Genomic DNA, 57,671 nt, shown 5'->3' with positions numbered 1-57,671 from the left:
TGTTTCATGCTGATAACGTATTCCGCATCGCCGTTGACCACAATAGGCGCCGAGTGGGACACAATAATGAGCTGTCGCCGCTTTTTGTTAGCCGCGATGGCGGGAATCACGCTCTGGCTCAACATCAGGCAATCCAGATCATCCTCAGGCTGGTCGAGCAGTAGCGGATCTGTACCGTAAGAAAGCAGAAACTGCAGCATGCTCGCTCCTTTCTGGCCGGGGGAGGCCGACGTGATGTCTTCCATGCTGCCACCGGGCGCGCGGTATTTTATGTAGATCCCGTCATCCGGATACCAGCACATCAGCGCGTCCAGTGCCTCATCCTGCAGACTCTTGAGCCGGTTTTTGAAAGCCCCGTGTAGCCCCTGTCCTGCGTCGGGCTCGTCTCTTTTTATTGCCTGATGCAGTATCTTCAGGTCGTTGAGTCGGGCATATTTGGCTTCCGTCACCGCCGGTAACGGGTTAAATGTAAGGCTGCTGATGAACGAATGAAGCAGCCCGCTTTGCGCTTCCCCATCATAAATCCGTTCGGCGAAGTTTGTGATACCGGTTACTCTCTGGTAATCCGTCAGAACGATTTCGGGAGGCGCAGAGAGGGGCAGGATTTTAATTTCCAGGTCCTGAAGATGAAGCGAGGCCAGAAACTCCCGACGCTTTTCCGTGAGCGCCATACGATGCTTGCGCATATCGGTGAGCAAGCGCTCGATGCGCTCTTCCGATGCAGCAACGGCCTCATCCAGCCCGTCAAATTCCTTCAGTTCATTTCTGTAGCGCTCGCACCGCTCCATCAACTCGTCTAACGTGTCCGGGTTAAGGCCTTGCGACCTGAGGGCAGTTGCCTCGCTTTCGGCATTACCCCGTTCGACCTCTACGGCCGCGCTGAGCGCCGAGAAAAGGGGACCTGTTCTGAACTCTTCAAGCGCCGCGGCACTTATAGTCAGCAGATTATCTGCCTCATAATCAAAGCGCTGCTGCAGGGATGAAAGATTGTGTAAAAATTCTGCCAGACCAGCAGAGGGGTCAATAGGGTTTTCCGCAAGATGTGAACCTGTCACAAGCGCTTTCAGTGCAGCGATCCTTTCCGCGTACAGCTCCAGCGCCGAGCCCGCTGAAGACAGTTCCTGCTCAGCGACCGCCAGCTTCTGGCGAACGGGATAATAGGCACTTTTACTCAGTTGACTTACGGCATGTTCAGCATCTGCGGGCAAGCCAGACAGGGAAGAGGCGCTCAGGCGTCGCGCAAGATGTCCCCTAAGCGTGATTTGCTCATTTTTAAAATCTCTTTCAAGCTGAGCCCAGTGGTCGGTCCATGCGCGCTTGTTGACAATAACACTGTCGTCACAAACGCGCAGGAAGGCGCCGTTATCAGAGGCCAGTTCATAGAGCATCTTCTGGCTGAATACTGAAAGTGGAAAACGATCGGCGGCCCAGTCTGAATCTTCAACCCATTCGTTATCTTTAAGCGTATGTAGGGTATGTACATCGCCCGGCCGCCAGCTCAGGCGGAAATCCGCGCCATCTTTACGGAACACGCACTCAATGACCGAGTCCGCGTGCATTCCCTGACCAATCTGCCTGAACTGTGCCAGCGTTCTATCTCGTTCTGGTGACAGCCCCGTAGTCTTTCGCATTGCCAGCCGAATGCTCTCAATGAGAGTAGACTTACCATTCCCGCGTGAGCCAATGACGGCATTGTAAAAAGGACTGAACTCCACGTCAGCCGTTTCATTACCGGGAGGTGAACAGAGGCGGGTTCTGAACCTGAGGCTGCGCAGCTGAAATGCGGGTTCATCAGGCGGAGGAGCATCAAACAGAACACAGTTTTCATGATCAAGCAATGCGTGCCGCAACCCGTCAAAGTCCGGAGATGCCATCTTTAACCAGCAGGTACGGGCGCCTGCCTGGTCAGGATGATGGGCGTCCGATCCACGAAGGTAAGGCAGATTTTGAATAAGGCGCTTGTGGGTGCCGTTCGTGATAGCGCCCGGTTGGTGTCTGATTTCCACAGCATGCGGTTCAGCGCGGAACGCATCTTCAAGCTCCGTCTGATTGGTAAGGCCTAATATGCCCTTAACTGCATCTATATGGGCAAGAATGCACAAAGCCTCGGAATGACGCCGGATAGTGCTGACGATCCCTGCGGGACCGCTTTGTAGAACCAGCTGATGATTTTGCTCGCCACGGGGAAAGGAAGAAGGGCCGTTACACTGCCCGATAAGTTTTTCTACATCAGCGCTGGTGCAGTCCGTATGCAGGACCGCGAGTATGTGAACATTACCGGTAGCGGTAAGCTCTACTCCCGGGAACAGCGTCAGCGGGTGATAGTCAGGCAAATCACCGGTCTGCGCGTCTCGGGCCATTTGCTCCAGTTCGCTTTTGAGGCGATCAATCCAGGCTCCCGTGTTATGGTCGCTGATGATAACGCCGTCAACATGCCGGCGCATATAAGCCTGCAACCATTCCCTTTCTGTTATGCCAGGTTCTCTATAATCGTCAGAAGCAGGGGTATGATTATGAAAATCGAATTTGTACCAACGTGATCCAACCGACATTGTCCATTATTCCGTGTCTACTTAGGATTATTCCTACTATAAAGCCAGAAAACCTCCGTGTGATGAAATATTTTGTCATATATGACTCATTTTTTGACTTGTCATTTCTCACTCATAGCAAATATTTCTGAACAGCAGACTGCGATCGGCACCAAAATACCTTCTTTTACTTGAGGTTCCTTCTGCGCGATTCATCAGCAGCAAGGCTATATGTTTGCCACAGATTGGAGTTCCGTTCAGCGTTGCCTTTCCGCTTTCAACGTTATCTCACCACCAGTATTTCTTTAAGCCGGGTTGTATATCGGGGAGACAACATCTCGCGCTTCATTTGCCACGCTTTATTCGTTCCCTGACCAGCGAACCAGACTTTGCCTAGCCCTGAACTGTTGATCTGGTCCAGGGCCGACATGAGAGCATCAGTATTCGCGCGCGGCAGCTGCTGACTGAACATGTCCAGCTGTGCAACACTTGACTGGTAAAAATCCCCTAGGGTGACGCCCGCTTTTGCGTACCGGTAACCGTCGCGCCATATTGCGTCAAGAGTCCGCAATGCCAGTCCGATAATGTCCCGGGTGTCACTGGTTGGATATTCGCACGTCATAGCCGCTGAGTTGGCATACTGTGGTTCGTTCCCGTATCGTCCTGTATTGACTGACACACTGACGTGCTGACACTTCGAGCCCTCTTCTCTGAGCTTTTCACTGGCACGCGTGGCGTACGTTACGACAGCCTGCTGCAGGTCTTCGATACTGGTTACACGTTGTCCGAAACTGCGGCTCACAACAATCTGCTGTTTTGGCGGTGGGGCATCTTCCAGAGCCAGACAGGATTCACCGTTGAGTTCGCGAACCGTACGCTCAACTATCACATCAAATCTTTTCCGAATCATGCTGATGTTACTGTCAGCCAGCTGGAGCGCTGTATTAATCCCCATCGTATGCAGTCGCTTACTCAGCCTGCCACCGATCCCCCAGATGTCCTCAACGCTAACCAGTGCGAGTAATTTTCTCTGGCGATCCGGGCTGGTTAAATCGACGATACCACCTGTACGTGTCCATTTTTTAGCAGCAAAATTAGCGAGTTTAGCCAGTGTCTTTGAAGGGCCAAAACCAACGCCGATCGTTAGTCCAATCTCTTTCTTCACTCGATTCCGCATCTGCAGGCCAAAGTCTTCCAGTGGCATATACGAAGAAATGCCACTGACATCCAGAAAGCTTTCATCTATCGAGTAAATTTCCTGGCCTGGTGCCATTTCACCTAGGATGGCCATCATTCTGGCGGACATGTCGCCATTTATGTGGAATGGAAAATCTACAGGATTAGTTCGGATTTGAATGACTGCTATGAGCGAAAAGCAGACGCGGAGCTTACCTGTTTTATTGCGATTAAAATGCTGCCACTTCCCTTTTTATCCCCTGGTATAAAGTTAATGAATAAAAATCCGATAATGATGCTTAACCTTCATTTCAGATGAAGGTTTTAAATTTTATACTAATGAGTTCTTTCAACCAGGATTAAATATGAGTAATTTCCTTAACAATATAAATCTTTCCACTAAGTTTATTATCCTGGGCTTGTTCTGTCTGGTTCTTTTTTGCGTTCCAACCGTGCTTTTTGTTTCTGAAGGCAATAAATATATTCAGGATAAGCAGCGGGAAGTGACAGGGGTACCTGTTGAGAACCGGATTCTGGCGCTGCTGAATCTGATGCAGCGCCATCGTGCAGAGACAGCCCTTGCTGTTGCACAAAAAAAACCTGCCGCTTCATCGCGTATTCAGGTCCGGGATGACATTGTTAGTATCTTTGATGCCATCACGAAAGAGATGGCGCAGACAAAAGGGAGTGCCAGTGTAATTGAAAAAATCAACGGTGTACGCGCGCAGTGGGATGGCCTGCAGCAGGACATTGATGCATCTAAACTGGATCAGACAGCCAGCCTTAACGCACATGCGCTGCTCATCCGCAGACTTCTGAATGCAAACCGGGATGTGCTGGATTTTTACGGACTGTCACTTGATTCAGATATCGGTACCTATCGACTGATTACCAGTAATTTTTCATCATTGCCTGAACTGACCGAAAGCCTCGGTAAAATTCGTGCATTCGGTACCTCACTGCTTGCCAGAAATGACACCATCAGCGAGGCGGACTCCGTCCGTATGGAGTCCTTACTCAACACGGGTGCATATAACCTGAATCTGTTTACTCAGGACTCTGAAAAACTTTTTTCCTCTGATGCCGGGATGAAGCAGAAATTCAGTGAGGGTGCAGGCGCGGCCGTACAGGAAGCAAATAATGCACTGAAAACCGCCGGGGCCTTATTTATTGTCCGCAATATGACGAATCAGAGTCCGCAGGACTACGTGGCTCTTTTTACCAGCGCGATTAACAGGTTCAGCACCTACGCAATTGCAGGCGGTAACGAACTGAATGACATGCTGAACCAGCAGATTCTGGACCACCGACACGCACAGTATGGTTTGCTGGGCGTTCTTCTGTTTATGGTCCTGCTGTCAGTGGTATTTGCTCTGATCATTATCCGTTCTGTTACCCGACCTATCGGGGCTGCGTCAAAGCTTGCGCTTGAAGTGGCAGGAGGCGATCTGACGGCCTCTTTTTCCGTGACGGGACGCAATGAAACAGCCGGACTGCTCAGGGCATTACTGCAGATGAGTCAGCGCCTGACGTTGACAGTAGAGAACATAAAAAGTAATGCTGTCACCATTGCCACCTCATCTGAGGAAATTGCCCGCGGTAACGGCGACCTCTCTGCGCGAACGGAAGAGCAGGCTGCATCGCTGGCTGAAACGGCCGCCAGTATGGAACAGCTCTCTTCAATCATCGGCAATAATGCTGAAAATACACGTTATGCAGCCGAAATGGCCAGTTCGGCTACCAGCGCGGCATTGCGTGGCGGCCAGGCCATGGAATCAGTGCTGGGTTCTATGGAGAAAATAAGCAACAGTGCAGGGCAGATTAAGGAAATTATCTCTGTTATTGACGGGATTGCGTTTCAGACGAATATTCTCGCGCTAAACGCGGCTGTCGAAGCTGCGCGGGCCGGTGAGCACGGTAAAGGCTTTGCCGTTGTTGCGGCTGAAGTCAGGTCGCTGGCACAGCGCTCGGCGGGGGCAGCGAAGGAAATCAAAGGGCTGATCGAACAGTCTGTGGAGAATGCTGAGCAGGGCATTTCGATGGCCCGTGATGCTGGTGAAAAAGTTAAGGAAAGCATGGATGCGATTGAACAGACAGCACAGCTGGTCAGGGAAATTTCGTCTTCTTCTGAAGAGCAGAGTGCGGGCGTATCGCAGATAAATATTGCAGTGACGCAGATGGATCAGGTGACGCAGCAGAATGCCCTGCTGGTTGAAGAGTCTGCATCGTCCGCTGACGAACTGGCAAGCCGGGCGGCTAATCTCAGGGATGCTGTCAGCGTGTTCCGCACCAGCGCTGTCGGATGACTAGGTAAAGCACTTTCATTCTTAGCCGGCAAGCGTCGTGCTGCCGTAAGCGCACCTATCCGGACCTTCAGAATTATATCAGCACTTTTTAAGCCATCCTCAGCGATGGCTTATGCCGTTCCCGGCCGTCATTATCGCCCTCCCCCTTTTACAACACCGGTAAAAAACATACCTAATCCAGATTTTTACGATTACTCCGGAAAATTTATTCAAAAGCGGTATTTAAAATCAATTGCAACCCTGCAGGCCTGCCGCAGAAAGGAGAATAATGTAAGGTATTTGACAGGGGCCGGGAAGGGTAAAAACAGTGTTTGCTTATAAAGTGATTAGTCCGCTTTTGGCACAAAGCGGTCCGCTTTACCCTTCGGGTTTTAGGGGCAATCTTTCAAGAGCCTGTTCGATTTTCTCTGCGTCCTGTTCCACGATGGCTCTTTCATCGGGTGTGAGCGGAACTTCTTCAAGGTAACGTCTGACGGAGGCCTTGCTTTCCAGTACCAGCCCGCGCGCGCTCTCCTTCAGCAGGTTAAAATCGCAGCCGATACAGGCCATACGGTGCTGACAGCTGCTCCAGAAGGGGTTCGTACAGTATGAGTCACCCAGATCATAGTACGTCGCGGGGCCGGTCAGACTCACGGCTTCCGGATCGTGGTCAATCAGCACGCTTATCATGTGGGTGACCCTGTCTGCTTTTACGAACGATGCTGCCAGCTGAGTCGGGCGGATGCGGATATAATGCATTGTCGACTGTGCAGATGAGTGACCTGACCACTGCATCAGCTCATGTAAAGACATCCCCCCGGCAACACTGGCCAGTGCTGTAACGGCAGAAGCACGGCCCCGATGGCTTGTAATGGGACCACGTGAATCTTCTGCAGCCATACCCGCTCTGGCGCAGAGAAGCGGAATGACAGTGAGATTTACTATATTTCTTCCCACCGGTTTACCCCGGTTCTGAAACAGATAACGAACTTTTTCACCGGTGCGTTCATCCGTAAGTGCTGCCTGCTCCTGAGGACGCTCACTGAGCCAGATATCGACATATTTTTTCACAACAGACGAGACCGGCTTAACAAAAGCTTTAGACGTTTTGCCGGCCGGCACGCTGAGATAGCACAGGGTGCCGGCCGGGATAGCGCTGCCGTTTTCCTGCGGAATGTCATCCGCCTGCGGAGTAACGCAGCTGATTGTCAGACGCATAAGTTCGTTCTGCCCGAACGAGCGGGAGTTGACTATCTGCTGCTTCGGCGGCGGTGCGTCCTCAAGCGCCAGGCACGACTCGCCGTTCAGCTCCCGCACGGTGCGCTCGGTGATGACGTCAAAGTTCTTTCGTATCATGCTGACGTTGCTGTCGGCCAGCTGCAGCGCAGTGGTAATGCCCAGCTGGTTCATACGCACGCTGATTCGCCGCCCGATGCCCCAGACGTCGCTGACGTCGGTGAGCTGCAGCAGCTTCCGCTGCCGGCTCCGGTCAGACAGATCTACTACGCCCCGGGTCTGGATCCACTTTTTGGCCGCATGGTTAGCAAGTTTGGCCAGCGTTTTGGTCGGCCCGAACCCCACACCGATAATCAGTCCTGTCTCCCGCCTTATGCGCTCGCGCATCTGCTGTCCGAACTTTTCAAGCGGTATGAGGCTGCCAATTCCGGTGACATCCAGGAAAGATTCATCAATGGAATAGACTTCTTGTCCCGCAGCCATCTCGCCCAGGATGGCCATCATGCGTGCAGACAGGTCGCCATTTATGTGGAATGGAAAATTAAAGTAAGGTGAGGCGAAGTGCATATCACCATTTTTTTGGAACACGCGAGAAACCGGGCCTTCTCGGCAGTCTGTTAATTGTTCACAGGAATATTCAGATGCAGCCAGAGCTTAACAATTTAGGGGATTCAGATGCAGAAGAATATAGCTCTTTTTTCTTAGATTGTTCTGCAGGTTAGCATAATTCCCGGTTATCAATGACCGGTTGGTAGCACTCTTAATCCTGGTTGGATTACTCCTTCTGATTACCTGTTACATCTTTTACTGAAATGTACTGATGATTAACTGAATTTCCGTCATCACACGCCGATATAGCGCCTGATGCATATTTTGTGCCTCGATACGCTGACCAGGAGAAGTGATGTTCCGGAAATTATTAAAAAAAGCGCCTGCCGCTGAACGGGCTGAGGCAGTCACATCTGCAGTACCGGCTGTTGAGACGGTCTGCGCAGATAACAGCGACACTCTGCTGCTGAAGTGTCTGATGAATATCAGTCAGGCGTGCGTGTGGTACGCTGATGCATCTGACCTGCGGACTGATTCGCCCGCGTTTTACTCACCTCCTGCCCGTCGTCTTTTAGGACTGTCATCTCAGGAGGAATCCGGGCTCGCCTCACTGGCGCAGAGGGTTCATCCGGATCACAGGGACGCTTTCAGAAATTTCATTCATTATGCAGTCAGCCACAGCGCCGTCGGTGATCCCCTGCGCTGCCGTATCAAAACGGATGCAGATAATTTTCAGTGGTTCCTTCTCCGGGCTCAGTACAGCGCAGACTTTACGCCGCCCCGGCTGGTTGGCACTATTGAAAATATCAGGGAAGAAACCGAGCAGGCCCGCCTTTTCGATATCGTTTCGACACGATTTGACCTGTCCCGGGAAATGCTTAACGACGGACTCTGGGACCTCGACATTATCGGTGGAAATCCGCTCAACCCGGACAACGTATTCTGGTGGTCACCGCAGTTCAGAAAGCTGCTTGGCTTTGAAACGGCTGAAGAATTTCCGGACGTAATGGACAGCTGGGCGTCACGCCTTCACCCCGAAGATAAACAGGCTGCGCTTGACGCGTTTGTCAGCCATCTCATGGACTTCAGCGGTAAAACCGGTTTCGATATCGAATATCGTCTCAAACTGCGCAGCGGGGAGTACCGGTGGTTTCAGGCCCGGGGCCAGACAAAACGCGCGGCAGACGGGACGCCACTGCGTGCTGTCGGTGCGCTTATTGACATTCAGGGACGTAAAGACCGGCTGCAGCACGAAGAAAGTGAAATCAGGCGGAATATCCAGACCGCTGAAACCGCTAAAGAAATCGCGGAACTGGTCTCTGAAAACGGAAGCATTGCCGCGCAGATTAAACTCATTTCGCTCAACGCCAGTATTGAGGCCGCAAGGGCCGGAATACACGGCAGAGGATTTTCTGTTATCGCCAGCGCTATCAGGGGGCTGGCCGAAAGAACAGCGGATATCACCGGGCAGATTTCCCGCCTGCAGATGCGCATAAAAAGTTTTGCTGCGGACACTGACAAATCAGATATGCGCTGAGCCTCCGGCATTATGTGTATTCATATCAGCCAGCCGCCTGCTCTGCCCTGAGAGTAAGGTGCGGGATACGCTTAACAGCCCGGGTGGCTGCTTTTTCAGATGCAGTGAGGTAAGTCCTGCCGGTGACCTGTGCACGGGAACGAAGCTCAGGCGACGTGCTGCCGGCAGGCAGCTCAGCCCCAGTTGACGACAGAAAATATAATTGTCAGGGACCTGTTATTTTAATGCGCACGGCCGATACTGGCTGTATGCGCACCTGACCGGTTGTGTGATTTTTACGCTGGCTGCGCGCGCCCTGATTGCTTTTTCCGGCGCAGGGCCGCTGCGGACAGGGCAGATCCGGTCTTTCCGGCATTCATACTCACTTCAGGACAGATTACGGGTTTTTTCTGGCAGCAGGCAGGTATTGTGCGGGAAGCACGTCCCGTCCCGGACTGATTAAAAACAGCACAATGCTTACTGATTACACCGACGGGCGCTCCCGGATGCGCCGGAAACTTTTCCGGCTGGCCATGATTAATATAGTCACTATCGTTTTACTGTCATCCGTCTGGGAATTCTGGCTGGAAGAGCGGGCTTCGCGCGCGCTTGGCCTCAGCTATGATGCCGGTTTTGAAACGGGTGAGAGGCTGAGGTTTATCCTGACCTCCACGGCCTTTGCGGGTCTGGCAACGATAATCCCGGGCCTGCTCATCGCCGGCCTCATCCGCAGAAGCCTGGTCGCTGAGAAAAGCGCTCTCCGGCTGGCCGGAACGGATGACCTTACCGGCACCGGTAACCGCAGGGCGTTTACCGCCCGGCTTGCTGAGCTTGATGCCGGCGGGATCCCCTACACACTTACCCTGATTGACGTTAACGATTTTAAAAGCATTAACGACCTTCACGGGCATTCGCAGGGCGATGCTGTACTGGTTGCTCTGGCCGGACTGCTGTCCGGATTTTCCGGCCCCGAAACGCACATATTCCGCATCGGTGGCGATGAGTTTGCCGTCATCGCCGGAGAGGCTGATGAGTATGAAGCGACAGGGACAGCACAAAGCCTTCTCCGTCACGCGGCGGACGTACGGACCGGACCTGGAACCTTCCTGAGCCTGTCGGCGGGCATCGCCAGTCCGGCCTGCAGTGCCGGATATGACATCGTGCGGGCGGCCGACCTTGCCATGTACGAGGCGAAGCGGGATACAGCGCATCCGGTAGTCCGGTTTACGCCAGGCCTGGAGCAGCGGTTCCGGCGCAGGGAAAAATTGCAGAATGACGTTGCCATGGCCGTCAGAAATCACGATATTGTGCCTTTCCTGCAGCCGCTGGTCTGCCTTAAGACGGGCCGCATCAGGGGGTTTGAGATACTGGCGCGGTGGATAAATGCTTCCGGACGGGCCGTTGCCCCGGACGTATTTCTTCCCGTAGTGGAGAAACTGGGACTCATGGACACGCTGACCGCCCGCCTTCTGGAAGCCGTCGTCCCGCTGACGCCGGAGTGGCCGGCAGGCCTTCATCTGGCGCTGAATATCACGCCGGAACAGCTGCTCAAGCCGGCGCTCACGGCGTGCCTGTCCCGCCTCATGCAGCATGCCGGACCGGTCCGTCTGGAGCTGGAAATTACTGAGCAGCAGGTAATGACGATATCAGAAGATGCCCGGCGGGCTATCCGGACCCTGAAAGCATCCGGCATCGGCGTGGTGCTGGATGACTTTGGCACCGGCTACTCCAACCTGTCGGTCCTGCTGGGGCTGGGTATCACCCATATCAAGATAGACCGCTCGTTCATCTCTGACCTGATAAACAACGCTCAGAAGGAAAAGGTGGCTGAAACCATGCTGCTGCTGTGCAAAGCGCTGGGTGTTACGGTGACGGCGGAGGGGATTGAAGACGCCGCAACGCTTGAATGGCTCCGGCGGCAGGGCTGTGATTACGGCCAGGGCTACCTCTTCAGCCAGCCCGTTCCGGCAGAGCGTGCCACCGATCTGACTGCATCCCATCCGATCCCGGGTTTCGGTGCAGGCAGTACCTTACCGGCGAAGTAAGGCTGTATCGCCTGTAGCCGGGCGGGCTGAGCAAGACCTGCCTGCACGTCACGCCCGGCTAAGCAGGATTTACGGAACATTCATCCTGAGACGGCCTGACGGGCTCAGGCATGCCGGGGACCATGCACTGACGGATGTTATTACCGTGCGCAGCAGAATATTCAGGTGATGTGGATGCCTGGCACGACCATGAAAAACTATATTGTGCACAACTATGTTGTGCTCAACCCTCCTGAATGCGCGCTTTCTGCCGATACCCTTTCATCAAACACATGTTTCCCGGAGAACTGATGAAGATTTCAACGCGCCTCAGCGCAGGCTTTGGCCTGCTTATCCTGCTTTTTGTCCTGTGCACGGGCATTGCCGTTCACGCCCTGAGGCAGGCCACGGAGGGTATGAACGACACCGTCGACGTGAAGATGAAGCGCTTTGCCCTGGTCGTGGATATGCGTAACAGCATGCGCGACATGGCTATCGCGGCCCGTAACCTTGCGCTGCTGTCCGACCCGGCCCAGATGCAGCCCGAGTGGCAGCGCATGACGGCCCAGCGTGAGGTTTATATTCAGAAGCGTGAACAGCTGGAAAAAAGCATGTCCGTTAACGTATCCGCGCAGGGAAAAACCCTGCTGGAGAAATCCCTTTCGGCAGAAGACGCCGCGCTTTCCACGCTGATGGCGGCCGGAAAGCTGGGCCTGGAGAACCGCCAGCAGGAGGCCACCGCGTTTCTGATGACCACCGCCCGGCCGGCGCAGAGGGTTCTGCTGAACGCCCTTGATAACCTGACGGACACTGAGATGCAGCTGAGCCGGGATACGGGGGCAGAAAACAGCGCCCGCACCGCCCGGACCGCCGTTATCCTGTCGGGCCTGGCCGCGCTGTCCGTCCTGCTGTCAGTGGGCACCTGTTATCTTCTGGTCCGCATGCTGATGCGCCAGCTGGGTGGTGAGCCCGCTCAGGCTCAGGCGCTGGCCGCCGCCATCGCCGCCGGTGACCTGACCTCGCCGGTCACGCTGCGCCGCGGCGACACCGTCAGCCTGCTCGCCTCGCTGGACGGCATGCAGGCCAACCTGCGCGGCCTGGTGTCGCAGATTAAGGACGCATCCGCTTCGGTGGCGCTGGCCGCAGACGAGATTTCGCAGGGGAATACCGAGCTCTCCTCGCGCACCGAGCAGCAGGCCGCTGCCCTGCAGGAGACGGCCGCCAGCATGGAGCAGCTGACCGCCACGGTGAAAAGCAACGCGGCCGGCGCACACCAGACCGCGGGCACGGCGCGCGAGACGGCCACGCTGGCCCGCGCCGGTGAGGCAGACGTGCAGCGCATGTCGGAGACCATGAATGAGATTTCGATGAGTGCGGTGCGGGTACGGGATATCACCTCAGTCATTGAGGGTATCGCGTTTCAGACCAACATTCTGGCGCTCAATGCGGCCGTGGAGGCCGCACGCGCCGGCGAAGAGGGCCGGGGGTTTGCCGTTGTGGCGGGGGAGGTCAGGTCACTTGCCCAGCGCAGCGCCAGCGCCGCGCGGGACATCAAGCTGCTGATTGAACAGGCCGTGTCCCAGGTAGAGGGCGGCGTCGCCGCGGCCGCCGGTACGGGGGAGAGTATCCTGAGGATTGTCGGCATGGTAGGCGAACTGGCTGACGCCATGGACAGCCTTTCCCTCTCCTCCGGCGAGCAGATGCAGGGTATCTCTCAGGTCAGCATCGCCGTCAGCCAGATGGACGGCGTGACGCAGAACAACGCCGCCCTGGTGGAGGAGTCCTCTTCGGCATCGCAGTCGCTGTCAGAGCAGGCCCGCGCCCTGCGCGGCATGGTGGAGACCTTCCGCGTATGATGAAAGACAGACACGCCGCATTCGCCGGCACGGACCGTATTACTTCACTTAAAGCCGACGTGGACGCGCTGCTGCGGCAGCTCAGCGAGGGGGAATACGTGAGCGTGGACACGTTTGCCAACAACTGGGTTCACCTGACGGCCCTGTACGCGAAAATTCAGGAGCAGATGAACGACCGGGTCCTGATGGACCGGCTGGTCCGCACTGACCTGCTGCTGACCGCCGACCTGATGGCGGTGGGCCGGATGATTATGGTGATGAACAATTTTCTGCGCTGCACAGCCGCCGCACGCTGAACCGGCCGGTTCACATTGACATCAATTTAATCTGACTCAATACTGTGCGCCCTCAACGGGGCGCGGACCCGCTGCTGTACGTCCGCCCCGCCGGAAAAGTGCGGCCCCGCCCGGAAGATATGCAAGATGAACCCCACGGGAACCGCGTTGCGGCTCACGCTGCAGCGGCGCCTGAAACCACTGACCGGTTTCTGTGCTTTGCGTTTTACCCGGCGTCGCCTGCCATGACGAACCTCTGTCAGCCCCGGCTGAAGCCACCGGGGCTGACCTGGCCGCAGTACCTGGTGCTGCTGGTGCCGTGGGAACAGGATGGCCTCACGGTCTCCGGGCCCGGCGCGCGCGTCCGGCCGGACTCCGGCACGCTCAGCCAGCTCCTGAAACGGCCGGAGCAGACCGGCGTTATCTGCCGGCAGCGCGACACGCAGCAGGATGAACGGCGCGTGCTGGTTTTCCTGACGGAGCAGGGCCGTCAGCTGAAGATAGCGGCCGCCGGCGTGCCGGCGGATATGGTGTCGGTGATGGATACGGCCTGTGATGAGCTGACTGAGCGGGTCGCCGCGCTGCGGGAAAGGCTGGTGCGCGCCCGGGCATAATACCGCTTCCCGCCTGGTACGGGAGGCATCCTAATCACGCCGGGGGAACTGAATGACGCGTTTCCGGTGATATACGGCAGGATACATATGCGTCAGGAGTCTGAATTGGGTAGCGACAGTCAGGATAATATCGAAAGCATTCAGTCAGTGATAGGGCATGCCGTCTCAAGCCTGTTAAAGTCAGGGAAAGAGGTGGGCGTGCAGGAGATACTGGCCTTTCTGAAGCAGGAAGAGGCCCGGTCTGTGGACGGCCGTAAAAAGCTTTACGGCCGGGCAATCAGCGTCGTTGCCGGTGACACAGACCGATGATGCCGGGTGCTTCAGTGCTTTAACACCGCGCCGGACCGCGCTGAGACATCCGCCCGATCCGTGACGCGGCCGGCTGCGTTCTCCTGTTTCCGCAGGCTCAGTGCCGCTTCAGCTTCCCGGATGGCGGAAAAGGTTGCCTTCCTGCCGGCGGCATCCTTTTCCGTCATCAGCATCTGCTGCAGCCTGAGGAGCAGAGTTGCCTCATTAACCGGTGCGCCCTTTCTGAGTAAAAAAAGCACCGCTTCACCGAGCTTCGTGTCTGCCCGTTTTTCATCTTCTGTTCTGCACATAATGTTGCACCGCATTCCTGGTTTCAGTTATGGCCAGTGCCGGCGACGCCGGTATCTGCCGGAGGACTCCGGCATCAATGGTAGCCTCTGCGACGGTATGTTCAACCGGAAATTTATGCACCGCACGGCATGCAGTCGCACGGCATCCGGCTTTCCGGAGAAACAATAATGCATTCTGAGGCGGATACCTGGTGGCCAGAGCTGGAACAGCGCGGGTGCCGGCGCGTTACTCCCGCGCCCGGGACCCTTTCAGCTGGTTGCCACCCTGAACTATCAGCTTGCGTCACTAACCTTTTGATGAACTTAATTATTTTTCTGAAGTCAGAATGATATCGGGATATTCCCCGTAACGAATTTCCCCGCCGCCGGCGGGTTTTTTTTACCTGCAATAGCGCTGTCTGATGAGGTCCGCAGCCGGTTCATTAATGGTGCCTCATGCCGCGCCCTGCCGGTTCGCTTGCGTATCCGCTTTTTTGTATCAGAATGACAGTGTGCCTGTTTCTGATGATCCCGGGCACGACGAGTTTTGAACTTTTTTACTGGTTCACCCGTCAAGATGGCGGGTTTTCTTATGTTTAACCGCGGCGCAGTGACGTTCATGTGAACAGCCTGAGTCTTCCCGGCCAGCACAGCCCGTCACGCAGAGGTGTGCCGGAGCCGGTAAAAGAAAGGCGGATATGCCCGCGCTCTTCAGAAAAAAGACAGGACGCCTCTGTACCGGCTCAGCAGGCAGGCTTAACGTCCGGAGACGGCCGCACTGAACGTTATTGCTCCTCCAGAGACGTCACGCCGGTCAGTTTATCAAGCGCGTCATGGTTGATTTCTTCATCCGCACCATCGACCGCCGCGGAAATGCTCAGCAGGGCCTGCAGTTCGCTTAACAGAATGGCGGCATCGGATTTAAGCAGATCGTCAGACTCGGCGGAGTCAATCACGGTGTTGATGGCCTTGTTAGCGCTTTCGATCATCTCCGTCACGCCGCCTTCCCGGCTCACAGCCAGAACCAGCGCGCTGATCAGCAGCGACTGTGCCTCAACGCGCGCCGTAAGCTGTTTCATGCCGGCATCAATATGTGAAATTTTAGCCAGCATGCTCAGTACCACGTTTTTCATAGCGTCCGCTCCGGTTAAAAAGGGTGATTTTACTCCTCAGTGCCGGCCCTGCCTACAGCGGCGCTCTGAAAATACATCCGGTAATCCTGAAATGCGGTCGTCCTCCGGGGAATAAGCGGTCTGACCCGCCCTCATTCCGTTCCCTTCAGAAAAAGAGTGCCGCCCTCACGTGCATTTTCTGAAAAAGGACACTGATGAAAAACTCACGATTTACCTGAAAGCAGAATGTCTCTTCCCTGAGGCGGGCAGGACACGCGGGGCTGCGCCCGGTTCCGTATGCTGAAGGGTCCACAGGGATTGAGGTCCGGATAACCGTCCTGACACGCCCTGCGTGCCTGTATGTTGAGAAGGGGATTTATTGTTCGCGGTGACTCCCGGCTTGCGGATCTCACTCTCCGTCCGGTAAACGCGCGACGCCAGCAGTGATGCCGCCCACAGAGAGTTGTACATAAATTATCCACCATTTCTGTGGATAACCTCGGCAGCACCACAGTATTCACCGGCAGGCTGCGCGGAAATACTCCCGGCCTTTCAGCTTTGCCGCCATTGCAGTCTGTGCCCCGTCAGGGACAATGAAGGGTTGTTAAGGAAAAATCGGAAGCCCCTGCGCTTGATCAGCGACGGGGCCGGGGAGGAGGCGGAGTACTGATGTCAGTCCTCATGGCGCAGATTGTGCACGCAACCACTCCGTCAGACCGGATATCGGGCAAGCTGAAAGGGGACATAACGTCATGTAAAGGCCGTCAGGATAGCGCGGCCCTGAATCATTAATTCCCGGCGTTATCTCCCGGGTATTTAGACGGGACGTAACGCTGTTTCACCTGATGCTCATTTCTGAAGTAGTCTTCTCCGCACCCGGCAGAGCAGAAGGCCGTACCGGCCACGACCGGTTCATCTCTGCACCAGAGACACCTGCCGTCCGGACTCGTCAGTCCGGGCTTGCGGGCTGACAGGGCCGAAGCAATCAGCGCCTCCTGAACTTCATGTGCTAAATCTGCGTCATCCATCGTATTTCCCCGGGCATGAGAGCTGCTGTCAGTTGACAAACCAGTAAAAAATACCCGTTCTCAACCGGGCATTATTGATAATTATAGTTCATCCATACTGTTACTGAGTGAACAACATACTGTGACAGCATATGAGCAAGACTCACGGCTGCATAACGCCGACGTTTCCGCAGGTCCGCTGCCGGCACACCCGTGCAGGATTACAACTGTGTACGCAGCCGGTACGGGGTTTATAAGAAGCCTGCGAAGCACGAGTTCACCTTCAATCTCAGCGACAATGATATGTCGATGTTGAGGGGTGATGGCGCGATTGATGGCCAGAACTGAGCCCTGCATTATTCCTGCTTCAGGATAACTGCTGTCGCTACGTACAAGGAACGTGGAATGAGGAGACAGTGTGACCAGATCGCCTAGATTGAGCCGCTGTTCTGCAAAGTTTTGTGCCGGGTTCTGAAAAGCCATCTCAGCTCCAATATCCTTAAAATTAAGAGAGTTAGAAAATTTTTATCCACATATTCAGTAGATAGATCAATTCTTTTAGATCATATAGAGATCAAGTAAAGATCAATAAAGATCACCGCCTCCGTAACCTGATGATAGGTAAACAGAAAAGAGCACTTTAGGCGGTCACTTTCATAAGTATAGCGGTTACTTTCATAACAAAAGCGTTTACTTTCATAAAATAGGCGGTTACTTTCATAACCCTAAGGCGGTTACTTTCATAAATCTGGATAATATTTGCTCGTTTGGTGTGGATAAATGGAAAAAGAACAGGAAAACAGCGAGATAGACAGTCCTTTTTGCATCATTAAAAAAGAGACAAACACAAGTTATGAACTGACGCCAAACAGCAACAAATCGGTTCAGCCTGTCGCGTTACTTCGCCTAAGCGTCTTCACTCCTGTCGCCCCCAAAGAAAAGGGTAAACGCGATTTCCTGATCGATGCTTCTGAAGAACTATCAAGTCTGGAAGTGGCAAGACAGGAAGGTTACACCGACATTAAAATTCAGGGGGCAAAGCTAAGCATGTCCACTGATTTTAAAACATGGATCGGAGTGATTTCTGCCTTTTCAAAGTACGGCTACAGCAGCGAAAAAATCACACTGCCGTTCTCTGAGTTTGCACGGATGTGTGGCCTGAAGCCTACTGATATTAATGGAAGGGCGCGCGCACGATTGCACGATTCGCTTTTTAATCTTTCAAGTGTAACTCTATCTTTTCGTGGGAAAAATAGCAAAAAATCGTTGGTGACTCACTTGGTCCAGCGAGCAGTGCTTAATCATGAAACAGACCAGGTTGAAATCGTTGGCGATAGCAGTTTGTGGGAGCTTTACCGCTACGATCATAAAGTTTTGCTCGGTCTGAAAGCTCTTTCAGAGCTGTCCCGTAAAGAAGCTGCACAGTCCCTGTATGTGTATCTGGAAAGTATGCCGGCCGGTCCCTTATATATCTCGATGAAGCGTTTTCGTGAACGTCTCGCGCTTGAATCGCAGATCAAAGACCAGAACGCCATTATTCGACGTGCACTGGCCGACCTGGTAAGAATCGGCTATCTCGACTTTACCGAGTACAAAAAAGGCAGGGAAATCATGTTTGTCATTAACAGTCGTTCGCCAAAGCTTCAGGCAATTGGACGAGCAGCCAAAAAATAGCGGTTACTTTTATAATAATGTTTAGGGCGGTCACTTTCATAACGACTGCTGCATAGGGTAGGGTGCTTTCATAAGGCTTGTTCGCAGAGTAGGGTACTTTCATAAATCAGTGCCGGTAAGGTAGGGTGCTTTCATAAGACAGGCTCTACGGGACACGGTGTGTTCCATGAAAAACGCCCAAATAGTGTTTTGGAGAGCGAAAAATTATGAAAGTGACCGCCCTTAAGATCTGGCTTATGAAAGTAACCGCCGTACAGGATGAAAGTGGCATCCCTTATGAAAGTGACCGCCTTTATGAAACTGACCGCTTAGTGACGATGTTTATGATCCTCGCCAGCTCAGGGTATGAATCAACATAACTTGTATGGAGTGTTTAATCGGAATGGAAATAGCTCATATCTACGTAACAGGCAGCGGTGACCCGCATACACGAATTGGTTTCGCGCGCATCCTGATCGAACAGGGTTCCCGGAAAACGCCGTTTATCTTTAACTACGAGAACACAACTTATAAGCGCAGCCAGATTCAGGGCATGATTGATGCTGTGCTGCAGCTTGATTGCCCGCATCATGTCGTATTCATCAGCGCCTCACCGCTGGCGCTGGAGAAGGCAGAGGCTGGTGAAGGGCCTAACCGGGAACTTATCTATGAGCTCTATCGCGTTCTGTCTGCAAAGCGCTGTACGCACGCATTTGATTTCCGTGTAGGGTAGGGAAAAGAGATAAACAAACTGCCGTCAGATCATAACGTTTGATATGACGTTCTCTGCCTCTTCCGGCTTTTCGTTCTCAGATGTCCTCTTACCATATTAAGCTGGCGGTTTCATCAGCTGTTCGATAGCAAAAATGAGCGCCGGTTCAGCTTCCTCTGTTCGATTAACCTGTTTTTAAGCAAAAGCATGAGCTCATATTTGATCATCTTGCGGCTGATTTCCTGGCCATTCATGTTCAGCCCCTGCCAATGTACCTCTGGCTTTTCAGGAGCGCTATATCTCTGCTCTGGTGATAGTCACAGCCAGCAGATGTTAAATGATTATGTATATACATTTGAATATACAAATGCATAACGCTAGTGCAGGGTAGGGCCTGTGAGTGACTAAACGATACACAGATTCTGACTTCGCAAAAAAGGTTTCCATGGAGTCATGCAGACTGGAGGGCAGGAAACAGAAAAATTGGGCTGTGACAGGTAAAGACAGAAAGTGTCTGAGAAGCAGAGACCTGCCGAAAGGGAGCGTTCAAAATGCAAAGTGGAGAGAAAACCTCTGCAGAATTCACCAGAATGCGTCACCGCGATCGCCTTCGCCTCGGGTGTGGATTTTGCGACCGCGGTGGCTCTGCGGCGCATGGCTATTGCGAACGGGGCTATACAATTCAGCTTACTGGCTCCCGGGGTTAACACGCATGCCCTGCCGGCGTCATCAGTTTTCTGTTCAGCATTTTCTGCAACACTGAGGGCACGCGTCAGGGAACAGAACGTTATACTCGAATTAGCTATCTGTATTTGGCTGTCCAGCTCATAATTGGTCTCTCTTCGCCGTCAGATATCCACTGTAGTGAGTCAATGCAGGCTTTCGCGTCTGGTTCAGACAGACTGCAGTGTGACCGCTCAGGCGACCTGACCAGCTCGGGCTTTATTTTGAGAGTGTGAACGGATCACGGCGTCCGTGACTTTGTTGTTCGGGAGACTTCTCTCTGCAGTGGTTAACGCGCGCGCGGTTTTATCCAGGAGAAGGTTAACTGCCACTGCGTTCTGCATAACATAGCAGGGCAGCCGTAAGGTTATCTGCTTTACCGCTTTCCTCCGTTACCTGCATCTTCTTAATCAGGGCCAGGAACGCGCTACCGGAAGAGATGGCATAAATATCGTCATCGCAGACCCGGCTCCAGAAACCATCGGTGCAGACAAGCAGGCGCTCTGCCTGCTGATGTGGTCTGGTATGCCAGGTGACTGATACGGGCATTTTCTTTATGCCGCCTGCATACGCTGTAAGCGTATTGCGCAAAGGATGGTGTCGCAGACTGTCAGGCGGACATAATCCTTGCATGACGCAGCGTTCTGCCAGAGAATCATCGCGCGTTCTTTCCCTGCCACTGGGCCAGTAAATACGCGTGTCACCGAGTGTGGCGTAGCGGTATTCCCAATCGTCTGAAACCACAAACGCGACGCTGGCCTTGCCCGGAAAATCACTCTTCGCGCGCAGGAGCGCGCCGATTTCAAGGCAGACCGCGCCGGCACCCTGGCCGGATACATTTAGCTTCTCCAGCTCCCCAACCAGCCAGTCAACGTAGTGTGGGCTGGCATCACAGTCTGAAAAGCCATCCGCCATCATCAGCAGCGTGCATTTGCCGGTTTCCACTACCTGAAAACGGTCAAGCTGCTCTGCGCGGTCGCCCTGCCAGCTAACGTGATGTTCAGGGATCAGCATGCTGCCACTCCGTTACCGTATCCCAGGGCAGGGCGCGATAAAAGGCGACTATTGCATCGTACGCCTCACTGAACTCTGGCAGGTCGCCGGCCACTTCGCTTTTCAGCAGGTCATATTCCTGAAAGGAGCGCGCCCGGATGTCTTCGCGCTCAAGCGTCCCGGGATGCACAAACCCTGGCTCCAGCCGGCCTGCGGACTTTCTCAGCAGGCTGGTCAGGATGAGAAAGCGATCCCGATCGTCCAGCTCGGTCCCTGCCAGGAGCAGATTAAGATCGTAAATATCCTGCCGCCGTGAGCGATCCCGGACAACCTGCTGCATTACCGAGCGGATTTTCTCAGCGACAAGATCGGTGAAGCTGTAAGCCTGGATGTCGTTATCATCGGCGAGCGTGACGTGATCCACTGCCAGGCTTTGCTCGTTCAGGCTGTAGTCTATCTTCACGGTATGAGGAGACTGACCGGCGCGCAGGCGGCGCATTTCGCCGGCGTTACCGTTTCTGGCATAGCCGATTTTGAGATTAAAGGAAGGAAAGGTGGCATTCTCATCGTCACGGGGCTGGATGCTGAGGCCCTGCACCGCACAGGTGACCTGATAGGGAAGCTCTGCCGACGTTACCTGCAGCGCCTCGTTCAGCTCTTGCCTGAATGTTTCTTTGTCTATATCGGCCAGACGCATGCTGGTGGAAAAATCAATGTCTTCGGTGAAGCGTGTACTGCGATAGCGCAAACCCAGCAGGATCCCGCCCTTCATAATCATCCGCGGCTTCAGGTACTCGCTTTCTGCAATGGCCTGCAGAACAATATGAACGGCCTGACGAAAGACTACCCGGTCAGCTGGCGCCTCAGCGATCCATTCTTCAATAGCGTATTCCACAGATTCATGGCTCCCTGCTCAGTTATTAATGGATATACACCATACTTCGGAGAACACATTTTTGTAAGGGTTAGCAGAAATCAGCTTCCGGCTGCCGCCCCGCTGTACGGTTTCCTTCCATTTTTCAATCGTGCGGTGTGAGAGCCCGCAGACTTCTTCTAGCATGTAGCCGGCGCGCGCCTTATCGATACCCGTTCCGTCCCTGTCGACGGCTTTCACGATAACCGGCAGATACTCAGCGGCTCTTTCCCGGAACACGTCTTCAACGTGAGAATAGCCGCCGCAGAGGGCCGGCTCACGGAGCATATCAAGAAAGGTTTCGCCGAGGCTGGTTACCCTGACGCCGCCAGAACCGTGAAGCTCAGGCCGCGGACGGTATTTCGAGGTGGTATGCAGGATAAGCTCCTTGCCGTCAATTTTACCGGCGAGCTCAATTTTCCGCGGGAGCATGGGCGCTGCGTTTTTCAGGTCGGGAAACCGTGACCGGAGATACTCCTGATGCAATTTCCTTGAGGCAGCAAGCGGTGGCTGCGTCACATGAAGCACATGAGGGATCCGGTCAGTCAGCCCGTGCCATTCCATTGCCGACAGGCAGGAAAGGTGGCACCAGGGCGTAATATCACAGACCTGCTGCTGCGCGGTAGACGCGTCCCGGTTGCTTATCTGCCAGACGTAGCCGTCGATCGCGGGTGACAGGATGCCCTGATGAAGCATGTCACTGAACGTTTCTGTCAGGATACGGCCTTCAGGTTCCGCATTCTGTATTTTTCCCACCGGCGCCCCGTCAAAGCGTTTATCGCGGTATAACCCAAATATATATTCGTTAAATTCGTGAAGTGCGATAACCGGTTTGGGGTGCTGATTAAGGATCGTAAGCCGTACGGCTTCACGAAGAGAAATTGTTTTATTCATGTCACACCGCACAGCGTATAAGTCCTTAGGACTTATACGCTGTGTGACGTCATATGTCAAGTTTAACTGCCCTGTGTGAAGAACGTGAGATGCTGAATTATATGCAATTTTATTTTATACTTGACAACATGTAGCTATAGCAGACAAAATGTCCTAAGGACATTTTGTCTGCTATAGTTAATGGGAGAATTTTTTTCTTCTGATCAGCAGCTTGTATGTACGATCGCACACATCCTTTTGCATGCTGTTACCGTACTAACGCGCCCGGGCAACAGCATCGCTGATACCGGACGATTAATCTTTAGCGAATGTTCAGCAGAAAGCCATCTTCCATCGTACTGCTCCCGCGGGTACAGGAAATAATGCCAGCCTGCCGCATCTCCTGCAGCGCGAGCCAGACGTCCTCACAGGGCCACTCTTCCGGAAACCAGCAGATGGAACAGACTTTGTTCCGCTCGCGCGTGGCCAGCACCTCGCGGCAGCGCGACAAAATAGCCTGTTTAAGTTCAGATCGGGACATTATGTATTTCCTTAAAGGTTTGAGGCCAGAGCTGCCCTTTGCAGCCCCATGCCGAATACATATTTTGCAGAAAGTATCTTTTCCACAGGTAAAGTTTTTTTTTACTTTTTCTTAGGGCACGGCTGCGAAGCACAATTTTCCTGAGCCGCTGATTTCACAACTCTACCTTTCTGCTGAGGCGCCGGGCAGGAGCAGCCGGCTGGCTTCCTGCGGATCCATGGAGAACCGCACCCCGAGCTGGCGGGTGACGTCCAGCGCAAACACCCGGGTATACCACTCGGTGGACTTCGCGTCCTTGTGGCCCATCAGGGTCTGAATAACCTTCTGCGGCACCTGGTGCTGCACCAGGTGCATCGCAAACGAGTCCCGGAACGTCTTGGGCGTCACCGGCCGGATGGAAAACGTCACACCGTCACGCGCCGCCGCCGCAACCGCCTGGCTTATCCAGCTGCGCGCCGTGTCCTCGCTCTTTATGTCCCACAGCCGGCTGCCCGCGGCTGGCTGCGCGGTCGCAAACCACTCCCTCAGCCTCTGGACGAACCCCGGATCGGTGAGCGGTACCGCCCGCGGGGGGTTGTCGCGAATTTCCGCCTCCGTTTCCCGCTCCGCCTGCTGCTCTTCCTTTGTCGGGCGCCCGCGCCGGCGGCTGCGGCTGCGCGCCGCCTCTTCCAGCCGGCGCTGCTTGAGGGTGCGAAGCACCACGAACGGGGAAGCGAGCGGAGCGCCGGAAAGCGGATCGTCCAGCGCAAAGTCTTCTTTCGTCAGCGGCAGAATTTCATTCAGCCGGCCGCCGGTGTTCCACAGGGTATCGATGAACAGGCGCTTCTTCAGGTCGGCCACCTTGGACAGCAGCACGGCCACCTCGGGGGCGAGCAGGTAGCGGGGCATGTCGGTGCCATAGGCGGCGGCCAGGTTACGCAGGGCCACGGCGCTTCCGTAGTCAAAGTAGCGCGCCGCGGCCGGATCGGCTGAAATGTGACCGGTGGCGTCGCTACGTGAAATCTGCACGACTTCCCGGGGTAAAGTACTCAAATTTTCATTCTCCGCTGTCTGCAAACGTGGAACGCATTTTCCCTTATCTGTAAAGCGTTTTCGACCGGAATAAATCGATCCGGAAAGGATCCGGTCTGGATCTGTTTTTCGGCTTTTCTCCCGTATGGGGAGAATAACCTGGGCGGCCGGAAATAAAAAGGCGCGGTTCCAGGCGCCTCTCGGAAGCGTAAAACAGGTAAGTGTCTGGCAGATAATGGAAATGCGAAAAAAAGGCGCCGGCGGGATCGTACCAGGCACTCTACGCTGGATACCTGGTATTGGTGAAATATAAGAAAAGCAGGTGCGGCAGCGGTGCCAGGCGGTAAACTGTAGCTGTGACAACTCCGCCAACTCACAGACGATAAAAATTATGGACGACGAAAAGTGCATCTGTTCCGACTGCGTTGAAGACTCTTATATCAGCAATATGATTAAAACGACCGGTAATGATAACCATAGCTGCAGCTACTGTAACGGGGACGGCATTACAGTCAGCCTTGAGGAAATCGCCGACAGGATGCATGAGGTGTTTGAAAATTATTATTCATCGCATATTGACGATTATTTCCGGGGTGGAAGTCCGGCAGAGGATATTATTGCAACAGAACTTGGCGTAGAAGAAGAGGTTTATAACGACATTATGGAAATCCTTTGTGAGGAGCATAATGATTATGACTACACGATATATGGAGATGACTATCTGTATGAGAGAACGGTCTTCGAGGTCGGCGAATATGACTATACATGGAATAAGCTCAAGAAATCCTTAAGAACAAAGACACGTTTCTTTAATAATGAGCTTCGTGAGTTTCTGGATAAAATGTTTGCTGGTATCGAAAAGATGCGGCTAGAAACAGGCGCGACTATCCGTCAAATTGATGGAGGCTGCATTATGTACCGCGCCCGGGTTTTTGAGGATTATGGCGATATTGAAGCTGCATTATCACACCCTGAACGCAATTTTGGTCCCCCTCCATCAGAGCTGGCGACTTCGGGCAGAATGAATGCCTACGGCGTACCGGTTTTCTACGGGGCAGCAAGCGCGGAAACGGCCATAGCAGAAGTGCGGCCCGCTGTGGGCAGTCTGGTAGTGGTTGCGCCTTTCAGGCCGCTGCGCACTCTGAACCTGCTCGATCTGTCTGGACTGGAGCACCTGATAAGCAGCAATGGCAGCTTATTTGACCCCGATTTCAGGGAGCAAACTGAGATCATCTCGTTTCTGAAAACCCTGTCGCGAAAACTGACCATTCCCGTTTTCGGTAAAAGTAAAGAGAGTGAATACCTGATCACTCAGGCGGTGTCAGAATACCTTAGTCTGTCAGAGAACCTGAACCTGGACGGTATTATGTTTCACTCTACACAGAGCGAGAACCCGGAGGTGAAAGAGGAAAAAGACTACAATATAGTGCTTTTCAGTAAGTCCTCCCGGGTTAGGAATTCCCAAAATAATGCCATGAAGTACGGTGTTAGCCTGTATGAAAACATTGAAGATGATTTATGGGGCATCAGCCCGTCAATCTATCTGCAAGGGGTAGGCAGCGATGAAACTACGACGCCAGCCCGCCACAGTTCACGGACAGTTAAATCAACGCTGGAACTTGACGTAGCCTCACTGGAAATACACACAATCCGGGCCGTCCGGTTCAAAACCGATGCTGAAGGCGTTGAACTGAGGAATGAAAAACCGCCCTTCACGCGAAACTGAACATCTTTCAGCTAACCAGGCACTCTGGGATGAATACCCGGTGCTTGCAGAGTTGCTGCTGCAGACCAAAGAGAATATTGAAACACGCAACCAGAGGTGAAAAAATCACCTGACCTGATGACATGCGCGATGCGAAAAAAATGTATAACAACCTTCCTGCTCTGACCGATACGCTGTTCTGGGTGGACAGCCTGCTTAACGACGCTTACGCCACCGTTAATGAGGATGAATTTTTCGGTGAACTGACGCGGTATCAGCAGAAAATTGATGCGCTGTGTGCCTGCGCGCACGAGGCGGTTTTTCCTTCAAGGCTCAACGTTTATATGGCCGGTAATAACAACATGGAAAACTATAAAAGCGGACTTTTTTCCATGGACCGGGTTATTCTCGACGACAGAATTTATTCTTTCTATCAGGAGCTGAGTCAGAGTCCCCTTAATGATAGCAGGACAAAATTAACCATTGTGAAAAAAGACAGGCTGGCTGAAATAAAACAACAACTGGCCATATTCGTCAGGTTTATCAAGAAAAACTTCGAGCTTATTCGCGGCGAGTTCATTTGTTTTATCAGAAAAAGTGCGGAATATAAAAACGCAGAGAGTCGAAAATTTCTGTCCCAGGATAATAGCGCTGAAAAATATACAGATCAGTTTCTGCCTGAAGGCGTCGCCGCGCTTTATCGCTCCGGACTTACCGTCAGAAATATATCAGGAATGGCTGCGGGAAATAAAATAAGGGTACTTGACGACGGTGAACTGGCCACTGAGATCATGATGGAAATCCGCAACTGTACCAGCAGCTACGTCAACGGCTATCGTTATCTGGACATCATAAAAACTATCGTCCGCGAAGATGGACTGGTCAGATTACGCCTGACCTCTGTCCCCCACCAGAACCGCCAGAGTTATCTGAGCTGGGTGCAGGGGGCCAGAAACAGCACCATCATGAAACACTATCTTGATCTGTTAACCACGCTGGATCAGGCCACGGAGATGCGCGCTTCGCTGGGGGCAGATTGTCCTTTTCAGGGGGAGGTCCTGCGGCATATCGATCTTCAGAACGAGGTTCAGCGTACCGCTCTCAGCATAGATGTTCCCTTTCTTGAAGGGCTGTCTCCGGCAGAGCTGTTCCGCATCCGGACCGAATATGCCGACAGCTTTGGTTCCTTCAGAACGGTTCTTCGCGACGCCGCCTATGCAATGGAGGCGGAGGATAATGACTATGCAAGACAGCTCATCAACCGGCGTTTTATTGAGCGTATACGTGATGAAGGACTTACTGATATCGAAGGTAAAATACATGAATATAAGCGAAAAAGTAAAAAAGAGGTGTTTATAAATATAGCGCCGTCTCTGATAGGTTTTCTGGCCGCACCCAGTGCGGCCTCACTGTCCACTGGCGCCTTTGAGCTGCTGAAGGCGCTGTTTAACCAGAAAGGCGAGTCTTCCGAAATTAAAAAACACCCCTCCTATTTTTTACTCAAAACGGAGATGCAACGCTGTGTGAAATAGAGGGTGCTGGAAAATTTCCGCATTTCTCAGTTAGTGGATAAAAGCATTAAATATCTGGTCACGCTTACGCCTGTCAAAGCCGGTTTCAGATGGAGGACGGGATCTTTCGCTGCACTGATGACGGTGTGCGCCCAGTGTCCCCGGAACGCCCGGAGGCAGCTGAAATCGGGTGAGCGCATCTACCGCGCGACATAAACGGCGGAGCTGTAGTCAGACCTGCCATTTTATCATACACCTTTCAGACTTCTAAACTTTCGCCGTCATCCGGAATGAGAAGTCGTTCTGAAAAACCAATGATGTCCGCATACTGCCGGAGTTCTTTACGCGTAACGGTAGCATGATTGACCGCTTCCAGATGGCTGGCGATAAGTGTGGCGCCGGGAGCGGCATGAGCAACTTCGCTTACGTCCTCGCAGCCCATGATGATCCCGCCGATCCCCGGGACAATTGCAAAGCCTGCATTCATCACGATAACGTCAGGCCTGTAAGTTTTTAGCGAGTGAATAACATAGCTGTTCCAGCGTGTATCCCCGGTAAGATAAAGCGTTTTTTCTCCCTGCTTTCTGAAGACAATGCCGCAGACGTCTCCGAGCGCGTGGGCGCCCAGTTTTTCTGCTTCCTCAGTGCCATGCCGGCCCGGCGTCCAGCTGAGAGCGACTCCCCTGAACTGAGTGTCACGCGTAAGCACCTGAACGTTTCTGAATCCCTGTTCGCGAATGCGTGCTGCATCGGCCTCATTCTGGGCATAAAGCGGCAGATTTTTCGGCACCAGTTTTGCGGCCGCGGTATCCCAGTGATCGCCGTGGGGATTGCCGTTATGCGTGTGGGTGACGATAACGGCATCCACATCTAGAATGGTTTTAAGCGGTGTGTTAAGGGAAACCCTCGGGTTACGCAGCTGACTGTTGAACGTTCCTTCAAAACCCGGATAGGCTTCTTTTTCTGCCAGGTAAGGGTCAATCAGAAATCTGACACCGGCGTATTCAACAATCAGGGTGGCATTGCGGACCTGGGTGATTTTTATTTTACCAGCACTGCCGGCATTGCGCCCGGATCCTTCTGTCGGTCGAGCAGAAACTGGCTTTGCCTGGGCATAGGGAAGATTGAGCGAAGCCGCGGCGGCTCCCAGAGTGGCGCCGAGCATTAAAAACTGTCTTCTGCTTGTCATGTTCTTTACCTCTGGTCTGGATAATCAGGAATCCTGAACTGAATAAACATAGCCGGAATATACGTTGAGGCTTTTCAGAATATAGATGATCTTTACGTCTTTTATTCTTTCACCATGGGCGTCCTCCAGGCAGAGCGTCTGGGGAGGAGGACAGGCGGATCACCTTTTGAGGACTATCTTTAAGTGATGCTCAGCGGTTACGTTTTCCGGCCTATATACTGAACTATGCCAGCCTCTTCCGTATGTGCAGCACCTGCAATAACACCTGCTTCATGTTCACAGGACAGGATGGTTTCACAGCCGGAAAACTCTTCCTCAATATCAGTACGATCATAGAGCATGTCTTCAGCATCCGGCCCGCATGTACCGTGTCCCGCCTCATTTTTCCCGTACCCGACCAGCATAACAATGGCTCCTGGCTCCAGAGCTCGCATGACTCTCCCGTGTAGATTTTTTCGTATCCGCTTCGGAAGGTGAGCAAACGCAGACAGCACCGTACGAAATTTTCCGGGTTCCGGCACGAAAAATTCAGGATCAATCTGCCGCGTTTCAATGCTGACGTTTCTTTCTCTGGCAAGCCTGTGTGCCTTGTGCAGGCCAGCTGAATGCGCATTAACGGCCAGCACCTCAAACCCACGGGTGGCAAGATAAACAGTATTCCGGCCATCACTTTCAGCCAGAATCAATACTGGCCCTTTTATATAGTTGAGGTACTGCTTGATAAAGTCATCAGGCTGTACACCATAAAAATAATCATTCCGTCGGTATAAATCATTCCACATAGTCTTTTCCGTAGATGACAGTGAATCAACCTGCTGAATCAAGCATGCGTGAGATGGCGCTGTAACGAAGCTCTTTATATTTAACTGCCTGATGCGAATTGGGATTTATATATTCAAATGCATGAAAAAGGCCGGGGAGCACATGAAGTTCAGTATTTACCCCGGCGTGAATCAACCGTTGTGCATACGTGATATCTTCATCTGCGAACAGATCGAGAGCGCCTGTGACAATAAAGGCAGGCGGAAGCCCTTTCAAATCCTGCGCCAGTGCGGGAGAAAAATAACCACGCTGGCTTTCAGGAATATTTTGCGAGCCGAGCAGCATCCTCCAGCCGAACTGGTTTGACTTAGCAGTCCAGACAAACTCACCAGCAAAAGGATTATTATAAGGAGATGCAGGCGTGCCGGTTCGGCTGTCCAGCATAGGATAAATGAGGATCTGCCCTGAAACGGGGACCTCTTTTGTGTCTCTCAGCATCAAGAGCATGCGTGCAGCAAGGCCTCCCCCGGCACTTTCCCCCATTACAATAATTTTCTCAGAGTTAATATGAAGGTCTTTTGCGTGATGATAAAGGTAGACCAGTCCGTCATACGCATCATTCACATCAGCGGGAAAGGGGGCCTCAGTAGCAAGGCGATAATCAACGCCGACGACTTTTGCTCTGTGTTTATCAGCAAGTTCTGTTAGCGTTTCGGCAAAGTCCTGTGTGCTTCCGGTAATATAACCGCCACCGTGAATGAAATAAATCAGAGGCAGGCTTTCAGTTTTTATATTGATATTTTCAGAGGCGAACTCAAAAAGATTTATCGCATTCCCTGCTCTTCCGCTAATGGTAATCTGTATGCCTTTATTCTGGGTGACTGGTTTATTTCCCGCGCTGAGCTTTTTGATGTCTTCAGTAGAGTTAATATCTATTTTCAGCGAGGGCGCGGCAGAGCGATACTCGGGATCCACAAGGTGAAGTGAGTCTGCCGCAACCGGAAGGGACATCATGAGGGTACACATTACGATAGATTTCCTGTTCATATTCAGTCCTTAGTGAGTACAGCTTTCATGACCCCAACAGATACAAACATGCAGTTTATGCTCCTGCCCGCCGCGTAAGGCCGGGTGTGTTACAATTTCTTAATGAAGGTGAGGCTGTTTCTTTTTCACATTCAGTATACAGATTTCTTATGCATTCGCGCTGAAAATGGTGTAAATCAGAGTATTTATTACAGTTGATATAAATAAAAGATTGCGCGTTCTTAATATTGAATTGAAATTAATATTTATTTAACACAGTAATGACAGCATGATTTCAAACACTGGCAGATCTCTAAATGCATAATGATAAATATTCAGTAAGCCTGAAGGCCGCCTCGCTGGGGGTTAAAGACATTGTCTTTTTTGTAGTGGCTGCAGCTGCTCCGCTGGGAGCGACCGTGGGCGCAACACCGGTTGTCTTCGCTACAGGCGGTAATGGCGCGCCGGCCCTGTACCTCGCGGCTGCCCTCGTGCTGCTGCTGTTTGCTGTCGGGCTGGCGACGATGAACCGGTTTGTTGTGACGGCCGGTGGGTTTACTGACATTGTGAGCACTGGCCTGGGTAAAACCGCGGGATTTGCGGCTGCGGGGATCGCTTTACTTGCTTATATCAGTATGCTGACCGGGCTGTACGGGCAGTTTGCAGTATTATTCTCTGACATGCTTCGCGAATTTTCGATTTCTGCGGTTTCATGGCAAATATGTCTTTTCGGTGCGCTGATTTTTATCGGCGTTCTGGGATACCGGGATATTGAGTTTTCAGCAAAAGTGCTGGGCGTTCTGATGATCCTGGAGGTTGTGATCCTGCTCATTTTTGATGGGGCCGTAATGATGAGGCATGGTCTCGGCATCTTCTTCCCGGGAGAATTCATCAGTCCCGGTCTGCTCACCCCGGGATCGGGTGTGGCACTAATGTTTGCTCTGGCCTGTTTTGTAGGGTTTGAATCCACCACTATATACGGGGAAGAGGCAAAAGACCCTCATAACACGATCCCCAAAGCAACCTATGTCGCCGTGTTCATGATTGGCCTCTTCTTCGTCCTTACGTCACTCTGCCTCAGGGCCGCCTATGCGGGGACGGATGTTCGTCATATCGCTGAAATTAATCTGGTAACCTTCGTCTTTGACGCAAATACTCAATATGTTGGTGAATTTTCAACACGCGTGATGAAAGTGCTCGTCGTGACAAGCGTGTTCGCGGTATTGCTTTCGTTTCACAATGCACTGTGCCGGTATATTATGTCTCTGGCAAGAAATGGCTTTCTCCCGCCGGCCCTTTCATCCATCCATCGCACATACAGAAGTCCCCACATGGCGAGCCTTGCTCTCTCACTGCTACTGGTAATTCTGATTACAATGTTCATTATTATGAATGCTGATCCCATTAATCAGCTTTATATGTGGATGGTCGGAACGGGCACGCTTGCCATCATAATATTGCAGGCATTAGGTGCGTTTGCCATTGCTCTGTACTTTACTAAGAACAGACATAACGTGTTTGTTAAAGGCGTGGTATGTCCTGCGGCGGGCGGTTTTGCATTACTTGTAATAGGCGTTTATGCGTTTATTAATTTCAGCCTTCTCAGCGGAACGGATAAGGGACTTGCCACGCACCTCCCCTGGCTGGTCATCATCGCGGGTGTAGTCGGTGCAGTAGCAGGCAACGTTAATGCCCGGCGTAATGGCCTGCCAGCTTTTAGCAAGTGAGCCATCCGGTATAAATGAAAGGGCTCTGATTTGCCTCTTCCCGCTGTAAAAAGCCGACAGGAAAGAGGCAAATGTTTTACTGCCTTACCGAAAACTTCTGACAGGACTGAACGGTATGTCTCATGGCCATCACTTCCGGTGAGACATTCCCCTGGACGGAAGCCAGAGCCAGAATACTGCCGGGCGCATCAGTAAGGGGGATAAACCGGACCCCCGGCTGATTATAAAGGCGTGAAGCGGAAAGCGGATAAGTATCAAACGCTCCGCTGTAGGCCACGGCAGCAAGACTTTCATTGATAGAGTATACTTCTGCGCCTATTTTGGGCATTGATGAGGTGTCTGCGCGCAGGCTCCAGTAGGGCATCCATTCCTGAGGGGCACCGCTTCCGGCGATCGCAAATGGCTGCTCATACAAATCCCCGCAGCTCAGCCGCGATGCATCAGCCAGATCATGAAATGCAGGAACGGCAGCCACCCGGGGTTCCTCACAGACATAATCGAAAGCCAGACGTTCATCACTCACCGGAAGGCGGATCAGCGCCACGTCTACTTTATCTGTAAGCAACGACTGAACCTGATTCGTCATCGTCAGCTCTGTAAAGGTCAGGCGAATATCCGGATTTGCCTGCTGAAACAATGAGATAATGGGGTATACCTTTTCGTGCGCCCCGTCGTTAAAGAATCCCACGCGAAGCGTCCTGACAGCCTTTTTCGAAAGGGCGCGGCACTCCTCTGTGATTTCTCCTATCGATTCAAGCCAGGCGCTCGCATGGGCAATAAATTTCTCGCCAGCGTTAGTGAGACAGACCCGGTTGCTGCCGCGATGGAAGATTTTAAATCCCAGCTCATTCTCAAGTTTGGCTATCTGCACGCTCAGGCCGGACTGGGCAATATTTTCCAGTTCAGCCGTTTTTCCGAAGTGAAGAATTTCAGACAGCGTAACTGCCATACGCAGTTGTCTCGTATCCATTTTGTTGCTCCCGGTAAAATGCTGTTCCAGACATGCAATAGATATACCAGAGCATTCACAGGACTTGTGCCTGTACAATTGAGATAATCCTCACACTTAAGAGAGAATTCTGGCAGGCTGCGGTGCGGTAATTTGCCCTGAAAGGATGCAGCGCACCATAGCAGGGCGTCTGGCTGGATTAGTCTATTCTCCATCCGTCAGCTTTAACCGGCTAAGTGCGGGGGGCTTTAAGAGCAGCCCCGCTGGCACGGGGCTTATGGATTATCTGTAACGACTGACGGTGACCGGACCGATCAGGCCTGAAGGACGCAACTCAGCGTCAGCCCGGTATGTTGGTACAGTTGTATAAGTGATTTTTTCTTTGACATCTGGCTGAGCATCGCCAATCAGGCGGTTGACCCACAGGTTTGCCACGCGGATTTCCAGCTGATTCTTGCCCTCCTTCAGTGCGGCAGACACATCTGCTTTGAAAGGTGCGTGCCAGAGCGTACCGACATCCTTACCGTTGAGAGTGACCTGAGCCAGGTCACCTACCTGACCCAAATCCAGCACGTATTTCCCCCCCTTACGGACAGGAGACTTCACGTCAAAGGTCTTGGTATACGTAGCCACACCCGAAAAATACTTCACTCCTGCTTCGCTGAAGCTGTCAAGCGGCTTCAGTTCCTGCATGGTCAGCTTGTCGGGTGCCCCTCTGTGCTGCTGGAATGACACATCCCATGCCCCCTCCACATCGATCAGTTTACTAACCGTTACCGGGTCAATCTTTTCCGCTGTGCGATCGGTATTTTTACGGAACATTACGAAGTAGCTTTCGCCTGGGTCAAGATGCAGCGGGATCACCGTTTGATCACCCTCATGGCGATAAGATACCGGAGTGGCACTGGCTGTTTTCGGATGCCAGATTTCAGGTTTTTTACCCTGACTGCGGAAGCGCGCTTCAACCTCGGTCGCCTCGGGTTTCTGGTTTACCACATAGTAAATATCTCCATCGCTCAGCCGACGATGAACGAAGCCAATTTCGCTTGGTTTACCGGCTGAGTAGATAAAGGCCGGGGTGATGTTGAGTAACCGCATTGACTCTTCAATATTACCGGAGTTCACGACCTTACCGTCGCCGTATGCGGTTTCGGTTTTGTTTTTCCATAACAGCCCCGTTAAACGGGAAAATTCATCAGGATCGTCGGCCAGGGATGGCGAACGCACAGGCTTCAGTCCAACAACGGTTGCCCCTTCCTTAACGAGCCCGGCGATGCGCTTAAGCACACCCAGAGTCATATACCGGGTGTAGCTGTTCAAATACAAAACGCGATAGCTGGCGCCAGCCGGAGAGATCAGCTGCCCATCCTTCACGCTGAGTTTACTGCGCACCGAGTCTGCGCTGACAAAATCATAAGCATAATGCTCGGGCACATCTTTCATATACCCGTTCAGGGCCTGGGTTACAGCACCAGATTCTTCTCCGTAGAAGTAAGCAACGTCTGCGCTGAACTGCCCTTTTTGCAACAGCATGGCGGTTCGTGCCAGATAGTCGATCCAGGGACGAGCCATTTCTGCCCATGTTTCATTGCGGTTGAAATACTGTCCAAATACCGACAGTGATACCCCCGGCACTTTATCATCGACAGGAACGTGCGGTGAGGTATGAATAACAGGCCGGTTCATCCCCTGCAGGAAAGCATCATCAGCGGTGTGCTTAAGGTCGGACGGCGAATACGCCCAAGGCTCAAGCAGAGAAGTAAAGGTCTCTGACGCCGCATATTTTTTTCCGTAAAAGTGGGCGACAGATGCTGCTCCGCGTATATCAGCCTGCGCACTCGGTGTAGGTTCTTTACCCGCAGGAACTGACCAGATAGCGGCCATAGGAATACTGGCATAGCGACGCATATCCAGGTCGTCACCCAGCACCGGACGTCCGAACTCAAGTGACTCTCCATAGGTCGTCAGGCCTGCAGCCTGGGCGATTTGCGCAATCGTTTCGTAATGCTGAGTCTCAATTAAGTCAGACAGCGTCTTGCGGAAGTCGTATAAAAAGGCATCCGTTTTTTCACGACTGATAATGATGACCCCCGTCAGGGCGGGCAACCATGGAGTCGGATCGTATCCCCGTAACTTTTTAAACTGCTCAATGAGACGCGGAGTCCAGTTAGAGGTTCCAACCTCAATGCTGTCATTGACAAAGGCACTCAGGCCTGCTTTTTTGAGATCCTCAGAACCCACGGTTTTTTTGTACATTTGCAGATAGTGGGTCAGGTATCGGCTTACCGCCTGTCCGTCATATTTGTCTACCTCAAAGCCGGTGGCCTCTGAAGGCGCAGGGTGATTGGTTGTCCCTGTCAGGGCATACCCCATTCGCAAAATACGCCAGTGACCTTCAGAAGGTGGAGTCCATTTCAGAGTACCATCCGCCTGTAGCCTGGAGGTCAGGTTGATAATCTCGTCTTTACCCAGTCCGGATTCGGAAGCATCGGTATAGCGGTCCAGAGCGTAATAATCGCCTGCAATGGCAAAGCCTGCTTTTTCCTGAAAACGGTTAACCCTGGATTCAGCGCTGAACTCAAGCTGTGCAATATGGGGGATATTTTCCTCTTGCCCCATCATACTGGAAAGACCGGTGACAGCCACGTCTCTGGGTTCGCTGACGAATGTTCGTGGGGCGGGTTTTGCGTGAACAGTCAGGCGAAAGTAGCGTGCTGTTACCGGCGAAAAACTGACGGTAGCGGGAATATTGGCGAGTCTGGTTTCGGCAATACTTTTCCAGGCTGTGCCATCACTGCTGGCTTCTACAGTGGCGTTATAATCGGCACCGTCCTCTTCCAGCAGATTTTCAATAAAGACGGTCAGACTGCTGAACGTTGCAGGCGCGTGATAATCCACCGTAACTGCATTCGTACTTTTATCACTGTGGACATCTTTGAAAGGATAACCCGATGCGTCGGGCTGCACCGCTGTACCATTGATCTGTACGTCGGGCCTGGCTGGTTTTTCAGCGGGTTTTATTTTATAAGCATAGACGGCGATATCTTTATACAGCGAGGGCAGTACCGGCGGAGCTTCCCCGGTTAATGCGCTCAGGCCGGGTTCCACACCAAGGTTCTGATACACGCCATTGCCGCCGGGGGGGGCCGGAAGTTTACCATCAATGCCGCGGCCGGGCTGAAGTTCCGTTTCGCTCCAAACCACTTTTTTCATGGCATCTTCAGGCGTCACCCAGGGGCCACCTGTTTCACTCCACCCGGGAGACGAAGCCATTGCCAGTTCCAGATCAAGATCCCGGGCCTTATGCGCCGCAAAGCGAAATGCATCCTGCCATTCTGGAGTCATATAGACCAGACGCTTACTGACCACCTGGGGCGTGCTGATATTAATATCAAATGAATGCGCCCCGCCGATCCCGACACGTTTCATCCATTCCAGATCCTTTCCGATCCCGTCTTTACTGATATTGCCATTCATCCAGTGCCACCACACCCGCGGACGAGATTCCTGAGGTGGAGACTGGAACGATTGCCAGAGAGGATCTTCTTCTGCCGCCTGACTCATGCCTGTCAGGGAAAGAGCAGCCAGAACTGCCAACGTTACAGGTTTAATGGGGTGCATCAACAAACTCCTGAATTAAAAGTTAATGTTTCCTGGATGTCCGGATTCAGTGTGACAGACAGGACGCGATTACAGGCGCTCCCTAACTGCCAGAGCAGGCCGAGGAGCACGTCATGCCTTTTTCAGAGAAGATCCTTACGGACGTTAAATGTTTTACGCCAGTCACTGGGGCTGACACCGAAGCGTGCCTTAAAACTCTGGCGAAGCGTCACAGTGGAACCGAAGCCAGCAAGCTGGGCAATCTGTTCAATGGAATGACTGGTGTTTTCGAGAAGCTCCTGACAGCGGTGAAGCCGTTCGTTATCCAGCCACTCACTGACTGGGATCCCCGTAGCCTTATGAAAATGACGGGTGAACGTTCGCCTGCTCATATTGGTGAAGCTGGCCAGCGAGTCCAGGCTGTGAGGCTTACTAATATTTCTGCGCAGATAGTTAATCAGCTCATTAATTTTGCCGTCCTGCGTACTCTGAGGAAGAGGACGGTCTATGAACTGAGCCTGTCCCCCTTCACGGTGCGGAGGAACAACCAGCCTGCGGGCAAGCTTGTTAGCGACGGTACTGCCATAATGCTGCCGGACAAGGTAAAGGCAGCAGTCCAGGGCAGCAGCTGTACCTGCCGAAGTAATGAGCCTGTCATCGTCCACGTAAAGCGCATTTGTATCGAGACGAACATCCGGAAAGCGTTCGGAAAAGTCTTTTTCAAATTCCCAGTGAGTCGATGCTCTTCTGCTGTTCAGGAGCCCGGCATAAGCCAGGACATAGGTGCCCAGGCACAGGCCAACAATTTCTGCACCGCCTGAATGGGCTTTTCTCAGGCTATCAAGAAGAACCTGCGGCGGACGCGTCTCGGGGTGATTCCAGAAAGGAACTATCACGATATCAGCCGCTTCCAGAACTTCAAGCCCATTTGCAACCTGAATTGACAACCCCAAATCGGACTGCACGGCTCCGGTATGCGCGGCACAGATAGTCAGCTCAAACAGCGAAGGATCCGGATAAACCTTACCAAATACAGTACAGGGGATAGAAAAATGGAAAGGACTGAATCCTTCAGTTGCAATAACGGCGACAGACAGTGCTGGCATCAGTTCTCCTGAGTTACGCACGTAAAGTAAGAGAAGTCAGGTGATTCAGAAATGCACAGACTCGCCATCGTCGGGGACGATCACAAAATCACCGATCCTCTGCTCTGAAACATAATCTTTTAGCTCCTCGCGGCTGAGAATGCAGTGATTCACGGCTTCCATATGAGAGGCCACCAGAGTCGCTTCCGGCAGCAGCGCATGAGCTCGCACAAAATCTTCTTTACCCATAATGATGGCGCCCAGACCGTTAATATGCGCATAACCTGCATTCAGCACTACGACATCAGGGCGATAGTGTTCCAGGCTGTCGATCACAGGCTGAACCCAGATGGTGTCACCGGCGAGGTAGAGTGTTTTTTCATCTGGATGCGTAAAAACAAGCCCACACGCATCGCCTAAAAATTCAGCCACTTGGGGTATGGAGTACGCCTCATCGCTGCCATGTTGGCCGTCCGTTTTGTATATCGTGACCCCGGACAATTCGGTTTTGTCATCCAGCACTGAAACATTTGAAAATGCCTGTGAGCGCAGCAGCTCCGCATCTTTCTGGTCTTGGGTGTAAATGAGCTGATGCTTGCTGATGTGCTTAACTGCGGCTTCATCCCAGTGGTCAATATGGGTATGAGTGACGATCACTATATCTGTATCAACAATATCAGCTATGGCAAAAGGTAAAGAAACCAGCGGATTCCGTAGTTCTGAACGAGGGGTATCCGGAAAACCGTCCCATACACCTTCATCCGACAGCATTGGGTCAATCAGAAAACGTGAACCGCCGTATTCAAGTTTGATGGTGGCGTTTCGAATCTGCGTCAGTTTCATCATTGTCTCCGTAACATTATGCTTACTAAAATTTAACATTGCTCTTGCGCTTACTGATGACTAAAAGAGCCAGTGCATTTTGTAGTAATTATAGAGTTTTCATAAACAGTGACGAGATGGCATATGGTCAACTATCGATGTTATTGGGCCAATATTTTGGGGCAAACGTTAACGGCTACGTCGCTAACCGATAATCAAAGCGTGCATGTACTGTAAGCAGGAACGGCAACCTGACAGAATTATTTGTAAAAAAATTGATACATGAAATTGAGTGCGTAAAGCAACTCAAAATATCAAAAACTGGCTTTAGATCGGTTTTTTTGATGGGGGGTAATTTTTATTATCAGATACAATGAAGCTTCTTCAAATAAAAATCCCTATAACTCAAAGGATTCTTCATGCCTACATAGAAAATCAGCTGAAAAAAGGTTATGTGTATATCAGATTGCTTAATACTTTATCTGTATTGATTATCTTACGGCAAGGCATTAAAAAGGACTAAGGTAAATTTTCACGTTTGATAATCATATCTGTAATGCTTCCTGCTTTCACGATGTAAATATGATAGCTAACGAAATTATCTTCCGTTAAGGACAGCCAGTATTTTAACATCCCGATGGATAGCGACTAAATCTGATTTATTTTTTGGAAAATTATGAGACTAACTTACGAACAATCACTTCAAAACTTTTCAGAAACCTTTCACCTTTCAAAGGATGAAACAAGCAGGGGTAATGATTATATCCCGGGTGGGTTTAGCAGAAGAACTTTTGGATATGGACCCCATGCTGTTTTCGTCAAGAGCGGCGAAGGACAGTACATTCATACCATTGAAGGGAAAAAGTTACTGGATCTGAACAATAATTTTTCCACTAACGTAATAGGTCATAATCACCCTCTCATTTTAAAAAAAATTAATGAAGTGATCCCGGATGGTTTCTCTTTCGGTAATCCTACTTATCACGAGCTGGACCTGGCTAAAGAACTTTGCCATCGAATCGATTCGGTTGAAAAAATCAAATTTTTCTGCTCAGCGAGTGAAGCCTGTCTGGCAGCGGTAAGAATAGCGCGGGGTTACACCGGAAGGAAAAAAATTGCTAAATTTGAAGGCGGCTATCATGGATTTTCAGACGACCTGGCTATTTCTGCTCATCCTAATCCGGACAGTTTTCCTGGCCCGGCCAGTAATCCGAAATCTTTACCTGATTCAGATGGTATCCCCGCGTTCAAGACCGACCATGTGGTGACATTAGTACAAAATAATTTCGTCGCTTGCGAGAAAATCATTCGCGCGCATGCATCTGACCTGGCTTGCATCATTATGGAATTACAGTCTTGTGCCGGTGGGATCGTTGAACTGGAAAAAAGCTTCGTTCATAAACTCGGCACCCTGGCGCGTGAACTCGACATTGTGCTGATTTTTGATGAAACCGTTACCTTACGGGCAGCTTACGGCGGTCTTCAGAGCCTGTATGACACTAAACCTGACCTGACAGTTCTGGGAAAAATGATCGGGGGCGGATTGCCAATTGGCGCGGTGGGCGGCTCCGGTAAAATTTTTGATGTGCTGGAAACGAATCAGGTAATGGTATCCGGGACGCATCATGGTCATCCGCTGGCGGCTGCCGCAGGCAGTGCCTGTCTGGAAGCGATGGATCATGGCGCTTATGACCGGCTGAATTCAATGGCCAGACGCATTAAAAGCGAGCTCAACAGCTGGGCCCTGAAAGAGGGTTATCCCTTTACTGTCTTTGGTTCATTCTCTGTACTTGGTTATGCCTTTACAAAGGAAACAAACCAGCAAATTACAACGCATCGTGATTACTGGCATAAAATTGATGATAAAAGCATGAAAATTTATGCCCTTGAAATGGCGACGCGTGGATACTTTCCGGTCCATCGTGGACAGATTGGCCTGACACTTCCTATGACCGATGACGATATTTCCGGTTATATTGACGCCACAAAAGATATTATTCGCTGTATCTACAGTGCTTAATAAAAAACAGTTTTCTGAAAAGCCGCAACAGCGGCTTTTTTTGTTAAAAAACTTACAGAGAAAGGTGATTTATGGGTAGCAACGAATTTTTCCAGCGTCAGTTTATAGCAGGAAAATGGTGTAATGGCTCTAAAAACGCAGTCCTTAAAAACAGAAACCCATGGAACCTTGAGCTTTTATCTGAGATAACTCTTGCAGACCATTCCGACCTGGATATTGCCTATGCTGCAGCTGAAAATGCTCAGAAATCATGGGCGCAGTGCCCGGCCCGAACGCGTGCTAAAATCTTACTTAAAGCCGTAGAGATTATGGATAACCGCCATGACGAAATCGTTGAGTGGCTTATAGCGGAGAGCGGGAGCACTCGAACCAAAGCTGAGCTTGAATTCAGTGCTGTAAGAGAAGGTACGTTTACCGCTGCATTTTTACCCTCACGTGTGCATGGGCTTATCAAACCTGTCAGCATCCCCGGTAAGGAAAGCCGCGTTTATCGTTCTCCGGTTGGGGTGATAGGTGTTATAAGCCCGTGGAACTGGCCGATGCATCTGACAAACAGATCGGTTGCACCCGCTCTCGCTCTGGGCAACGCTGTCGTGGTTAAACCTGCTGATGACACGCCTGTAACTGGCGGACTTCTGCTCGCAAGCATTTATGAAGAGGCGGGATTGCCGCCTGGGCTACTGAATATCGTGGTAGGTAAAGTGGCTGATATTGGCGATCCTTTTATTCTCCATCCGGTACCATCGTTTATTTCCTTTACCGGCTCTACGCGTGTGGGGCGACATATAGGCAGCCTGGCTGTCAGCGGCAAACATATAAAACGTGTCGGACTTGAACTGGGTGGAAATGCGCCTTGCGTGGTACTGGATGATGCGGATATAGGGCTGGCCGTGACGGGTGCCACGGTCGGAAGATTTTTGCACCAGGGGCAAATCTGCATGAGTACAAATCGCATCATTGTAGACAAAACAATATATGATGAATTTACCGGCGCATTTGTTGAGCGTGTCAGCAAGCTGAAATGTGGCAATCCCGCTGATCCGGACACGGTTATTGGTCCGCTTATTAACCAGCGCCAGGCTGACGCAGCGCTGTCCCGTATTCAGGCGGCTCGCCAGCATGGCCACCGTGTCCTGCTTGAAGGAGAAGCCAGTGGGCGTCTGATCCCCCCTCACATTTTCGCAGATGTGCCGAATGACTCGTGCCTGGCCCAGACAGAACAGTTCGCGCCTGTCGCCTCAATCATCAGGGCTGAAGATGAAGACCATGCGCTCAGGCTGGCTAATGAGACTGAATTTGGGCTTTCAAGCGCCGTATTTACGCGTGATGAAGCCCGCGGGCTGAAATTTGCAAGCGGTATACATGCCGGGATGACCCATATCAACGACATTACGCCGAATGATGATCCTGACAACATGTTTGGCGGTGAAAAAAACAGTGGTATTGGCCGTTTCAACAGCGACTGGATCATTCATGAGTTTACCCGGGAACAATGGATTACGGTACAGCGTGAAGCGCGACACTATCCTTTCTGATTTGTTTCGAAGTGCGCTAAATCTCATCCAGGCTTTAGCGCATGCATTCCCTTCGCAATGCGCAGGCACCCGGAGCCTCTTCCTGGCACGCTTATTGCGTTATGGCTGACGGAGGGTCTCATAAATAATGGATAAAATTTTTACGCGTTCAGATCTGGCCGGGTTATCAGAAATTATCTGGTCTCTTGGCCCGGCCGGAATATCCAGAAGTGAATTCGTTGAGCTTCTCAGAAAACTATCAGAACTGTTGGGAGCCGATTTCGCAGCATCCTATGTCTGGAGCGAGGCCTGCAAACGCTCAACTGATGGGATTGCATGGAACATTCCTGAAACCGCTATGAAGATGCACGAAACAACATGGCAGAATATTGATCCCCTGACGCCGCTTTTACGTCAGAGACAGCGGCCGACGCTTACTGCTGAGGTCATGGATCGCAGATCTCTTGAAAAATCGGACTTCTATCATCAGTTTCTCCGCCCGAATGGTCTGCATCACGGCATTAATGTCTATTACGTCAGCGAAGGGGTTGACGTCAGAGACCTGAGGATCTGGAGAGCAAAAGGGGAGCCTGAATTTGGTAACCGGGAAAAGCAGATCCTGATGGTGCTTGAACCTTACTTTATCCGCGCACTGGGGGTAAAGTCTGCGGCAATACAGTGTCTGACCGTACGTGAAAGAGAGGTTGCTCAACTGGCTTCCCGAGGGCTGACAGATAAGGAAATTGCACGACAGCTTGGTATAGGCTTCACAACCGTAAGGAGCCATCTGAACCAGGCATTGTCTAAGCTAAACTGCATGAACCGGACTGAATTAAGCGCATCTATAAGAAACTGATCTCTCCTCAATCCTGAGGATGGTTTCACATCGAGAGCTCTGACTAAATCAGCTTTATCACAATAACGGAGAATAAAGATGAAGCCGTTTTATGCAGTAATGCTGGCAGGTATCATTGGTCTGCCAGCCATCGCTAATGCCGGAGATCGCGATATCAATATGGGTAACGCTACCGCAGCTGATCTCGCAAAGCTGATATGCGAGCGTAAAATCACCAGCGAACAGGTGATCAGTTATTCCCTGGGTAAGATAGCCAGCCATCCTAACCTGAATGCTTTTATCACTGTTGAGGGAGATAACGCCCTCAGTCAGGCCAGAAAGTGGGATTTGTACCTGAAAAAAGGAGGACGCTGCCTGCCTCTGGGCGGTGTACCGATCGCTGTAAAAGATAATATTGAAGTGGCCGGCTTACCCACCACTGCAGGAACGCCAGCACTGAGACACTTTATACCCGACGAGACCGCGCCGGTTGTTCAGAAAGTTATAAATGCAGGCGCCATTATTATTGGTAAAACAAACATGCATGAACTTGCATATGGCGCCACAGGCTATAACGCAGCTTATCATGTACCGGGTATAACGGGCGTGCGGAATGCCTATGACTCCAGTCGTGTCGCGGGAGGCTCATCTTCCGGAAGTGCCGTGGCAGTTGCCGCGAATATGGTTTCCGCTGCGATAGGAACGGATACCGGGGCATCGGTCCGCCAGCCCTGTGCCCTGAATGGCTGCGTTGGCTTCCGTCCAACAACGGGGCGTTATCCTCCTTCAGGTATCGTTCCAATTTCATCAACGCGCGACACACCCGGGCCGATGGCGCATAAGGTCAGCGATGTGGCCCTGCTGGATTCAGTCATCACGGGGGAAAAGCTACTTCCCGCGATCCCGGCAGGGCAGATACGTCTCGGGATCGCAGATTACTTCTGGCAGGGACTTGATGAGGATGTCTCCCTGCAGGCTCATGAGGCGCTGAACAGACTCAAAGCAGCGGGGGTCCAGATTGTGAAGGTCAGCATGCCTGGTCTGCAAAAAACAGCTGAAGCGGTTTCGTTTCCAGTCGTTATGTATGAGGGAAAGCGCGAACTGATCGGTTATCTGCAAACCCGCGATACAGGGGTTTCCTTCCGTGCTCTGGTTGCGAGTATTGCCAGTCCGGATGTGAAAGCAATCTTTGAAACCGGTATTGTGCCGGGCATTGTTCGCGGCCCTGACGGAAAATTGGTGCCTGTCCGAACTTTGTACCAAAATGCGCTGGATAAAGGGATCCCGCATCTCCTGCATATTTATCAAAAAGCGTTTAAAGATAACCGGCTCGATGCAATGATATTTCCGACGTCACCGATCGTTGCACCTTTAGCTGTGAAGGGTGTCAGCTCTCCGGAAATGTTCTCGCGGCTGATACATAATACGGATCCGGGGAGCCTTATTCGATTACCGGGGATCAGCATTCCTGTCGGGAAAGGGAAAAAATCCGGGATGCCAGTAGGCCTGGAGATCGACGCCTTGCCAGAGAACGACGCGAAACTCCTTGCTATCTCGGCCTCCCTTGAAAAGATCATTAACGATTAAGCCGAGATAAAGTTCAGTGAAACCAGCCGGCCTTATAAAACCTGATAAAGGTCTGAGGCTGGGAACGTCATTTATTTTTTTCGCTTAATAAAGGCGGAACAGATGGGACTTCCGGCGCGTTAGTTATATTCTCCCGGGACATTCTGAATGCTTCGGGATAATGCTCTCGCTCTGTACGGCGCACCGGCTCCGTATCGCGCCAGGTATAAAGGCACAGCTGACACTGAAAAACGGTCCACACATTTTTGACCGGAGATACGGCCATGATGGAAATATTAGGGTCTGTACAACGGGGACAAAGCATCTGGTTTTCCTTATTTACGGTTTACCAATTTGGCTGTCAATTTATTAATCCACTCAGCCGTTTCCGGTAAATCCTTAACGGGCTGACTGTAATGACCGCGAATATCAGGAGAAACGGGCGTGGTGGCATCAATAATCAGCTTGTCTGTAATACCGGCTGGGCTGGAGCCGGGGTCAAGTTCAAGTACAGACATATTGGGCAGCTGAACAAGGTCGCCGGCTGGATTAACTTTAGAAGATAATGCCCACATAACCTGAGGAAGATCAAACGGGTCCACATCTTCATCGACCATAATCACTATTTTAACATAGCCCAGGCCATGAGGGGTTGTCATCGCTCTGAGACCGACGGCGCGTGCGAACCCGCCATAACGTTTTTTCGTAGAGATGATGGCAAGAAGGCCGTGGGTGTACATGGCATTGACCGCCTGAACTTCGGGGAATTCTGCTTTTAACTGCTGGTAAAGCGGTACGCAGGTCGCCGGTCCCATCAGATAATCGATTTCAGTCCAGGGCATACCGAGATATAGCGATTCGAAAATTGGGCGTGAACGGTATGAAATTTTATCTACGCGAACTACCGTCATATTACGTCCGCCTGAGTAGTGCCCGGTGAACTCACCAAACGGCCCTTCTATTTCACGCTTGCGGCTTTCGATCACGCCCTCAAGTATAACTTCTGATCCCCAAGGGACGTCAAAACCGGTAAGCGGCGCTGTTGATATCGGATACGGGCTTTCTCTCAGCGCTCCGGCCATTTCATATTCTGACTGATCATATTTAAGCGGCGTGGCGCCCATCAGCGTTATAACAGGGTCATTACCAAGCGTAATAGCCACAGGTAAATCTTCCCCACGCTCCTCTGCTTTGTGTAAATGCAACGCAATATCATGCATAGGGACCGGTTGCAGACCCAGTTTGCGCTTACCTTTCACCTCCATTCTGTAAATGCCCACGTTTTGTTTCCCGAAATGGTCCGGATCAAGTGGGTCGCGAGAAACCACGCAGGCTTTATCGAGATAAAAGCCGCCATCACCATCATTGAGTCTGAAGAGTGGCAGGATGCTGAACAGATCTATATCGTTACCATCAACCGTGTTTTCGGCCCAGCCAGGGTCATTTCGCCGCTCCGGCTGTACCGGAAACTTCTCCCAGCGGCGTATAAATTCTTCAATTTGTTGTTTAACCGGCGTGCCGGGGGGCAGCCCCAGGGCGATGGCGTGATTTTGCCAGGAACCAATTGTGTTCATGACGATGTGAGCATGCTCAAATCCTCTGACCCGTTTAAAAGCTATTGCTGGCGCGCCTTCTCCAATGCGGCCCGTTGCGTTTGCAGCTGCAGCTATATCTGGCTCGGCGTTGACTTCTTCCTCAATTTCCAGCAGCTGGCCGTGCTCATACAGAGCATTGAGGTAGTTGCGTAGATCGTCAAAAGGCATATTAATTTCCTTATTCAAACGTTTCAGATGCGTTAGTAAGACCTTGCCAGCGCTTAGCATCCGGATGATGAAGACCAAATTGATCGAGAACGCGGCAAACCACGTGAGTGATGATGTCGTCAATTGTTTCCGGGAGGTTATAAAAGGCAGGCATGGGTGGTACCAGTGCAACACCCATACGCGACAACGCCAGCATATTTTCAAGGTGAATGGTGTTAAAAGGGGTTTCCCTGGGCACAAGCACCAGTTTCCGGCCCTCTTTGAGTACAACATCAGCCGCACGACCAAGCAGACCCTCTGCATATCCGGATCTGATACCAGCCAGTGTTTTCATACTGCAGGGAATGATGATCATGCCTGCCGTTAAAAACGAGCCAGAAGAAATGGGTGATGACTGATCGGCCGGACTGTAAACAACATCCGCCAGAGAAGCCACCTCCCGGGAAGTTAATGATGTTTCCATTTCAATGGTCGTTTTAGCCCACCGGGAAATGATCAGGTGTGTTTCAATATCCGGACATAACTTCAGCGCGTTCAGTAGCGCAACCGCAATGGGCGCGCCCGTAGCGCCGGTAAAACCAATAATAAGCCGCAAGCTACCTCCACTTGTTCGTATGCGAACATTATTAAAGTAGTGGCTTTATCTGCAGTGAGCAAGTAAAGCGAGAAAATTAGTTCGTACAAGAACTTTTTGGACGCAAATTATTCAGTTGCGGGTAAATCAGGTATGCTTCAGCCCATATTTATCAACGGGCCGAAATTATGGGCAACCATCTTGAAAACGTACCTTTTCACTTGATGCGTCAGTTATTGCAGGAACACACTTCGCAGTGGCAGAAGCAACTGAATGGCATTACTAAACAGCAATACTCTGTGCTCTGTGCTGTTTCAGATAAGCCAGGCATAGAGCAAGTTGAGTTGATGTCGGAGGCTTTAATGACCAAAGCCACGCTTGCTGAATTACTGGTCAGGATGGAGAAAAAAGGGCTACTTAACCGGACGACAGGGATTACAGACAAACGCCGGCGGCACATTTATCTTACCCCGGCAGGAGTTATATCCCTTGAATCGGCTCGTAAAGCTGCGGAGTCCGTTGATGCTTACTTTATGAAACATCTGAGCAACCCTCAACAGCAGCAACTGATAGAACTGCTTAAAAAGATGCTGCCTGAGTAACGTCAGCATCCTTGCAGGACGTCAGGTCCTGTGAAAACTTATTGGAGGATATAAGATTGGAGGATATAAGAAACGGGTATAAATTGAGGATGCCATCCTGAGCATCCTCAGAAAGTTCCGAGTAATTCAATTAGGTAGCTTGTTACCTCTTTCAAACGTTATCAGAACTGCAGATACGCCACGTGCGTCTGCAAGTATTCTTCCAGCCCGTGACGCCCGTCGGCACCTCCGATACCAGATTTACGCCAGCCAGCATGGAAACCCTGCATCGCCTCAAAATGTTCACGATTAATATAGGTTTCGCCAAATTTGAGCTTACGCAATGCTATCATTGCTGTGTTCAGATTTTGCGTATAAATCGATGACGTAAGACCGAATTCACATTCATTGGCCAGTTTTATCGCTTCATCCAGACTGGTGAACGTCATAACCGGCAGCACAGGCCCGAAGATCTCTTCGCGCATAATGTCCATATCCTGACGGACATCCACCAGGATTGTAGGTTCAAAGAAAAAGCCCTGTTTACCGGCACGCCGTCCTCCCAGAACAACTCTTGCGCCCTGCGAAACGGCTTTAGCCACCTTGTTTTCAACGCTGTTAAGCGCTGCGGCATTAACCAGCGGTCCCATATCCACGTTTGGTTTTTCTGCAGGGTTACCTGTAGTAACGCGGCCCATTTCTTCAATCAGTGCAGACATAAATCGGTTATAAATTTTCTCGTGTACATACACACGCTCAGCACAGTTGCATACTTGTCCTGTATTAATGACGCGTGAACTGACAATAGCTTTCACCGTCAGTTCCAGCTCAGCGTCATCCATTACAATAACGGGAGCTTTTCCTCCCAGCTCCAGTGAAACTTTAGTAACATTTTTGGCTGCAGCCTGCATGGTTGCAATGCCCGCATTCAGGCTACCGGTGAGGCTGACAAGACCGACTTTAGGATTCGCAGCCAGTTCCTGTCCGACCTCAGCACCAAAACCGTACACAAAATTTATAACGCCTTCGGGTAGGCCGACGTCATGGATAATCTGTGCGAAAGCAGCGGCATTATTAGGGGTAACTTCACTGGGCTTGATGACGATAGTATTACCAGTTATCAATGCCGGAGCGGCCTTCCGTGCAATAAGGAAAAACGGGAAATTCCAGGGGAGAATACCTGTAGTAACGCCGATAGCTTTTTTAAAGACAAAAATATTTTCATTTGAGCGGTCACTGTTTATTATTTCGCCTTCGTAACGACGCGCCCATTCGGCCGTGTATTCCAGATAGTCTGCTGTAAAAAGGACTTCAGTTTTAGCCAGCGCCTGAGTTTTTCCGCCTTCAGAAACGATAGTGGCAGTGATTTCAGGTTCGCGCTGACGAATTGCAGCAGCAATTTTTCTCAGCCATCTTCCTCGTTCTACTGCAGGCAACGCTTCCCAGCCATCCTGAGCTGTTTCTGCAGCCTCAATCGCCTGCCTTGCATCTTCTCTGGTTCCCTGAGGTACCTGTGAAAGTAAAACCTCAGTCGATGGGTTAATGACATCAATCCATCGATCACCGGAGTGATCTACAAAACGGCCGTTAATATAGTTTTGATGCTGCATTACCATTTACAGGAACTCCATGTTCGTTTTCGTTAACACTCTGTAAATACAGGGTGAAGCATTCGTTCGGCGTTTGCCTTATTCTCAGTGCCAATGCAGAGCCATGTATGGCAAAGATGGCGCTAAGGTTGATTATACGGAGAAGAAAATTGAAGCAACCCTTATCAGTTACGACCATACAGAGCTATTAAGGCGTACTAAAGAGGCAGACGAAACCAGGGGGGTTGATGATATTTAGTCTAAATTTCTATCCAAGCAGAAGCAGAAGCAGAAGCAGTGGCGTCAAAGCCCTTTCCAGTATCCTTTTACTTAGTAATCCTATTCAACTCGCTACTTTTTTCCGGTTTTTCATCTCTGATAGATATTTGTGATCCCTGTATACGATTCCCCAATGATTTTGCCAGCCTGTTAGTCACTCCGGCATTCATTCAAAGGTTGCTAAAAAGCTGCGCACCTTAGACTTTCCTGAAGCAAAAAAAGTGTCCGTTTTTAAGTTAAGTATTCATCTCAGAAGGGAAAAAAATGAACAGCGCTATCGTTGCAGGCATTTTATGGCATCTCGTGGGTGCCGCCAGTGCCGCATGTTTTTATGCTCCACTTAAACAGGTTAAGAAATGGTCGTGGGAAACGATGTGGTCTGTCGGCGGTGTGATGTCCTGGATAATACTACCCTAGACAGTAAGCGCAATTCTCCTGCCTGACTTTTGGGTTTATTACAAAAGTTTTGATTTATCACAGTTAATACCGGTATTTTTATTTGGGGCAATGTGGGGGATAGGCAACATCAACTATGGCTTGACCATGCGTTATCTGGGTATGTCAATGGGTATTGGCATCGCCATTGGTATAACGCTTGTTGTGGGAACCTTAATGACGCCGCTGTTACAGGGGCGTTTCGTTGAGCTTTTTAGCTCGTCCGGTGGTCGCATGACACTTCTTGGTGTATTTGTTGCGTTAATAGGCGTTGGGATCGTCACGCGCGCCGGCTTGCTGAAAGAGCGCGCGCTTGGGATTAATGCTGAAGAGTTCAACCTAAAGAAAGGGCTTCTGCTGGCCGTTATTTGTGGCATCTTTTCAGCCGGCATGTCTTTTGCCATGGATGCGGCAAAACCTATGCATGAAGCCGCAGCGGCTTTAGGTATTGATCCTCTGTATGTCGGGCTTCCCAGCTACGTAGTGATCATGGGTGGGGGAGCGCTTGTTAATCTTGCCTACTGTTTTATCCGTCTGGCATTTAAATCTGAGCTGTCCATACGTAAAGACTTTGCTATTGCAAGCCCCCTGCTTATAGCAAATATTGCTTTTGCCCTGCTGGGAGGCACCATGTGGTATCTGCAATTCTTTTTCTATGCATGGGGGCACGCCCGCATACCTCATCAGTATGACTTTGTGAGCTGGATGCTGCATATGAGCCTGTATGTACTGTGTGGCGGTCTGGTAGGGCTTATGATGAAAGAGTGGAAATCAGTGGGAAGACGTCCCATAAGCGTGCTGTCACTGGGCTGTCTAGTAATTATTATTGCTGCGAATATCGTTGGACTCGGTATGGCCGCCTGACGCTGATATGTTCAGAAAACAGTTATTCTGTTATTATGGATAATATCGATCCGGATTGGGATTGCTTACAAATGGCGCTGTGAGTTAGCGCCTTTTTTTCAAAGTTAAACACTGAAAAATAACCAGGACCTGCAAAGGCTACTTATTATTTCAAAATAAATAACTATCAGGTTTCTCATGAAAATATTTTTATTAATGTGGTATTAATTTGGTTTTTGTTAGGGTTTTGCAAATTCACATGAAAATTCAGGCATATAAGATTGCGCAATATTATTTTAAGATTGGCAGATTGTCGTTGCATTTGTCTTATGGTCTTTAAAGTTCTAAAGCGTGATGTCATAAGTGTTTTTCTTTATTTTTTTGACACGAAATTGTAATTTTTGGCCATAATAAAAAAGTTAATTTTGGACGCTAATTGCTAACATCTCCAAAACATTTAGCAGGAGAGAGAGATGTTTTGTAAAAATCCGTGTCTTCATTTAATTATTCTAATTAATGAAAACTCTATACGCCAGCCAGTTTACGAGGTTGATAATAACCAGATTGTTACTGCTGACAGTAGATTTTCTGTTAATACAAAAAAGACGTTTCTATTAAAAGGATTTAAAAGGCATGCGGGGATAGTTCTGATCACTGCTTTATTTTATTCTACACCGGGAGTAGCAGCCCAACATTTCACAGTGGAGCAAAGACTGTCAATGCTGGAAGGCAGGCTAATTAAAGCTGAGAGTGAGGCGCACGAGGCAAAAATTACTGCAACCCAACTTGAGGCCCAAGCAGAAATGGCTGAGAAAAGAGCGGTTGTCGCGGAACAGAAATTAGCATTACTTGAAAAAATGAGCGGGAAAGAAAATAACGATCGCTCATTATCTCAGCAAAAAACAGAAAGCCCGGTAATAGAGAAAGCTGAAAAAGATAATGGCTTTGAATTTACAGCCTATGCCCGTTCAGGGATGTTTCTAAACAGTAAAGGTAATGGGGGGCGAGGGGGGCCGGGAGTATCACCCGCAAGCTCTATAGGAAATGATGCGCACATTGGAAGGCTCGGAAATGAAAAAGACAACTATGCTGAACTTTATTTTAATAAAACACTTGATTTCAATGATGGTTCAAGTGCTTTTTTTAAATTGATGCTGGCCGATGGTGCCAACGATCCAGAAGCCTGGGTTCAGGATAATGACAGTCATCATATAAATATTCCTCAAATGTACGTAGAAATGAGAAATCTTTCTGATTTCACGGGGCCTTTGAAAAATTCAACTCTCTGGGCAGGTAAGCGATTCGACAGAGATAATTTTGATATTCATTTCACCGACAGCGATATTGTCTTTTTGGCCGGAACTGGAGCGGGAATAAATGATGTAGAATGGATGAAAGGTTTTAAAAGCAATTTTTCAGTATATGGGCGGAACTTTGGTGATTTAGGTAGTGACCGCTATAATGATAACGACATACAAAACGTTATGCTGACTGCTAACAACTTCTGGAATGGATGGCAATGGATGCTGACAGGCATGCAAGCTCAGGGTAATGACGATCTTAAAAATAATTCATCAACTACAGGGAGTTATGCACTGCGTAGTGACAATACAGCGGATAATGGGATCTATACAATGCTGGCCTATCATGATAAAGAAAGCTTTTATTCTATGAGTAAAGGCCTTTCAGAAACAGCCCTGCAGTTTGGCAGTGGACTTGGCGCGGAGGCAAGGCAACCCGGCGGGGATGGTGATCTAACGGAAGATGCCAGAACTATCAGATTTGCTTCATATGGTATATTACCGTTGAATGACACCTGGCACCTCGCTCCGTCTGTTATTGCACAGCACAGCGAGGACCGGTATCGCAATGGTGATCGTTATGACTGGGTAACGTTTAACTTGAGAGCTTCTCAAGCAATTTCTCGTAACTTCGCATTACTCTATGAAGCTTCCTGGCAATATATGAATTTGAACCCCAATGGCCGTACATATAATAATGGTGAAAGCATAAGCGAATACCAGTCAGTAGCGGGAAATTTTTATAAACTTACCTTTGCTCCCACATTTAAACTTGGAGATGTGTTCGACATTAAGGCACGTCCGGAAATTCGTTTTTTTGCAACTTACATGAACTGGTCTCATGAGCTTGATGATTATGCTCAAAATGACGATTTTGGCAGCGTAGGATTTACATCCGGTGGTACGTGGAACTTGGGTATACAAACAGAAATATGGTTCTAGAAATACATATTATTTTAATAATTTATTTGAGGCTAGTTTGTTGATAGTTACCTTGCGTCGCGTTCTTCATATTTATGGGCCTGTAATGAGATTATGGATTTATATTTTTTAAAGCAGGCTTTATTTTTTAACTCACAAATAAACTTTGCTGTTTACATTTGGGTATAAAAAGCATTAGCTGACCTGACATCGTTCTTCGCCTATTTGCTTTCTCTATGGGTGATTTTTATTTTATTACGCATAAGAATTTAAAATTTATGTTGTGTTTATTTAGGCTGGTTAGATATAATATGGTTTGTAATTTATTGCTTAGCGTGCTGAATTTTTAATATCTTTTCGTATGTATGTTTTCCTTCCGGGAGTGCGATGTCGAAGAGGAATTTAGAGGCTGGAAATTATCATCAGTTTTCTTGCTCCCTAAACGGAAATTAGAATGTTATGCCGTTCTGAAAGCGTCCCGAAAGCCAGTCTTATACTAATTCCATGTAGGCAAACCTGCCGGAAGTTGAGTTCGAGAAGGCGCGCAGCTTCACACTGCAGCAGAGTGTGGTCGTAAACTCACTAAATGATGCCGAGCAGATAAGAATTCAACGGAATCAACTCTGCATTTTTAACCTCAAGAGATATGATGAGTTAGTCAGCCCCCATGTATAAAAGCGGAGGGTTGATGTAAGACTTGCTGTTGAATACAGAAATTGTAGACTTCGATCTCTGGTATTCCCTGACTATCACCAGTACATATCATCTGATGTTGTTATGATAATTATTGCGCTGTGGTCGATTAATAATTATATCTGCTCATCGGTTTTACCATACCCCAATTTCACGGGTGATTTTTTTTCGGAATTCATTTAGACTTTCTCTGCAAAACTCATGTTTTTTTTCAAAGCGTCCAAAAGGTAAAAGCATCGATACTGAAAGATGTCCTATACGGGTATTCATGCCAATGGCCATAGTTTTAACACCTTCAATCATCTCACCATGATCGTAAGAAATGCCATCCTGCCTAATCGTATTCAGCACCTCAATGAGCCCTGAAATGGTTTGTATTGAAAAATCGTGTGGCGGGCGAAACTCATCGGAAAAAAGACGGCGAACCTCTTCGTCACTTTGTAATGCAAGCAAAGCTCGTCCGGCAGAGGTACTGTAAAGTGGGCGGGCGAAACCTAGTCGGGGTGTAACCTGAAGCTCTCCTGCAGCAACAGCACAGTGCAGCACTGTCAGATTTTTTCCCGATGGACGAGTCAACGCAACCGTTTCTCCCGTCAGCTCTGCAAGCGCCTCGAGACCCGGACGCATAGCCGTCACGACATCCGTATGAACGCTTGATACCAGGCGAAGAAATGCCGGGCCCAAGGTTAATCCCGCCTCACCGTTTTGCAATAAATCTACAGATTCCAGCGCTCCCACCAGTCGCTGCACCGTTGAGCGGGGAAGATTTGCAGCGGTGGCGATTTTACCCAGACTCAGCCCGTCAGATTCTGCGCCAAGAATATTGAGAATATTTGCAGCACGCGTGATGACCTGCACACCACTGCTTTTATCATTTCCTTTTTTGTCCGTCACAATTTATCTCCGCTCAATAAGTTGACTGCTTAACGGTACAACTAATCACCAGGCAGTGCAATCATCAGAGTTTTTTAGCATTGAAAAACTATCAATACGGCATTAACATTCTTTAATGACCCGTTATGCGGTTTGATGTACCGCATTATGGTTAATTAAAGGCTCCAGTTTTTAATCATGTATCGCATAGCGGTGATACATTTCTTGACCCACTGATTCACAGGGGTTTTTGCCTCTAGGGGAGCGGAATAAGTCATTTTGACGGAGATTAAAATGTTCCATGAGTACAGCTTTGCCGGTTTTTACTTCAGTCCTGTCACGCTTTTTGCGGTTATGGCTTTAACCGGAACAATCGCTACCATAAAGCTGCTTTCAGTCATTCATTTGCGACAAAAGGTGTGGGCAGGGTCGTGGTTTGATTTATCTATCTTTTTAATCTACATGGCCGCATCGGCTTTTTTTATTAGGAGCTAAGACAGTATGTTCAGTTCTGCAACACGCATGATTATAACGGCCTGCTTTGTCTTAGCTGCAGTATGCTGCGGTATATGGTTGTGGAAACATTATCTTTATGAGCCATGGACGCGTGATGGTCGCATCAGAGCAGAAGTCATTACCGTAGCACCAGATGTATCCGGCTGGATAACACATGTTAACTTTCGTGATAATGAAGAAGTTAAAAAAGGGCAAACGCTTTTCACTATTGATGATGTCCGTTTTAAGAACGCTGTAAATGAGTCTCACGCTAAGTTGGATAAAACTTATTACGCATGGGAGCACGCAAAAGAGCAACTGGCACGCAGACAAAATCTGATAAAAAGCTCAGTTATCAGTAAAGAAGATCTGAGCACTTACAGTACTAATACCCGTTTGGCAAAAGCGGATTACGATCTGGCGAATAGTAACTATGAAAAAGCGCTGATTGACCTTCACAGAACTGTTATCAGGGCGCCGGCTGATGGTGTCGTGATGAATCTCGACCTGAGGGAAGGAAATTATGTCAGTCAGGGTAAATCAGTGCTTTCCTTAATTCGCGCGAATTCAATGTATGTCACAGGTTATTTTGAAGAAACAAAACTGCCCGGTGTAAAAGCCGGTAATTCAGCGCTAATTCACCTTATGCGCGGTGGCGTACCGCTGACCGGTACGGTAACGAGTATCGCCCGCGGGATCGCTAACAATAATAATAAAGCTGACAATCAACTGCTTCCCGATACACAGCAGTCATTCAACTGGGTAAGGCTGGCGCAGCGTATTCCAGTAGATATCAGACTGAATCATGTACCTAAGGGTATTATTTTGAGCGCGGGTATGACCGTTTCAGTTGAAATCATTGACAACGAGAGAAGCAAATGACGGTGAATCCTGTTCTGAGTCATTTTCTAATGCCAAACAAGCGCACGGTTATATTTGCGCTCAAAGGCGTAATATCCATGTCTTTAGCACTTTTTATTGCCATGCATCTCGAACTCGATCGGCCTTTTTGGGCGGTAGTTGCCTCAATGCTCCTCCAGGCTAGACCTGAAGGCGGTCTTGTTATAGAGAAAGGGCTGTATCTGGTCGCCGGATCTCTGTTCGGCGCCGTGTTAGCTGTACTCATACTGGGCAACTTCAGCGAATATCCTGAAATTGCCGTGGCTCTGCTTACCACATGGCTTGGCATATCTTCGTTCTTATCTGCAAGAGTTCAGCACGTTAATTACCACTATTTTTATGGTCTCACTGCCGTAACTGCAGTGCTAATAGTGCTTCTGGTGATGTCCGACGCCTCGACTGTCAGCTCACTACAAATCTTTAACGTTGCAAAGGCCCGTCTGAGTGAGGCGATGGTCGGAGGTTCTGCGCGGCATTTATCAGCGTTCTTTTTCTACCGCTAAGGCTAAGAGACCTGTTGCATGTACATGCTGAAAAGGTTGTAAAAGGACTGCTCGCTACAGTTCATTCTGAACTGTCAGGCGACCCATCGAACAATCAGCATAATAAAAGCGCCGGCGCGATGCTTGCCGCAATATCCCAGTTAAATCATGATGCGCGAGCTTCTTCGTTTGACGGCCCACAGGGGGCGGGAAGGGCCTGCGCCTGTTACTTTATCAGTAACGAAAGCATGCTAATCGGTTCAACGGTACAAGCGCTGGGGTATGAGATAAATTCAGTCAGACCAGAAATCAGCGGTCAACTGCTTGCCTGTGTCGATGAGGTCCGACAGATTTACGGTACGCTCGGAAAGGTACAGAGCTACAGAGAGCGTACTGTTGAATTGAACAGGTTAAGAAAGACGCTGGTGCATTACAAGCTGAGCAAAACGGCATCGCATCCTGCAGAAGTAATGGTTTTCAAAATGCTGTGTAATATAGTGTCACGTACGGTTCGGGTGCTCGACATGGCTGACTCAATAAAGCATCAGCGCATTATAAGACTTAAAGCACGTCGTATCCCACCTTACCAGGATGCTCTTGTTTCCGGACTCATGGCCCTGCGTACAATGCTGGTTTTTGCAGCCTGTAGCTGGTTATGGATAGGCTCTGGCTCGCCACCTGCTGTGGTCATGATGATGGTATTGCCTCCATTCTTTTCAATCGCTTTTGCCCATTCTCCCGTACCGGAGGCGGTAGTAAGCAAACTTGCTATTGGCGCGTTCATTTCAATACCCGTTTCTGCAGTCGTAGCGCTTTCCCTTTTATCTGCCGGAAGCGGATCCTTTGAGATACTGCTATTAGTCATGGGCGCACCACTATATATTGGCCTGATGGCCGTATCCTGGCCGCCAACGGCACCTTATGGGATCGGATTCTGTTTACCCTTTTCTATTATTACACAGCCCGGAAACAGCATGGCATTTTCGGCCGATGCCACAGTTACAACCGGCCTGGCGTTGATTTGTGGTCTTGGCATTCTCTATGCCGTATTCAGTACGCTTCGTACACCTGACAATCGTTTGACACATCGCAGGCTGCAGTGCAGCTTTCGCAAAGAAATGCTGAATCATTTATCAAAGTCAAAATCGCAAAGTGATTTACTATATAAAACCGGCGGTATGATAATAAAGTTATTTACGGCAAAGCACAGTCAGGCTCATTTCGCTGGCATCCGGGCGCTTAAAAATATAACGCTGATGTATAAAATTTCCAGTCTTATAAAAGACGAGCAAGAGAACATCCAGTGTTTGTGGAAGAAATGGCAGGAAAAGTATCTTGATCTAACTTCAGGAGAAAAGAAAGACACAAGTGAGTATCTTTTAGTTAGAAGTGAAGTGGTTAATTATCTGCTATCGAAAAATGGCGCTGCAAAAAAAACTGATGTAAATCAAAA

At 50.4% G+C, this 57,671-nt stretch carries 44 protein-coding genes and 5 pseudogenes (1 of these 49 running past the window's edge); 25 read left to right on the top strand and 24 right to left on the bottom strand.

The features are described from left to right. Both ppl and umuC read right to left on the bottom strand, forming a co-directional pair. Window positions 1-2,552: the 5' portion of an anti-phage protein Ppl gene (ppl, locus tag FJW00_RS15025; RefSeq protein WP_140924724.1), read on the bottom strand. The gene continues 130 nt to the left of window position 1, outside the view; only the first 2,552 of its 2,682 coding nucleotides appear in the window; its start codon is at window positions 2,550-2,552; its stop codon lies off the left edge, out of view. A 262-nt stretch (window positions 2,553-2,814) separates the two neighbouring features. Beyond that, a complete protein-coding gene (gene umuC, locus FJW00_RS15020; RefSeq protein WP_258317049.1) occupies window positions 2,815-3,849 on the bottom strand; it encodes a translesion error-prone DNA polymerase V subunit UmuC in 1,035 nt (344 codons plus the stop codon). A 223-nt stretch (window positions 3,850-4,072) separates the two neighbouring features. Here umuC and FJW00_RS15015 point away from each other — a divergent pair, with 223 nt between their 5' ends. Then, window positions 4,073-6,013 carry a methyl-accepting chemotaxis protein gene (locus FJW00_RS15015; RefSeq protein ID WP_140924720.1) on the top strand — a complete coding sequence of 647 codons (1,941 nt, stop codon included), beginning with the start codon at window positions 4,073-4,075 and terminating at the stop codon, window positions 6,011-6,013. A 357-nt stretch (window positions 6,014-6,370) separates the two neighbouring features. Here FJW00_RS15015 and FJW00_RS22375 read toward each other — a convergent pair. Beyond that, window positions 6,371-7,222: pseudogene (locus FJW00_RS22375) on the bottom strand (tyrosine-type recombinase/integrase); the annotation flags it as partial. A 321-nt stretch (window positions 7,223-7,543) separates the two neighbouring features. Then, window positions 7,544-7,795 (bottom strand): annotated as a pseudogene (locus FJW00_RS22760) (Y-family DNA polymerase); the annotation flags it as partial. Window positions 7,796-8,651: 856 nt separating this feature from the next. Here FJW00_RS22760 and FJW00_RS22690 point away from each other — a divergent pair. The 6 genes from FJW00_RS22690 (at window position 8,652) to FJW00_RS14980 (ending at window position 14,371) form a co-directional block, all read left to right on the top strand. Next, window positions 8,652-9,314: a methyl-accepting chemotaxis protein gene (locus FJW00_RS22690; RefSeq protein ID WP_309147971.1), complete on the top strand. Its 663-nt coding sequence runs from the start codon at window positions 8,652-8,654 to the stop codon at window positions 9,312-9,314. A gap of 485 nt (window positions 9,315-9,799) precedes the next feature. Further along, entirely contained in the window at window positions 9,800-11,338 is a 1,539-nt protein-coding gene (locus tag FJW00_RS15000) for a putative bifunctional diguanylate cyclase/phosphodiesterase (RefSeq protein WP_140924716.1), read from the top strand. A gap of 290 nt (window positions 11,339-11,628) precedes the next feature. Further along, window positions 11,629-13,173 carry a methyl-accepting chemotaxis protein gene (locus FJW00_RS14995; protein WP_140924713.1) on the top strand — a complete coding sequence of 515 codons (1,545 nt, stop codon included), beginning with the start codon at window positions 11,629-11,631 and terminating at the stop codon, window positions 13,171-13,173. After that, window positions 13,170-13,469 carry a hypothetical protein gene (locus FJW00_RS14990; RefSeq protein ID WP_140924711.1) on the top strand — a complete coding sequence of 100 codons (300 nt, stop codon included), beginning with the start codon at window positions 13,170-13,172 and terminating at the stop codon, window positions 13,467-13,469. The genes FJW00_RS14995 and FJW00_RS14990 overlap by 4 nt, the downstream gene beginning before the upstream one ends. A 224-nt stretch (window positions 13,470-13,693) precedes the next feature. Next, window positions 13,694-14,062, top strand: a complete 369-nt coding sequence (locus FJW00_RS14985; RefSeq protein WP_258317045.1) for a transcriptional regulator, SarA/Rot family — start codon at window positions 13,694-13,696, stop codon at window positions 14,060-14,062. An 87-nt stretch (window positions 14,063-14,149) separates the two neighbouring features. Beyond that, window positions 14,150-14,371 carry a hypothetical protein gene (locus FJW00_RS14980; protein ID WP_140924707.1) on the top strand — a complete coding sequence of 74 codons (222 nt, stop codon included), beginning with the start codon at window positions 14,150-14,152 and terminating at the stop codon, window positions 14,369-14,371. A gap of 11 nt (window positions 14,372-14,382) precedes the next feature. Here the strand turns inward: FJW00_RS14980 and FJW00_RS22365 are convergent, their stop codons facing one another. The 3 genes and pseudogenes from FJW00_RS22365 to FJW00_RS22810 form a co-directional block, all read right to left on the bottom strand. Continuing rightward, complete coding sequence (locus FJW00_RS22365) at window positions 14,383-14,544, bottom strand: hypothetical protein (RefSeq protein WP_181405386.1); 162 nt, start codon at window positions 14,542-14,544, stop codon at window positions 14,383-14,385. An 881-nt stretch (window positions 14,545-15,425) separates the two neighbouring features. Further along, a complete protein-coding gene (iraP, locus tag FJW00_RS14975; protein WP_140924705.1) occupies window positions 15,426-15,773 on the bottom strand; it encodes an anti-adapter protein IraP in 348 nt (115 codons plus the stop codon). A gap of 1,223 nt (window positions 15,774-16,996) precedes the next feature. Continuing rightward, window positions 16,997-17,242 (bottom strand): annotated as a pseudogene (locus tag FJW00_RS22810) (S24 family peptidase); the annotation flags it as partial. Between the two features lie 297 nt (window positions 17,243-17,539). Here FJW00_RS22810 and FJW00_RS14960 point away from each other — a divergent pair. The 4 genes and pseudogenes from FJW00_RS14960 to FJW00_RS22600 all read left to right on the top strand — a co-directional run. After that, window positions 17,540-18,433 (top strand): RepB family plasmid replication initiator protein, encoded by an 894-nt coding sequence (locus FJW00_RS14960; RefSeq protein WP_140924700.1) that lies wholly within the window; start codon window positions 17,540-17,542, stop codon window positions 18,431-18,433. Window positions 18,434-18,639: 206 nt separating this feature from the next. Then, window positions 18,640-18,792, top strand: a complete 153-nt coding sequence (locus FJW00_RS22360) for a hypothetical protein (RefSeq protein ID WP_181405385.1) — start codon at window positions 18,640-18,642, stop codon at window positions 18,790-18,792. Window positions 18,793-18,815: 23 nt separating this feature from the next. Beyond that, complete coding sequence (locus tag FJW00_RS14955) at window positions 18,816-19,145, top strand: hypothetical protein (RefSeq protein WP_140924699.1); 330 nt, start codon at window positions 18,816-18,818, stop codon at window positions 19,143-19,145. A gap of 537 nt (window positions 19,146-19,682) precedes the next feature. Continuing rightward, a pseudogene (locus tag FJW00_RS22600) lies at window positions 19,683-19,832 on the top strand (tyrosine-type recombinase/integrase); the annotation flags it as partial. A gap of 336 nt (window positions 19,833-20,168) precedes the next feature. On the opposite strand, the gene FJW00_RS14945 reads toward FJW00_RS22600, so the two are convergent. From FJW00_RS14945 to FJW00_RS14925, 5 genes are all read right to left on the bottom strand, one after another. Next, a complete protein-coding gene (locus tag FJW00_RS14945; protein ID WP_140924697.1) occupies window positions 20,169-20,861 on the bottom strand; it encodes a PP2C family protein-serine/threonine phosphatase in 693 nt (230 codons plus the stop codon). Further along, a complete protein-coding gene (locus FJW00_RS14940) occupies window positions 20,848-21,735 on the bottom strand; it encodes a nucleotidyl transferase AbiEii/AbiGii toxin family protein (protein ID WP_140924695.1) in 888 nt (295 codons plus the stop codon). Before FJW00_RS14940 ends, FJW00_RS14945 begins: the two co-directional genes overlap by 14 nt. Window positions 21,736-21,753: 18 nt before the next feature. Beyond that, window positions 21,754-22,647 (bottom strand): type IV toxin-antitoxin system AbiEi family antitoxin domain-containing protein, encoded by an 894-nt coding sequence (locus FJW00_RS14935; protein ID WP_140924692.1) that lies wholly within the window; start codon window positions 22,645-22,647, stop codon window positions 21,754-21,756. A gap of 301 nt (window positions 22,648-22,948) precedes the next feature. After that, a complete protein-coding gene (locus FJW00_RS14930) occupies window positions 22,949-23,167 on the bottom strand; it encodes a hypothetical protein (protein WP_140924690.1) in 219 nt (72 codons plus the stop codon). Between the two features lie 162 nt (window positions 23,168-23,329). Next, window positions 23,330-24,199, bottom strand: coding sequence for a tyrosine-type recombinase/integrase (locus FJW00_RS14925; protein WP_140924832.1), 870 nt, complete (start codon window positions 24,197-24,199; stop codon window positions 23,330-23,332). A 370-nt stretch (window positions 24,200-24,569) separates the two neighbouring features. Here FJW00_RS14925 and FJW00_RS14920 point away from each other — a divergent pair, with 370 nt between their 5' ends. Both FJW00_RS14920 and FJW00_RS14915 read left to right on the top strand, forming a co-directional pair. Continuing rightward, window positions 24,570-25,904 carry an RES family NAD+ phosphorylase gene (locus FJW00_RS14920; protein ID WP_140924688.1) on the top strand — a complete coding sequence of 445 codons (1,335 nt, stop codon included), beginning with the start codon at window positions 24,570-24,572 and terminating at the stop codon, window positions 25,902-25,904. A gap of 122 nt (window positions 25,905-26,026) precedes the next feature. Then, window positions 26,027-27,415: a hypothetical protein gene (locus tag FJW00_RS14915; RefSeq protein ID WP_258317044.1), complete on the top strand. Its 1,389-nt coding sequence runs from the start codon at window positions 26,027-26,029 to the stop codon at window positions 27,413-27,415. 238 nt (window positions 27,416-27,653) lie between these two features. On the opposite strand, the gene FJW00_RS14910 is transcribed toward FJW00_RS14915, so the two are convergent. From FJW00_RS14910 to FJW00_RS14900, 3 genes are all read right to left on the bottom strand, one after another. After that, a complete protein-coding gene (locus tag FJW00_RS14910) occupies window positions 27,654-28,439 on the bottom strand; it encodes an MBL fold metallo-hydrolase (RefSeq protein ID WP_140924827.1) in 786 nt (261 codons plus the stop codon). A gap of 341 nt (window positions 28,440-28,780) precedes the next feature. Further along, the gene (locus FJW00_RS14905; RefSeq protein ID WP_140924686.1) at window positions 28,781-29,365 is read right to left on the bottom strand and encodes a methyltransferase domain-containing protein; all 585 of its coding nucleotides are present in this window, start codon (window positions 29,363-29,365) and stop codon (window positions 28,781-28,783) included. A 25-nt stretch (window positions 29,366-29,390) separates the two neighbouring features. Next, window positions 29,391-30,392 carry an alpha/beta hydrolase gene (locus FJW00_RS14900; RefSeq protein ID WP_140924684.1) on the bottom strand — a complete coding sequence of 334 codons (1,002 nt, stop codon included), beginning with the start codon at window positions 30,390-30,392 and terminating at the stop codon, window positions 29,391-29,393. 296 nt (window positions 30,393-30,688) lie between these two features. Between FJW00_RS14900 and FJW00_RS14895 the strand changes: the two genes are divergently transcribed. Continuing rightward, on the top strand, window positions 30,689-32,098 hold the full coding sequence (locus FJW00_RS14895; protein WP_140924682.1) for an APC family permease: 1,410 nt from the start codon (window positions 30,689-30,691) through the stop codon (window positions 32,096-32,098). Window positions 32,099-32,174: 76 nt separating this feature from the next. Here the strand turns inward: FJW00_RS14895 and FJW00_RS14890 are convergent, their stop codons facing one another. From FJW00_RS14890 to FJW00_RS14875, 4 genes are all read right to left on the bottom strand, one after another. Beyond that, window positions 32,175-33,068 carry a LysR family transcriptional regulator gene (locus FJW00_RS14890; protein WP_140924679.1) on the bottom strand — a complete coding sequence of 298 codons (894 nt, stop codon included), beginning with the start codon at window positions 33,066-33,068 and terminating at the stop codon, window positions 32,175-32,177. A gap of 261 nt (window positions 33,069-33,329) precedes the next feature. Further along, on the bottom strand, window positions 33,330-36,668 hold the full coding sequence (locus FJW00_RS14885) for a glycosyl hydrolase (RefSeq protein WP_140924677.1): 3,339 nt from the start codon (window positions 36,666-36,668) through the stop codon (window positions 33,330-33,332). Between the two features lie 122 nt (window positions 36,669-36,790). Continuing rightward, window positions 36,791-37,753 (bottom strand): GlxA family transcriptional regulator, encoded by a 963-nt coding sequence (locus FJW00_RS14880; RefSeq protein WP_140924675.1) that lies wholly within the window; start codon window positions 37,751-37,753, stop codon window positions 36,791-36,793. A gap of 45 nt (window positions 37,754-37,798) precedes the next feature. Further along, on the bottom strand, window positions 37,799-38,575 hold the full coding sequence (locus FJW00_RS14875; protein WP_140924673.1) for an MBL fold metallo-hydrolase: 777 nt from the start codon (window positions 38,573-38,575) through the stop codon (window positions 37,799-37,801). Between the two features lie 655 nt (window positions 38,576-39,230). Here FJW00_RS14875 and FJW00_RS14870 point away from each other — a divergent pair. From FJW00_RS14870 to iaaH, 4 genes are all read left to right on the top strand, one after another. Continuing rightward, a complete protein-coding gene (locus FJW00_RS14870; protein WP_140924671.1) occupies window positions 39,231-40,574 on the top strand; it encodes an aspartate aminotransferase family protein in 1,344 nt (447 codons plus the stop codon). A 71-nt stretch (window positions 40,575-40,645) separates the two neighbouring features. Continuing rightward, on the top strand, window positions 40,646-42,109 hold the full coding sequence (locus FJW00_RS14865; RefSeq protein WP_140924669.1) for an aldehyde dehydrogenase family protein: 1,464 nt from the start codon (window positions 40,646-40,648) through the stop codon (window positions 42,107-42,109). A 127-nt stretch (window positions 42,110-42,236) separates the two neighbouring features. Further along, window positions 42,237-42,944 (top strand): helix-turn-helix domain-containing protein, encoded by a 708-nt coding sequence (locus tag FJW00_RS14860; protein WP_140924667.1) that lies wholly within the window; start codon window positions 42,237-42,239, stop codon window positions 42,942-42,944. A gap of 78 nt (window positions 42,945-43,022) precedes the next feature. Beyond that, complete coding sequence (iaaH, locus tag FJW00_RS14855) at window positions 43,023-44,510, top strand: indoleacetamide hydrolase (protein ID WP_219994852.1); 1,488 nt, start codon at window positions 43,023-43,025, stop codon at window positions 44,508-44,510. A 67-nt stretch (window positions 44,511-44,577) separates the two neighbouring features. On the opposite strand, the gene FJW00_RS22595 is transcribed toward iaaH, so the two are convergent. Genes FJW00_RS22595 through FJW00_RS14840 form a run of 3 tightly spaced genes read right to left on the bottom strand, consistent with a single transcriptional unit; the run spans window position 44,578 to window position 46,847 of the window. Further along, entirely contained in the window at window positions 44,578-44,814 is a 237-nt protein-coding gene (locus FJW00_RS22595; protein ID WP_140924665.1) for a non-oxidative hydroxyarylic acid decarboxylases subunit D, read from the bottom strand. 10 nt (window positions 44,815-44,824) lie between these two features. Beyond that, on the bottom strand, window positions 44,825-46,252 hold the full coding sequence (locus tag FJW00_RS14845; RefSeq protein WP_140924663.1) for a non-oxidative hydroxyarylic acid decarboxylases subunit C: 1,428 nt from the start codon (window positions 46,250-46,252) through the stop codon (window positions 44,825-44,827). A 10-nt stretch (window positions 46,253-46,262) separates the two neighbouring features. Further along, window positions 46,263-46,847, bottom strand: a complete 585-nt coding sequence (locus tag FJW00_RS14840) for a non-oxidative hydroxyarylic acid decarboxylases subunit B (RefSeq protein ID WP_140924661.1) — start codon at window positions 46,845-46,847, stop codon at window positions 46,263-46,265. A gap of 167 nt (window positions 46,848-47,014) precedes the next feature. On the opposite strand from FJW00_RS14840, the gene FJW00_RS14835 reads away from it, so the two are divergent. Further along, entirely contained in the window at window positions 47,015-47,428 is a 414-nt protein-coding gene (locus FJW00_RS14835) for a MarR family winged helix-turn-helix transcriptional regulator (protein WP_140924659.1), read from the top strand. A 161-nt stretch (window positions 47,429-47,589) separates the two neighbouring features. Here FJW00_RS14835 and aldA read toward each other — a convergent pair whose 3' ends face one another. Further along, on the bottom strand, window positions 47,590-49,023 hold the full coding sequence (gene aldA / locus FJW00_RS14830; protein WP_140924657.1) for an aldehyde dehydrogenase: 1,434 nt from the start codon (window positions 49,021-49,023) through the stop codon (window positions 47,590-47,592). Window positions 49,024-49,539: 516 nt separating this feature from the next. Here aldA and rhaT point away from each other — a divergent pair. Next, window positions 49,540-50,574: pseudogene (gene rhaT, locus FJW00_RS14825) on the top strand (L-rhamnose/proton symporter RhaT). Window positions 50,575-51,272: 698 nt separating this feature from the next. Beyond that, a complete protein-coding gene (locus FJW00_RS14820) occupies window positions 51,273-52,796 on the top strand; it encodes a carbohydrate porin (RefSeq protein ID WP_219994853.1) in 1,524 nt (507 codons plus the stop codon). Between the two features lie 807 nt (window positions 52,797-53,603). Here FJW00_RS14820 and FJW00_RS14815 read toward each other — a convergent pair. Continuing rightward, window positions 53,604-54,362 (bottom strand): IclR family transcriptional regulator, encoded by a 759-nt coding sequence (locus tag FJW00_RS14815; protein ID WP_258317043.1) that lies wholly within the window; start codon window positions 54,360-54,362, stop codon window positions 53,604-53,606. 273 nt (window positions 54,363-54,635) lie between these two features. Between FJW00_RS14815 and FJW00_RS14810 the strand changes: the two genes are divergently transcribed. The 4 genes from FJW00_RS14810 to FJW00_RS14795 form a co-directional block, all read left to right on the top strand. Next, on the top strand, window positions 54,636-54,836 hold the full coding sequence (locus FJW00_RS14810; RefSeq protein ID WP_140924651.1) for a DUF1656 domain-containing protein: 201 nt from the start codon (window positions 54,636-54,638) through the stop codon (window positions 54,834-54,836). A gap of 6 nt (window positions 54,837-54,842) precedes the next feature. Continuing rightward, window positions 54,843-55,718, top strand: coding sequence for an efflux RND transporter periplasmic adaptor subunit (locus tag FJW00_RS14805; RefSeq protein ID WP_219994851.1), 876 nt, complete (start codon window positions 54,843-54,845; stop codon window positions 55,716-55,718). Further along, window positions 55,715-56,239, top strand: coding sequence for an FUSC family protein (locus FJW00_RS14800; RefSeq protein WP_140924649.1), 525 nt, complete (start codon window positions 55,715-55,717; stop codon window positions 56,237-56,239). The genes FJW00_RS14805 and FJW00_RS14800 overlap by 4 nt, the downstream gene beginning before the upstream one ends. Window positions 56,240-56,253: 14 nt before the next feature. Further along, on the top strand, window positions 56,254-57,671 hold a 1,418-nt coding region (locus tag FJW00_RS14795; protein ID WP_258317042.1), incomplete at its 3' end, for an FUSC family protein.

The organism is Pantoea anthophila, from assembly GCF_006494375.1.
Classification (GTDB): Bacteria; Pseudomonadota; Gammaproteobacteria; order Enterobacterales; family Enterobacteriaceae; genus Pantoea; species Pantoea anthophila.
The sequence above is the reverse complement of the archived record's forward strand: the minus strand, read 5'-3'. Positions and strand labels throughout refer to the sequence as shown.

Excerpts from the sequence above, each read along its gene's own strand:
- FJW00_RS14895 (WP_140924682.1), top strand. The coding sequence starts at position 30,689 with ATGCATAATGATAAATATTCAGTAAGCCTGAAGGCCGCCTCGCTGGGG.
- FJW00_RS14935 (WP_140924692.1), bottom strand. The coding sequence starts at position 22,647 with ATGAATAAAACAATTTCTCTTCGTGAAGCCGTACGGCTTACGATCCTT.
- FJW00_RS14860 (WP_140924667.1), top strand. The coding sequence starts at position 42,237 with ATGGATAAAATTTTTACGCGTTCAGATCTGGCCGGGTTATCAGAAATT.
- iaaH (WP_219994852.1), top strand. The coding sequence starts at position 43,023 with ATGAAGCCGTTTTATGCAGTAATGCTGGCAGGTATCATTGGTCTGCCA.
- FJW00_RS22690 (WP_309147971.1), top strand. The coding sequence starts at position 8,652 with ATGCTTAACGACGGACTCTGGGACCTCGACATTATCGGTGGAAATCCG.
- FJW00_RS14960 (WP_140924700.1), top strand. The coding sequence starts at position 17,540 with ATGGAAAAAGAACAGGAAAACAGCGAGATAGACAGTCCTTTTTGCATC.
- FJW00_RS14980 (WP_140924707.1), top strand. The coding sequence starts at position 14,150 with ATGCGTCAGGAGTCTGAATTGGGTAGCGACAGTCAGGATAATATCGAA.
- FJW00_RS14920 (WP_140924688.1), top strand. The coding sequence starts at position 24,570 with ATGGACGACGAAAAGTGCATCTGTTCCGACTGCGTTGAAGACTCTTAT.
- FJW00_RS14820 (WP_219994853.1), top strand. The coding sequence starts at position 51,273 with ATGCTGGAAGGCAGGCTAATTAAAGCTGAGAGTGAGGCGCACGAGGCA.
- FJW00_RS14805 (WP_219994851.1), top strand. The coding sequence starts at position 54,843 with ATGTTCAGTTCTGCAACACGCATGATTATAACGGCCTGCTTTGTCTTA.
- FJW00_RS14915 (WP_258317044.1), top strand. The coding sequence starts at position 26,027 with ATGCGCGATGCGAAAAAAATGTATAACAACCTTCCTGCTCTGACCGAT.
- FJW00_RS22365 (WP_181405386.1), bottom strand. The coding sequence starts at position 14,544 with ATGCTGATGACGGAAAAGGATGCCGCCGGCAGGAAGGCAACCTTTTCC.
- FJW00_RS14835 (WP_140924659.1), top strand. The coding sequence starts at position 47,015 with ATGGGCAACCATCTTGAAAACGTACCTTTTCACTTGATGCGTCAGTTA.
- FJW00_RS15000 (WP_140924716.1), top strand. The coding sequence starts at position 9,800 with ATGCGCCGGAAACTTTTCCGGCTGGCCATGATTAATATAGTCACTATC.
- FJW00_RS22595 (WP_140924665.1), bottom strand. The coding sequence starts at position 44,814 with ATGCTTTGTCCCCGTTGTACAGACCCTAATATTTCCATCATGGCCGTA.
- FJW00_RS14870 (WP_140924671.1), top strand. The coding sequence starts at position 39,231 with ATGAGACTAACTTACGAACAATCACTTCAAAACTTTTCAGAAACCTTT.
- FJW00_RS14900 (WP_140924684.1), bottom strand. The coding sequence starts at position 30,392 with ATGAACAGGAAATCTATCGTAATGTGTACCCTCATGATGTCCCTTCCG.
- FJW00_RS14990 (WP_140924711.1), top strand. The coding sequence starts at position 13,170 with ATGATGAAAGACAGACACGCCGCATTCGCCGGCACGGACCGTATTACT.
- FJW00_RS14875 (WP_140924673.1), bottom strand. The coding sequence starts at position 38,575 with ATGAAACTGACGCAGATTCGAAACGCCACCATCAAACTTGAATACGGC.
- FJW00_RS14800 (WP_140924649.1), top strand. The coding sequence starts at position 55,715 with ATGACGGTGAATCCTGTTCTGAGTCATTTTCTAATGCCAAACAAGCGC.
- FJW00_RS14945 (WP_140924697.1), bottom strand. The coding sequence starts at position 20,861 with ATGCTGATCCCTGAACATCACGTTAGCTGGCAGGGCGACCGCGCAGAG.
- iraP (WP_140924705.1), bottom strand. The coding sequence starts at position 15,773 with ATGAAAAACGTGGTACTGAGCATGCTGGCTAAAATTTCACATATTGAT.
- FJW00_RS14845 (WP_140924663.1), bottom strand. The coding sequence starts at position 46,252 with ATGCCTTTTGACGATCTACGCAACTACCTCAATGCTCTGTATGAGCAC.
- FJW00_RS14810 (WP_140924651.1), top strand. The coding sequence starts at position 54,636 with ATGTTCCATGAGTACAGCTTTGCCGGTTTTTACTTCAGTCCTGTCACG.
- FJW00_RS14865 (WP_140924669.1), top strand. The coding sequence starts at position 40,646 with ATGGGTAGCAACGAATTTTTCCAGCGTCAGTTTATAGCAGGAAAATGG.
- aldA (WP_140924657.1), bottom strand. The coding sequence starts at position 49,023 with ATGGTAATGCAGCATCAAAACTATATTAACGGCCGTTTTGTAGATCAC.
- FJW00_RS15015 (WP_140924720.1), top strand. The coding sequence starts at position 4,073 with ATGAGTAATTTCCTTAACAATATAAATCTTTCCACTAAGTTTATTATC.
- FJW00_RS14880 (WP_140924675.1), bottom strand. The coding sequence starts at position 37,753 with ATGCCAGCACTGTCTGTCGCCGTTATTGCAACTGAAGGATTCAGTCCT.
- FJW00_RS14930 (WP_140924690.1), bottom strand. The coding sequence starts at position 23,167 with ATGTCCCGATCTGAACTTAAACAGGCTATTTTGTCGCGCTGCCGCGAG.
- FJW00_RS14955 (WP_140924699.1), top strand. The coding sequence starts at position 18,816 with ATGGAAATAGCTCATATCTACGTAACAGGCAGCGGTGACCCGCATACA.
- FJW00_RS14905 (WP_140924686.1), bottom strand. The coding sequence starts at position 29,365 with ATGTGGAATGATTTATACCGACGGAATGATTATTTTTATGGTGTACAG.
- FJW00_RS14985 (WP_258317045.1), top strand. The coding sequence starts at position 13,694 with ATGACGAACCTCTGTCAGCCCCGGCTGAAGCCACCGGGGCTGACCTGG.
- FJW00_RS14885 (WP_140924677.1), bottom strand. The coding sequence starts at position 36,668 with ATGCACCCCATTAAACCTGTAACGTTGGCAGTTCTGGCTGCTCTTTCC.
- FJW00_RS14995 (WP_140924713.1), top strand. The coding sequence starts at position 11,629 with ATGAAGATTTCAACGCGCCTCAGCGCAGGCTTTGGCCTGCTTATCCTG.
- FJW00_RS14890 (WP_140924679.1), bottom strand. The coding sequence starts at position 33,068 with ATGGATACGAGACAACTGCGTATGGCAGTTACGCTGTCTGAAATTCTT.
- FJW00_RS22360 (WP_181405385.1), top strand. The coding sequence starts at position 18,640 with ATGAAAGTGACCGCCCTTAAGATCTGGCTTATGAAAGTAACCGCCGTA.